At 60.5% G+C, this 57,366-nt stretch carries 50 protein-coding genes; 8 read left to right on the forward strand and 42 right to left on the reverse strand.

Annotated elements, in window-relative coordinates; translation table 11 throughout:
- Positions 1-295 precede the first annotated feature (295 nt).
- From A7K61_RS31310 to A7K61_RS12725, 8 genes are all read right to left on the reverse strand, one after another.
- A protein-coding gene (locus A7K61_RS31310; RefSeq protein WP_139129487.1) for an IS3 family transposase occupies positions 296-1,659 on the reverse strand; the annotation gives its coding sequence in 2 pieces (ribosomal slippage) (positions 296-1,194 and positions 1,194-1,659; 1,365 coding nt in all).
- Positions 1,660-1,980: 321 nt separating this feature from the next.
- Positions 1,981-2,319, reverse strand: a complete 339-nt coding sequence (locus A7K61_RS12695) for a Na+/H+ antiporter subunit G (RefSeq protein ID WP_014718935.1) — start codon at positions 2,317-2,319, stop codon at positions 1,981-1,983.
- The gene (locus A7K61_RS12700; RefSeq protein ID WP_003192168.1) at positions 2,316-2,594 is read right to left on the reverse strand and encodes a K+/H+ antiporter subunit F; all 279 of its coding nucleotides are present in this window, start codon (positions 2,592-2,594) and stop codon (positions 2,316-2,318) included. The genes A7K61_RS12695 and A7K61_RS12700 overlap by 4 nt, the downstream gene beginning before the upstream one ends.
- Positions 2,591-3,079: a Na+/H+ antiporter subunit E gene (locus tag A7K61_RS12705; protein ID WP_044267902.1), complete on the reverse strand. Its 489-nt coding sequence runs from the start codon at positions 3,077-3,079 to the stop codon at positions 2,591-2,593. The genes A7K61_RS12700 and A7K61_RS12705 overlap by 4 nt, the downstream gene beginning before the upstream one ends.
- Positions 3,076-4,758 (reverse strand): monovalent cation/H+ antiporter subunit D, encoded by a 1,683-nt coding sequence (locus A7K61_RS12710; RefSeq protein WP_032896621.1) that lies wholly within the window; start codon positions 4,756-4,758, stop codon positions 3,076-3,078. Before A7K61_RS12710 ends, A7K61_RS12705 begins: the two co-directional genes overlap by 4 nt.
- Complete coding sequence (locus tag A7K61_RS12715) at positions 4,755-5,099, reverse strand: Na+/H+ antiporter subunit C (RefSeq protein ID WP_003192163.1); 345 nt, start codon at positions 5,097-5,099, stop codon at positions 4,755-4,757. Before A7K61_RS12715 ends, A7K61_RS12710 begins: the two co-directional genes overlap by 4 nt.
- A complete protein-coding gene (locus A7K61_RS12720) occupies positions 5,099-8,020 on the reverse strand; it encodes a monovalent cation/H+ antiporter subunit A (protein WP_044267887.1) in 2,922 nt (973 codons plus the stop codon). The genes A7K61_RS12715 and A7K61_RS12720 overlap by 1 nt, the downstream gene beginning before the upstream one ends.
- Positions 8,021-8,735: 715 nt before the next feature.
- Positions 8,736-9,665, reverse strand: a complete 930-nt coding sequence (locus A7K61_RS12725) for a DMT family transporter (protein ID WP_069557691.1) — start codon at positions 9,663-9,665, stop codon at positions 8,736-8,738.
- A gap of 92 nt (positions 9,666-9,757) precedes the next feature.
- On the opposite strand from A7K61_RS12725, the gene A7K61_RS12730 reads away from it, so the two are divergent.
- Positions 9,758-10,321, forward strand: coding sequence for a helix-turn-helix domain-containing protein (locus A7K61_RS12730; protein WP_047711165.1), 564 nt, complete (start codon positions 9,758-9,760; stop codon positions 10,319-10,321).
- A gap of 23 nt (positions 10,322-10,344) precedes the next feature.
- A complete protein-coding gene (locus tag A7K61_RS12735; RefSeq protein ID WP_069557692.1) occupies positions 10,345-11,739 on the forward strand; it encodes an FAD/NAD(P)-binding protein in 1,395 nt (464 codons plus the stop codon).
- Between the two features lie 103 nt (positions 11,740-11,842).
- Here the strand turns inward: A7K61_RS12735 and A7K61_RS12740 are convergent, their stop codons facing one another.
- Genes A7K61_RS12740 through A7K61_RS12755 form a run of 4 tightly spaced genes read right to left on the reverse strand, consistent with a single transcriptional unit; the run spans position 11,843 to position 16,460 of the window.
- Positions 11,843-13,096 (reverse strand): efflux RND transporter periplasmic adaptor subunit, encoded by a 1,254-nt coding sequence (locus A7K61_RS12740; protein WP_069557693.1) that lies wholly within the window; start codon positions 13,094-13,096, stop codon positions 11,843-11,845.
- Entirely contained in the window at positions 13,086-14,564 is a 1,479-nt protein-coding gene (locus A7K61_RS12745; RefSeq protein ID WP_069557694.1) for a TolC family protein, read from the reverse strand. The genes A7K61_RS12740 and A7K61_RS12745 overlap by 11 nt, the downstream gene beginning before the upstream one ends.
- Positions 14,557-15,756, reverse strand: a complete 1,200-nt coding sequence (locus A7K61_RS12750) for an ABC transporter permease (RefSeq protein WP_069557695.1) — start codon at positions 15,754-15,756, stop codon at positions 14,557-14,559. Before A7K61_RS12750 ends, A7K61_RS12745 begins: the two co-directional genes overlap by 8 nt.
- Entirely contained in the window at positions 15,753-16,460 is a 708-nt protein-coding gene (locus tag A7K61_RS12755) for an ABC transporter ATP-binding protein (protein WP_069557696.1), read from the reverse strand. The genes A7K61_RS12750 and A7K61_RS12755 overlap by 4 nt, the downstream gene beginning before the upstream one ends.
- Positions 16,461-16,815: 355 nt before the next feature.
- On the opposite strand from A7K61_RS12755, the gene A7K61_RS12760 reads away from it, so the two are divergent.
- The gene (locus A7K61_RS12760; RefSeq protein ID WP_069557697.1) at positions 16,816-17,568 is read left to right on the forward strand and encodes a TetR/AcrR family transcriptional regulator; all 753 of its coding nucleotides are present in this window, start codon (positions 16,816-16,818) and stop codon (positions 17,566-17,568) included.
- A gap of 84 nt (positions 17,569-17,652) precedes the next feature.
- On the opposite strand, the gene A7K61_RS12765 is transcribed toward A7K61_RS12760, so the two are convergent.
- The 3 genes from A7K61_RS12765 to A7K61_RS12775 all read right to left on the reverse strand — a co-directional run bounded on the left by A7K61_RS12765 (position 17,653) and on the right by A7K61_RS12775 (position 24,649).
- A complete protein-coding gene (locus A7K61_RS12765; protein ID WP_069557698.1) occupies positions 17,653-21,525 on the reverse strand; it encodes a hypothetical protein in 3,873 nt (1,290 codons plus the stop codon).
- Between the two features lie 293 nt (positions 21,526-21,818).
- A complete protein-coding gene (locus A7K61_RS12770) occupies positions 21,819-22,880 on the reverse strand; it encodes an FUSC family protein (protein ID WP_069557699.1) in 1,062 nt (353 codons plus the stop codon).
- 152 nt (positions 22,881-23,032) lie between these two features.
- On the reverse strand, positions 23,033-24,649 hold the full coding sequence (locus tag A7K61_RS12775) for an NADP-dependent glyceraldehyde-3-phosphate dehydrogenase (RefSeq protein WP_069557700.1): 1,617 nt from the start codon (positions 24,647-24,649) through the stop codon (positions 23,033-23,035).
- A 138-nt stretch (positions 24,650-24,787) separates the two neighbouring features.
- Between A7K61_RS12775 and A7K61_RS12780 the strand changes: the two genes are divergently transcribed.
- Entirely contained in the window at positions 24,788-25,663 is an 876-nt protein-coding gene (locus A7K61_RS12780) for a Dyp-type peroxidase (protein WP_047711158.1), read from the forward strand.
- Between the two features lie 121 nt (positions 25,664-25,784).
- On the opposite strand, the gene A7K61_RS12785 is transcribed toward A7K61_RS12780, so the two are convergent.
- The gene (locus A7K61_RS12785) at positions 25,785-26,498 is read right to left on the reverse strand and encodes a carbonic anhydrase (protein ID WP_228391104.1); all 714 of its coding nucleotides are present in this window, start codon (positions 26,496-26,498) and stop codon (positions 25,785-25,787) included.
- A 129-nt stretch (positions 26,499-26,627) separates the two neighbouring features.
- Entirely contained in the window at positions 26,628-27,149 is a 522-nt protein-coding gene (locus A7K61_RS12790; RefSeq protein ID WP_044274609.1) for a DUF3087 family protein, read from the reverse strand.
- A 114-nt stretch (positions 27,150-27,263) separates the two neighbouring features.
- On the opposite strand from A7K61_RS12790, the gene A7K61_RS12795 reads away from it, so the two are divergent.
- The gene (locus tag A7K61_RS12795) at positions 27,264-27,443 is read left to right on the forward strand and encodes a hypothetical protein (protein ID WP_044274608.1); all 180 of its coding nucleotides are present in this window, start codon (positions 27,264-27,266) and stop codon (positions 27,441-27,443) included.
- 12 nt (positions 27,444-27,455) lie between these two features.
- Positions 27,456-27,656, forward strand: coding sequence for a DUF6021 family protein (locus A7K61_RS12800; RefSeq protein ID WP_044274607.1), 201 nt, complete (start codon positions 27,456-27,458; stop codon positions 27,654-27,656).
- Positions 27,657-27,686: 30 nt separating this feature from the next.
- Here A7K61_RS12800 and A7K61_RS12805 read toward each other — a convergent pair whose 3' ends face one another.
- Entirely contained in the window at positions 27,687-27,923 is a 237-nt protein-coding gene (locus A7K61_RS12805) for a DUF6555 family protein (RefSeq protein WP_003192128.1), read from the reverse strand.
- Between the two features lie 120 nt (positions 27,924-28,043).
- On the opposite strand from A7K61_RS12805, the gene A7K61_RS12810 reads away from it, so the two are divergent.
- The gene (locus tag A7K61_RS12810; RefSeq protein ID WP_069557701.1) at positions 28,044-28,877 is read left to right on the forward strand and encodes an arylamine N-acetyltransferase; all 834 of its coding nucleotides are present in this window, start codon (positions 28,044-28,046) and stop codon (positions 28,875-28,877) included.
- Positions 28,878-29,002: 125 nt separating this feature from the next.
- Positions 29,003-29,755 (forward strand): outer membrane beta-barrel protein, encoded by a 753-nt coding sequence (locus A7K61_RS12815; RefSeq protein WP_044274605.1) that lies wholly within the window; start codon positions 29,003-29,005, stop codon positions 29,753-29,755.
- A gap of 61 nt (positions 29,756-29,816) precedes the next feature.
- On the opposite strand, the gene A7K61_RS12820 is transcribed toward A7K61_RS12815, so the two are convergent.
- From A7K61_RS12820 to A7K61_RS12935, 24 genes are all read right to left on the reverse strand, one after another.
- Positions 29,817-30,131 (reverse strand): DNA-binding transcriptional regulator, encoded by a 315-nt coding sequence (locus tag A7K61_RS12820; RefSeq protein WP_044274604.1) that lies wholly within the window; start codon positions 30,129-30,131, stop codon positions 29,817-29,819.
- Positions 30,121-30,471 (reverse strand): toxin, encoded by a 351-nt coding sequence (locus tag A7K61_RS12825; protein WP_003192123.1) that lies wholly within the window; start codon positions 30,469-30,471, stop codon positions 30,121-30,123. The genes A7K61_RS12820 and A7K61_RS12825 overlap by 11 nt, the downstream gene beginning before the upstream one ends.
- Before the next feature lie 238 nt (positions 30,472-30,709).
- On the reverse strand, positions 30,710-32,173 hold the full coding sequence (gene nuoN / locus A7K61_RS12830; RefSeq protein WP_003192122.1) for an NADH-quinone oxidoreductase subunit NuoN: 1,464 nt from the start codon (positions 32,171-32,173) through the stop codon (positions 30,710-30,712).
- A gap of 7 nt (positions 32,174-32,180) precedes the next feature.
- Positions 32,181-33,713 (reverse strand): NADH-quinone oxidoreductase subunit M, encoded by a 1,533-nt coding sequence (gene nuoM, locus A7K61_RS12835; protein WP_014718913.1) that lies wholly within the window; start codon positions 33,711-33,713, stop codon positions 32,181-32,183.
- Between the two features lie 55 nt (positions 33,714-33,768).
- The gene (nuoL, locus tag A7K61_RS12840; RefSeq protein WP_044274602.1) at positions 33,769-35,622 is read right to left on the reverse strand and encodes an NADH-quinone oxidoreductase subunit L; all 1,854 of its coding nucleotides are present in this window, start codon (positions 35,620-35,622) and stop codon (positions 33,769-33,771) included.
- Positions 35,619-35,927, reverse strand: coding sequence for an NADH-quinone oxidoreductase subunit NuoK (nuoK, locus tag A7K61_RS12845; RefSeq protein ID WP_003174727.1), 309 nt, complete (start codon positions 35,925-35,927; stop codon positions 35,619-35,621). Before nuoK ends, nuoL begins: the two co-directional genes overlap by 4 nt.
- Positions 35,928-35,929: 2 nt before the next feature.
- The gene (gene nuoJ / locus A7K61_RS12850) at positions 35,930-36,433 is read right to left on the reverse strand and encodes an NADH-quinone oxidoreductase subunit J (protein ID WP_003174726.1); all 504 of its coding nucleotides are present in this window, start codon (positions 36,431-36,433) and stop codon (positions 35,930-35,932) included.
- A gap of 9 nt (positions 36,434-36,442) precedes the next feature.
- Positions 36,443-36,991 (reverse strand): NADH-quinone oxidoreductase subunit NuoI, encoded by a 549-nt coding sequence (nuoI, locus tag A7K61_RS12855; protein WP_003174725.1) that lies wholly within the window; start codon positions 36,989-36,991, stop codon positions 36,443-36,445.
- Positions 36,992-37,002: 11 nt separating this feature from the next.
- Positions 37,003-38,010, reverse strand: a complete 1,008-nt coding sequence (gene nuoH / locus A7K61_RS12860; RefSeq protein WP_003174724.1) for an NADH-quinone oxidoreductase subunit NuoH — start codon at positions 38,008-38,010, stop codon at positions 37,003-37,005.
- Positions 38,007-40,721: an NADH-quinone oxidoreductase subunit NuoG gene (gene nuoG, locus A7K61_RS12865; protein ID WP_069557702.1), complete on the reverse strand. Its 2,715-nt coding sequence runs from the start codon at positions 40,719-40,721 to the stop codon at positions 38,007-38,009. The genes nuoH and nuoG overlap by 4 nt, the downstream gene beginning before the upstream one ends.
- A gap of 135 nt (positions 40,722-40,856) precedes the next feature.
- The gene (gene nuoF / locus A7K61_RS12870) at positions 40,857-42,212 is read right to left on the reverse strand and encodes an NADH-quinone oxidoreductase subunit NuoF (protein ID WP_069557703.1); all 1,356 of its coding nucleotides are present in this window, start codon (positions 42,210-42,212) and stop codon (positions 40,857-40,859) included.
- Positions 42,209-42,706, reverse strand: a complete 498-nt coding sequence (gene nuoE, locus A7K61_RS12875; protein WP_003174721.1) for an NADH-quinone oxidoreductase subunit NuoE — start codon at positions 42,704-42,706, stop codon at positions 42,209-42,211. The genes nuoF and nuoE overlap by 4 nt, the downstream gene beginning before the upstream one ends.
- Before the next feature lie 2 nt (positions 42,707-42,708).
- The gene (gene nuoC, locus A7K61_RS12880; protein WP_003192111.1) at positions 42,709-44,493 is read right to left on the reverse strand and encodes an NADH-quinone oxidoreductase subunit C/D; all 1,785 of its coding nucleotides are present in this window, start codon (positions 44,491-44,493) and stop codon (positions 42,709-42,711) included.
- Positions 44,494-44,564: 71 nt separating this feature from the next.
- On the reverse strand, positions 44,565-45,239 hold the full coding sequence (locus A7K61_RS12885) for an NADH-quinone oxidoreductase subunit B family protein (RefSeq protein ID WP_003174719.1): 675 nt from the start codon (positions 45,237-45,239) through the stop codon (positions 44,565-44,567).
- Between the two features lie 10 nt (positions 45,240-45,249).
- Positions 45,250-45,663: an NADH-quinone oxidoreductase subunit A gene (locus A7K61_RS12890; RefSeq protein WP_003192109.1), complete on the reverse strand. Its 414-nt coding sequence runs from the start codon at positions 45,661-45,663 to the stop codon at positions 45,250-45,252.
- 642 nt (positions 45,664-46,305) lie between these two features.
- Positions 46,306-47,631, reverse strand: a complete 1,326-nt coding sequence (gene aceA / locus A7K61_RS12895; protein ID WP_003174717.1) for an isocitrate lyase — start codon at positions 47,629-47,631, stop codon at positions 46,306-46,308.
- A gap of 494 nt (positions 47,632-48,125) precedes the next feature.
- Positions 48,126-48,863, reverse strand: coding sequence for a secretin N-terminal domain-containing protein (locus A7K61_RS12900; protein ID WP_069557704.1), 738 nt, complete (start codon positions 48,861-48,863; stop codon positions 48,126-48,128).
- A 227-nt stretch (positions 48,864-49,090) separates the two neighbouring features.
- Positions 49,091-49,513 carry a GNAT family N-acetyltransferase gene (locus tag A7K61_RS12905; protein ID WP_044274599.1) on the reverse strand — a complete coding sequence of 141 codons (423 nt, stop codon included), beginning with the start codon at positions 49,511-49,513 and terminating at the stop codon, positions 49,091-49,093.
- Positions 49,506-50,672 (reverse strand): cupin domain-containing protein, encoded by a 1,167-nt coding sequence (locus A7K61_RS12910; RefSeq protein ID WP_014718907.1) that lies wholly within the window; start codon positions 50,670-50,672, stop codon positions 49,506-49,508. The genes A7K61_RS12905 and A7K61_RS12910 overlap by 8 nt, the downstream gene beginning before the upstream one ends.
- 84 nt (positions 50,673-50,756) lie before the next feature.
- Positions 50,757-52,127 (reverse strand): adenylosuccinate lyase, encoded by a 1,371-nt coding sequence (gene purB, locus A7K61_RS12915; protein ID WP_069557705.1) that lies wholly within the window; start codon positions 52,125-52,127, stop codon positions 50,757-50,759.
- Positions 52,128-52,252: 125 nt separating this feature from the next.
- Complete coding sequence (hflD, locus tag A7K61_RS12920) at positions 52,253-52,876, reverse strand: high frequency lysogenization protein HflD (RefSeq protein ID WP_003192101.1); 624 nt, start codon at positions 52,874-52,876, stop codon at positions 52,253-52,255.
- On the reverse strand, positions 52,873-53,997 hold the full coding sequence (mnmA, locus tag A7K61_RS12925) for a tRNA 2-thiouridine(34) synthase MnmA (protein WP_069557706.1): 1,125 nt from the start codon (positions 53,995-53,997) through the stop codon (positions 52,873-52,875). Before mnmA ends, hflD begins: the two co-directional genes overlap by 4 nt.
- A gap of 59 nt (positions 53,998-54,056) precedes the next feature.
- Positions 54,057-54,503 (reverse strand): NUDIX hydrolase, encoded by a 447-nt coding sequence (locus A7K61_RS12930; RefSeq protein WP_069557707.1) that lies wholly within the window; start codon positions 54,501-54,503, stop codon positions 54,057-54,059.
- A gap of 290 nt (positions 54,504-54,793) precedes the next feature.
- Positions 54,794-57,019, reverse strand: coding sequence for an NADP-dependent isocitrate dehydrogenase (locus tag A7K61_RS12935; protein ID WP_003192096.1), 2,226 nt, complete (start codon positions 57,017-57,019; stop codon positions 54,794-54,796).
- Positions 57,020-57,366 lie beyond the last annotated feature (347 nt).

A 57,366-nucleotide genomic window follows, 5' to 3' on the forward strand; every position in this document is an offset into this window, starting at 1 on the left:
ACGATGCGAAGCGAGCCGCTCTTGATCTTGATCTGCTTTTGATCTCAGGCGCCCCGTTAAACCACGCTGGCCGGAATTCGACAGGGATTTGGGGGGTAAACCGGCAGGGATGCCGGTTTAGCCGCCCCGCGCCATGGATGGCGCGTGGCGGCGGCCCCCCAAATCACTGGCGGATTACGGGCACACCGAGCCACAGCGAGGTGCCGAGTGGTGGGGCAAGAGCGTTTTGCTTACTTTTGCGCTTTTCAAAAGTGAGCCGCTGTTGAACTGCCCCCCGAAAGTTGGACAGGGGACGCTATTGATTTAGTGCCTGGGTCCGAAATTGTACTGGACTCAAGCCATTCAGTCTGAGGCTTATGCGGTCTTGGTTGTAGTAGGCGATGTAATCCTCTATGCCTGATGCCAGCTGCTCCACACTCTCAAATGACTCCAAATAGAAAAACTCGCTCTTGAGCGTGCCGAAAAAGCTTTCCATCGCGGCATTGTCCAAGCAATTACCCTTGCGCGACATGCTCTGCTCAATGCTCTTTTCGGCCAGCATGTGTCGGTAGGTAGGCTGCCTGTACTGCCAACCCTGGTCAGAGTGCAGTATCGGTTTGTCACCTTGATTCAGTCGCTCAAAGGCTTTTTCCAGCATCGTCGAAACCATCCTGAATTCGGGACGTCGGTTGACCTGGTAAGCCAGGATCTCGCCGTTGTACAAATCTATGAGAGGCGAGAGAAACAGCTTTTGCCCCTTCACCTTGAACTCCGTCACGTCGGTTGCCCATTTCTGGTTAGGGGCTTGTGCCTTAAATTCGCGCTTTAGTAGATCAGGCGCAACAAGCCCTTCAGCACCTCGGTAAGAGCGATATTTCTTCACTTTGACCAGCGACTTGAGGCCTATCATCTGCATCAGTCGATACACCTTTTTGTGATTGATCAACTCACCACTGTTTCCAAGGGTCGCGGCGATGCGGCGGTAGCCGTAACGCCCCTTATGCCCGTGATAGACGCTGCGGATGCGATCTTTAAGGCCGGCATGCTTGTCGGTTAGCAGTGTTTTGCTTTGGTAATAGAAGGTGCTGCGTGCCAGTGCCGCAGCACGTAGCAACAGAGCAAGTGGATGCTCATGCCTCAATCCTTGGACGGCCTGCGTTTTTTGGGTTGCGCAGTACGAGGATCCGCTTGGATTAAGGCATCGAGCTTTTTTAGATAGGCATTCTCCGCACGCAGATAAGCCAGTTCTGCGAGCATTTGTGCAGGGGTCAGTTCTGCGTCCGCAGGAAGAGCAGGACTTGCTTTGGGTTGCCTGGAAGGTTTGCGGGGCATGCTGGACTCTTTAAGACGATGCGGTTGTAGTGCTTCTACACCGCCTTCATCGTACAGCTTTCGCCACTGTCTGATACTACTTGGACCACGGATATCAAACCGTATACAGGCCTGTTGGTCCGACAGTCCGTCTTGTTTGATGCACTGCAAAACCTTCAATTTAAACTGGGCATCGTAATGGCTGTACTTGGCAATCAAGCCAGAGGCGCCGTGCTTTTCAAAACCCTTGACCCAGCGTCGCAGCAGCGATGGACTCAAGCCATGCTTGAGGGCCACCTCATGAACACTACTGGCAGACAGGCACTCTTCAATCAATGATTGCTTGAGCGCTAGGTTGTATTTCGTCATGGAACACTCTCCCGAGGGGGCAGGTGTCCAACATTCGGGGGGCAGTTCATGTCAGAGCGGAACCCTAGGTGGCCGTTACCTAAATAACGGATATGTACTCAGTCTGATCCTAAATCCCGGTAGGCTGTCAGGCCGTCTTCGCGAGCAAGCCCGCTCCCACAGGTTGATCGCGGGGTGCCAGGTAGATGGGCGCCGGCTGTCAGGCCGTCATGGGAGCAAGCTCCCTCACCACAGGTTCAGCGTCGCACCAAAATTGTGTAGATACCTATGGCTATCGCAGGCAAGCCAGCTCCCACATTTTTACTGCGTTCGCCTGATGAATCAGCGGCGGCTGCTGACTTCGGCGGGGACGTCATCACCGGCCATGCGTTTGCGGAACAGGGCGGTTCGCGCCAACAGCAGTGTGGTGACCGGCACGGTGATCGCGAGCAAAATCGGAATCAACCAGCCGTGCAACACCGGCCCGGATTTGAGCGTTGAAAAGTAGATGATCGACGCCAACGCCACGCTCCAGGCCCCCAACGTCGAGGCGAGTGCCGGCGGGTGCATGCGTTGAAAAAATTCTTTCATCCGCAGCAAGCCAATCGCGCCAATCAAGGCAAACAGGCTGCTGAGCAACAGCAACGCCGCCACGATAATTTCAACCCATAACGGCATCATTCAATCACCTCGCCACGCAGCAGGAATTTGGCCAGGGCGAACGAGCCGACGAAGCCGAACAGCGCGATCAAAAGCGCCGCTTCAAAGTAAGTGTCGCTGGCATAGCGAATACCCAGGGTGAGCATCATCAGCATCGCCAGGATGTACAGGTAGTCCAGCGCCAGTACCCGGTCCTGGGCCGAGGGGCCTTTGAACAGGCGCACCAGGGTCAGCACCATGGCCAGGGAAAACAGGAACAGGCTGAACAGGATCGCATTGGCGAGCAGGGCGCTCATTCGAAGATCTCCATCAGGGGCCGTTCGTAGGCGTGCTTGAATTGCTGGATAAACGAGGCCTCGTCATCCAGGTCGAAGACGTGCAGCAGCAGGATGCTGCGGTCCAGGGCCAGTTCCGACCAGACGGTGCCGGGGGTCACGCTGGTGATCATCGCCAGCACGGCCAGGCCGTTGGCGTCGCGCAGGTCCAGGGGGATCTTGATAAAGCGCGAGCGCGGTGGGCGGGAGCCGCAGGTGAGTACGCCCCAGGCCACGTGCAGGTTGGAGATGATCACGTCGAGGCCGACCCGGAAGAACAGGCGGATGATCACCCCTGGGCGGCGGATGCGGATCGGCAGCGGGCGCAGCGGCGCCATCAGCAGCGGCGCAAGAAAGCCCAGCAGTGCGCCCAGCAACAGGTTGCCGGGGCTGATCGACAGGTTCAGCACCAGCCACAACACCCACAACGCCAACGACAACCAGGGAGCCGGGAACAGACGCTTCATGGTTGCACCTCCAGGGCGGCGGCCTTGGCTTCAGGGCTGGGCACTGGCCGGGTCGCGAGCACTGCCATCACGTAGTGTTCCGGGTTGTTCAGGCTGTCGGCGGTGGCTTGGGTGTAGCGCATCAGCGCCTCGGCCTTGAAGGTCAGCGCGATGCTCAACCCCAGCAGCAGGAAGATCGGCACACATTCGTAGCGGCGCAGCAGCGGTGATGGGCGTTCTTCCGGGGTCCAGAAGCGCTGGATACCGAGGCGGGCGAACGCGATGAGCGAGGCCAGGCCAGAGAGAATCAGCAGCGCCACCAAGCCCCAGGCCGCTGGGCGGATTGACTCATCCACGGCGTTGCCCAGGCCCAGTGGGTTGATCAGCGCGCTCAACAGGCTGAGCTTGCCGATAAACCCGGACAGTGGCGGCATGCCGATAATCAGCAGCGCACAGGCGATAAAGCTCAAGCCGAGAAAGGCCATGGTCCAAGGGATGACCTGGCCGATCACCGCTTTTTGCTCATCGTCCAGGTTCACGCCCGGGCGCGGATGCAGCGATTCCATGGCTTTGGGCAGCGCATCGATCTCTTCATCCAATGGGAGATCGTTGGCCGAACGCGAACGCTCGATCAATTCCGCCAGCAAAAACAGCGCACTCAGTGCCAGGGTGGAGCTGACCAGATAGAACAGCGCCCCAGCGGTCAGGCTCGGCTGGGCAAACCCGACGGCCGACAGCAGGATCCCGGCCGACACCAGGATGCTCAGGCTGGCCATGCGCTCCAGGCGCTGCGCCGCCACCATCGCCAGTGCCGCGCAAATGATGGTCGCCATGCCGCCGTACACCAGCCAGTCGCCGCCAAACAGCGCCGAGGCGCCGGCCTGGCCGGAGAACAGTAGGGTCCACAGGCGCAGCACGGTGTACACGCCGACCTTGGTCATGATCGCGAACATCGCCGCCACCGGCGCGCTGGCCGAGGAGTAGGCGGGCGCCAGCCAGAAGTTCAGCGGCCACATGCCGGCCTTGGCCAGGAACGCCGTCGCCAGGATCGCCGCACCGGCATGCAACAGGCCGCGATCGGCCTCCGGCACCAGCGGGATCTTCAGCGCCAGGTCAGCGAAGTTCAGCGTACCGGTGACGCCGTAGATCATCGCCGCGCCAATCAGGAACAGCGACGACGCCAGCAGGTTGATCGCAATGTAATGCAGCCCCGACGACACCCGCGCGCGGCCGGAACCGTGCAGCATCAGACCGTAGGAGGCGGCCAGCAGCACCTCGAAGAACACGAACAGGTTGAACAGATCGGCGGTGAGGAAGGCGCCATACAGCCCCATCAGCTGGATCTGGAACAGGGCATGGAAGCTGGTGCCCGCACGGTCCCAGCGCGCCATGGCGAACAGCAGCGCACTCACGCCGATCACCCCGGTAAGCACCAGCATCATCGCCGACAGTTGATCCACCACCAACACGATGCCGAACGGTACCTGCCAGTTGCCCGGCAGGTACACGCCAATGGAGCCGGGGCCGCCTTGTTGCGTCCAGTACAACAGCAGCACAGCAACGCCCAGGCCGACGATGCTGGAGCACAGATTGATCTGGGCTTTGAGCGGGCGGCGTTTCTCGCCCAGCATCAGCATCAGCCCGGCGGTGAGCAGCGGCAGCAGGATCGGCGCGACGATCAGTTGATTCATCCACGTCATTCCTTGGGCTCCCGGCCGTCTACATGGTCAGTGCCGGTCAGGCCCCGGGATGCCAGCAGCACCACCAGGAACAACGCGGTCATGGCGAAGCTGATGACGATGGCCGTGAGCACCAGGGCCTGAGGCAGTGGGTCGGTGTAGTTGAGCAGGTCTTGGGGCACGCCGTCCTTGATGATCGGCTCCTTGCCGATAAACAGGCTGCCCATGCTGAAGATGAACAGGTTGACGCCGTAGGACAGCAGGCACAAACCCATGACCACTTGGAACGTCCGTGGCCGCAGGATCAACCAGACGCCGGAGGCCGCCAGGACCCCAATGGCTATTGCGATGACTTCTTCCATCAGGCGGCTCCTTCGGTTGCAGCAACCACTTTGGGCTGGTTGCTCGGTTTATGCGCGCGCACCGACTGGTGGCCGAGGGCGGTAAGCATCAACAACGTCGAGCCCACGACCATGGCGTACACGCCGACGTCAAAGAACAGCGCACTGGCGATATGGATATCGCCCAGTAGCGGCAGGCTCAAATGCCAGGTATGCGTGGTGAGGAACGGGTACCCGGCGAACAGCGCACCCAGCCCGGTCAAGGTGGCCGACAGCAGGCCGAAGCCCATCCAGCGCATCGGCCGCAGGCTCATCTGCGCCTCGACCCACTGTGTACCGGCGACCATGTATTGCAGGATAAACGCCACCGACATCACCAGCCCGGCGACGAAACCACCACCCGGTTGATTGTGGCCACGCATGAACAGGTAGAACGACACCACCAGCGCAATCGGCAGCAGCAAGCGCACCAGCACCGCCGGCACCATCATGAAGCCCAGGGCGGTGTCGCTGGCCTGGCGCGGGTTGACCAGATCGGTCGCCACGTCCGGCGCCAGTTGGCGTTGTTGGGGCGGTAACTCCATGCTTTCCTTGGAAGGGCGGAAGCGGCGCAGCAAGGCGTACACGGTCAAGGCCACGGCGCCGAGTACGGTGATTTCGCCCAACGTGTCGAAGCCACGGAAGTCCACCAGCATCACATTCACCACATTGCTGCCGCCGCCTTCGGGCAGGGCGCGGCTGAGGTAAAACGAGGAGATATCGTTGGGCGTCTGACGGGTCAGCATCGCGTAGGACAACAGCGCCATGCCGCCGCCGACCGCGGTGGACAGCAGCAAGTCACGCAGGCGGCGGATACGCGCCTTGCGCAGCGAACTGGGCAGTGGCGAGACTTCTTCGATCCGCCGTGGCAGCCAGCGCAGGCCCAGCAGGATCAGCACGGTGGTGACCACTTCCACCACCAGTTGGGTGAGGGCCAGGTCCGGTGCCGAGAACCATACGAAGGTGACGCAGGTCATCAGGCCGCACACGCTGACCATGGTCAGGGCCGCCAGCCGGTGGTACTTGGCTTGCCAGGCGGCGCCAAGAGCGCAGGCAATCGCCAGCAACCACAAGGTGACGAAGACGATGGAACCCGGGATTTTCGGGCGGTCGCCCCAGCTGAGGCCACTGTTGATCATCGGGATCATTGCGCCGATCACCGCCAGCAGCACCAACAGGAACAACTGGGTTTGCAGGCGCTTGGTGCTGATTCGCTTCTCGATGCGGCGCACGCCGCGCATCATCACCACCAGGCAGCGCTCGAAACCGCGCTTGCCGTTGAAGTAGCCGATCAGCGGTGGGTATTCGAAGCGGCCACGCTTGAGTTGTTTGCGCAGCAGCAGGTACAGCACCACGCCGCCGGTCATCGCCACCAGGCTCATGATCATCGGCGCGTTCCAGCCGTGCCAGATCGCCAGGCTATATTCGGGCAAGGTACCACCCACCACCGGCAGGGCGGCAGCGGCGAGGATCGAGCCGACCACCTGGGCCGGGAAAATCCCCACCAGCAGGCAGGTGAACACCAGCAGCTCGACCGGTGCGCGCATCCAGCGCGGCGGCTCGTGGGGCGTGTGCGGCAAGTCGGTGGCGGGCGGGCCGAAGAACACGTCCACGGTAAAGCGCAAGGCATAGGCCACGCTGAACGTACCGGCGATGGTCGCGATCAGCGGCAGGGCGATTTCCACCCATTGGGTCGACGAGATAAACACGGTTTCGGCAAAGAACATCTCTTTGGACAGGAAACCATTGAGTAACGGCACCCCGGCCATGGACGCACTGGCGACCATCGCCAGGGTCGCGGTAAACGGGATCAGGCGCACCAGGCCACTGAGCTTGCGGATATCCCGCGTGCCGCTTTCGTGGTCGATGATGCCCGCGGCCATGAACAGCGAAGCCTTGAAGGTGGCGTGGTTGAGAATGTGGAATACCGCGGCAACTGCGGCCAGTGGGCTGTTGAGGCCCAGCAGCAGGGTGATCAGCCCGAGGTGGCTGATGGTGGAATAGGCCAGCAGGCCCTTGAGATCGTTTTGAAACATGGCGCAGTAAGCGCCGAGGAGGAGAGTGAGGGCGCCGGCACCGCCGACGATCCAGAACCATTCTTCGCTGCCGGACAGCGACGGCCACAGGCGGGCCAGCAGGAACACGCCGGCCTTCACCATCGTCGCCGAGTGCAGGTAGGCCGAAACCGGCGTCGGCGCCGCCATGGCGTGGGGCAGCCAGAAATGGAAGGGGAACTGCGCGCTTTTGCTCAAGGCGCCGATCAGCACCAGGGCGAGCATGACCGGGTACAGCGAATGCGCGCGAATCTGATCGCCCGCCGCCAGCACCTGGTCCAGGTCATAGCTGCCGACGATATGCCCCAGCAGCATCACCCCCGCCAACAGGCACAAACCGCCTGCGCCAGTGACCATCAGCGCCATATACGCCCCGCGTCGCGCATCGGCACGGTGGTGCCAATAGCCGATCAGCAGGAACGAAAACAGGCTGGTCAGTTCCCAGAAGAATACGATCTGGATCAGGTTGCCGGAGATCACCAGGCCAAGCATGGCGCCCATGAACGCCAGGAAAAACGCAAAGAAACGCGGCACCGGGTCGTCCGGTGACATGTAATAACGCGCATACAGCGACACCAGCGTGCCGATGCCCAGCACCAGCATCGAGAACAGCCAGGCGAACCCATCCATGCGCAACACGAAGTTCAGCCCCAGGCTGGGCAACCACATGAATTCTTCGCGGATCACGCCACCGTGGGCGATCTGGGGGTAGAGCAGGGCGACTTGAATAGTACCGACCAATGCCACAAGGCCGGCCAACAGGGATTCGGTGTTACGTGCGTTATGCGGCAGCAAGGCCGCCAGACAGCTGCCGATAAAAGGCAGAAGCAGTAGAACTATCAGGGACATAGGCTTCTAATCTGCGGGAGTTTGGGATGCATCATACGTGCCGCTTTCACGATCACCAAACGCCAAGATGTGGCAGGATCCTACAAGGTAGGCTGAAACTTCCCATTTGGCACTGTTTGAACCTGCGCTTGAATTAAAAAGCCGACCTCTGTGGGAGCCGTTATCTGCAGCGACGCCGTACCTGTGGCGAGGGAGCTGGCTCCCGTGACGGGCTGACAGTCGACGCTTATCTCCCTGACACCCCACAATCCAACTGTGGGAGCTGGCTTGCCTGCTATGGCGGCCTATCAGCCGACACTTCTCTACCTGGCACCCCACGATCCAATTGTGGGAGCGGGCTTGCTCGCGAAGGCGGCCTGGCAGTCAACACAATTGGATTGTGTACATATCCATTGCTGCGGCAACGGCCACTTAGGGTTCCGCCCTGACGGCGGCTCACTTTTGAACAGCGCAAAAGTAAGCAAAACGCTCTTGCCCCACCACTCGGCACCTCGCCGGGGCTCGGTGTGCCCGTAATCCGCCAGTGATTTGGGGGGCCGCCGCCACGCGCCATCCATGGCGCGGGGCGGCTAAACCGGCATCCCTGCCGGTTTACCCCCCAAATCACTGTCGAATTCCGGCCAGCGTGGTTTGACGGGGCGCCTGAGATCCAGATCAAAAGCAGATCAAGAGCAAGAGCGGCTCGCTTCGCATCGTGGTTACTGTTGATCGCAAACTATCCCTGCCGCTCCTGCTCCAACGCCTCTGCCAACTCAACGGCCTTTTGCCCCTTGGTCTTCAACTCGCTCACAATCACCGCCACCACAATCAACACCGCGCCCAGCATCGCAATCGGTGGGAACCGCTCCCCGGCGATTCGCCCAACAACGCCTGCCCACACGGGCTCACCGGCATAAATCAACGTTGCCCGGGTTGGCGACACACTTTGCTGGGCCCAGTTCATCGCCACTTGGATCACCGCACTGGTCAAGCCCAGGCCCACGGCACTGAACAGCAGCAGCCAGGAAAAGCCCGGCAACGCCTCGCCCATGGGCACCACCATCATGAATGACAGCACCGAAGCGGTGGCCAGTTGCACCACGGTCACCCGGCGAATATCCACCTGGCCGGCAAATGCGCTGATCAAGATGATCTCGGCCGCTATTGCCACTGCACCGACCAGCGTGGCGATTTCACCTGGGCTGAAGTTAAACGAAGCCCCCGCCGGGCCGGTCAACAGCATCAACCCGGCAAACGCCAGCATGATGCCGATGCTGGGCATCAACCCGGGGCGACGGCCCAATACCAGCCACTGCAACAGCGGCACGAAGGGTACATACAAGGCGGTGATAAACGCCGACTGGCTGCTCAAGATGGTTTGCAGGCCGATGGTCTGCAAGCCATAGCCGAACATGATTGCCACACCGATAAACACCCCGGCCTTTAGTTCGAACAGGGTCAGGTCGCGCAGGGTGCGCAAGGAAAAGAGCCCCACCACAATCGTCGCCGCCGCGAAGCGCAGGCCGACAAAGAACATTGGCCCGCTGACGGTCATGGCGTGCTGCACCAGCAAAAAGGTGCCGCCCCAGATCATGGTGATCACCACCAGGATGCATTCGGCTTTACTGAAACGGTTGAAACGCGACGGGGAGTTCGGGGCGGTCATGGCGGCTCGGTCTTGCAAGGGGAAAGCACGGACCGCACAATGCGCCGCACGCTGGGCAGTATACTGCGCACACCTACTCATTGAGCAATATAGTGCACAAAGAAAATCCGCAACGGGCCTCGGTCCTGCAGCACGTCAGCCAGAACGTTCGTCGCCTGCGCCATGCCGCCGACCTGAGCCAGACCGCGCTCTCGGAAAAGTCCGGTGTCAGCCGGCGCATGCTGGTGGCGATTGAGGCAGGGGAGAAGAACGTCAGCTTGTCGACCCTGGACCGTGTCGCCGAAGCGTTGGATGTGGCATTTAGTGACCTGATCCAGGCGCCGGATGTGCGCGATCATAGCCGTATCAACGAGTTGGCCTGGGCGGGCGAAATTGCCGGTAGTAAGGCGGTGTTGCTGGCCAAGGCCACGGCACGGCGTGAGGTCGAATTATGGGAGTGGCGGCTTGAGCCCGGTGATCGCTATTGCCCGGACCCTGACTTGGAAGGGTGGAGCGAACAGCTGTTTGTGTTCGAGGGCAGACTGACGCTGGTGATAGGTGATCAGGAAAATGTGATCGAAGCTGGAGAGTTCTTTATGTTCGCCAGCCACCAGCCCCATGCTTATCGCAATGATGGGGACGCGGCGGTGCGATTTGTTCGAAATGTGGTGATTTGAACAACACTCAGGGGTGAGCCAGCATGAGTCAATCAACCCGCAATGCTGATGTACTGATCATCGGCGGCGGCCTGAGCGGTACGATGCTGGCCGTGCAACTGCTGCGCCTACCGGGCACGCGGCGCATCCTGGTAGTCGAACCCCGTGCTGAACTGGGGCGCGGCGAGGCCTACAGCGCGGTCGAATTGGGCCATACGCTGAACGGCAATGCCGCCCGCATGAGCGTTGACCCGGACAATACCGACGACCTCACTCAGTGGCTCACCGACTACATCAGCGCCGGGGGATGGCCCGAGTCGTATCAACAGCATGTGCCCATCAGCGAACTGTTCCCGCCGCGGGGGATTTTTGGACTGTATGCCCAGCAGCGCTTGGCTGAAGCCAAGGCGCGGTCCACCTCGACCGTCGAGCACATCCGTGCCGAAACGGTGGACCTGCAAGTCGATGCAACCTCGGCGCTGTTGACGCTCGATAATGGCGAGCAACTGCGGGGCGCCTTTGCGGTAGTGGCCACCGGCATGTTCCCGGCGGCGCGCACCCCGCAAACCGAATCCACAGGTTTGAACGCCGCTGCGCTGGATCCTTGGGATGTACGCGCAATGATCCAATTGGACCCCCAATCGACGGTACTGGTCATCGGCTCCGGCCTGACCATGGTCGATGCCGTGGTCTCCCTGGAACAGGCCGGGCATCGCGGGCCTATCGAGGTTTTTTCGCGCCACGGCTTGTTGCCCCATGTACGCCGGCAACCGCCGAGCTGGAACGACTTCCTCGCCGCCGACCACAGCCTGAGCAGCCCCCGACAATTGCTGCGTGAGGTGCGACGCCAGTGCCAGCTCGCGCTGGAGCAAGGCATCGACTGGCAGGCGCCGTTGGACACGGTGCGCGGGCATATCGCGCGGCTGTGGAGCCAGGCCAGTGAGGCTCAGAAGCGCCAGTTCGTGCGGCATGTGCGGCCTTGGTGGGAAAGCCATCATCACCGTTCGCCGCCAATGAGTGCGCAACTGGTGGAGCGCTTGCAGGGGGAAGGGCGGTTGCGGATCCGTGCGGCGTCGTTCAAGAGCTTGATGCCGTCGCAAGAGGGGGTCGCCATTACGGTGCGCTACCGTGGCGAGGATGTGATCACCCAGGTGTGGGGCGCTGCGCTGATCAATTCCAGCGGCATCGAATACGACTGGCGCCGGGTGGCCCGGCCTTTGCCGCAGCAATTGCTCAAGCGCGGGTTGGTCCAGCCTGGGCCGTTGGCGCTGGGGATTGCGGCGGATGCGTGCGGCGCAGTGCTGGATGCTAGCGGCCAGGTCAGCCCGCGACTGTTCGCCATGGGGCCGCCGTTGCGGGGCATGTGGTGGGAGAGCACGGCGGTGACCGATGTGGCCCTGCAGGCCAAGGCACTGGCCGCCAGGCTGGCACAGGCTTGAATGTGGGAGCTGGCTTGCCTGCGAAAGCGGTAGTGCAGTAACGGATGCACTGGCTGACACACCGCCTTCGCGAGCAAGCCCGCTCCCACATCTTGATCTCCTTTTATCGTGAGATTTTCACAAACCCGGATTTCAGCCCAAACACCTCAACCCCCTGGGGCGTCGATTGCCCAGTGGTCACTTTTATCCGCTGCACCGGCTGATCCATCGCCGCCCGATACGCCACGGTCATGTCCGCCTGGATCGCCTGGCTGGGAATCACGATCGCCTGGTCATTGTTATAAGTGACGATGGTCAACCGCGCACTCATGCCCAGGCGCACCCGCTGCAACTGTTGGGGCGTCAGCTTGGGGATCGACAAGGTCACCGGAAACTGCGCGCTGCCCTGGCTGTCGCTGGCGATGGCCAAGCCGCTGACCACGCTGACCGAACCCGTCAGCCGTTCGCCGTCAAAGCCATCGCCCATCACTTCCACGGCCTGGCCCTGACGCAGCTGGTTAATATCCAGCTCTGAGACCTTGGCGACGATTTTCAACTGTTCGATATTGGCCAGGCCGAACAGCACCTGGCCCTGGCTGACCTTGCTGCCGGCCTGCACCGGCGCGCTGTTATTGCCGCCAGCTTGAGCCGTGTTGTTGCTGCCGGGGGCCGGTACCACGATGCCGGAGAAGGGCGCCTTGACCTCCTTGCCTTCGAGCAGCGTTTGCAAGGCTTCGTACTTCACTGTGGCATTGGTCAGCTCCATCTCGGCGATCTGCCGGTATTCGCCCTGGCCTTGGTCCAGGGCTTGTTGCAGCTCACTGCGCGCCGCCACCAGGTCCAGTTGCTGTTGCTGGGTTTGTTGCTTGAGGTCGTCCAGTTCGTTGCGGGGGATGATGCCGCGCTTGAACAGGTTTTCGCTCTCGGTGAGTTTGCGTTGGGTGTTGCCCGCGGTCATTTCAGCGGCGCGTAAACTGCGACGGGCACGGCTGACGGTGGGGCTGCTGCCCCAGTCCTGCATTTCCTGCACGGTGCGCCGGGCCTTGAGTTGCGCGGAGAGGGCGTCGCGCAGTTGCACTTCCAGCGTCGCCGGGTCCATGCGCAACAGGACCTGGCCGGCCTCGACGCGCTGGCCTTGTTCGACCAGGTTAGCCAGCACATTGCCGTCGAACGGTGCCGTCAGGGTGACGGTGGTCTGCGGCTCGATCTTGCCCACCAGGCCGATCTGGTGCACCAGCGGGTCGGGCTTCACGGCCAGCCACTGCTCGGCCGTGCTCGCTGGCTCGGCGCCGCTGCGTTGGCTGAGCAGGCTGACTGCCGCGCCGCCCAGCAACAGGATCAAGGCAACGGCCATCAGCAATTTTTTATTAGTAGTCATTGAGGGCGATTTCCCAACTTTCCAGCGTCATGCCCAGGGTCAGATCGAGCTGGGTCTGGGCGTTCAAATAAGCGATCAGCGCATTGAGCTGGGCATTTTCGGCGTTGCGCAGGTCGGTTTCAAAGCTCAGCACCTGGAAGTTGGTGGAGCGCCCGGCACTGAGTTTTTCCCGCTCGATCTCGATCTTGCGCCGCGACAACTCCACGGCGCGCTTGGAGATTTCATATTGGCGCCAGCGGGTGCCGAGGTCACGCACCACATTGTTGACGTTGCGCTCCAGTTCCTGGCGAGCGTCGGTAATGCGGATTTCCTGGTCTTCTACATTCACCCGCGCACGCACTTCGGCCTGGCGCGTGCTGATATCGCCGATGGGGATCTGCACTTGCACCCCGGCGTAACTGTCCCAGGTGCGGTTATTGTTATGGCCGTCGTCGTTATCGCTGGCGGCGCGTATCTGGTTGGCGCCGGCCACCAGGTCCACCTGCCAGCGCCCGGAATCCTTGGCGATGACCAGGTTAAGATCGGCCTGCTGGCTGCCGAGCAGGGCGGCGAGGTATTCCGGTTGCTGGTTTTGCGCGAGGTTGAAGGCCTGGCGTTTGTCGATCTCCATGGGGCTGGCTTCCAGGGCCTCGGTGGCGCGCACCGGTGTCGACAGGTCCAGGGCCAGCAGGCGCAGCAAGGCCAGGCGGCTGGTGTCGAGTTGGTTGCGGGCTTCTTCCACGCCTAGTTGTTGGGTGGCGATATCGGCCTCGGTCTGCACGATCTCGAATTCGGCCATGCGCCCGGCGCTGATCAGCGCCTTGTTCACCTCCAGCAAGGTCGTGGAGCGCTTGAGGGCTTCCTGCACGATCACCAGTTGTTCCTGGGCGCGCAGCAACTCGCGGTAGGTGGCGATGATCTGGCTGATGGTCTGCGCCACGGTGGCCTTGAGGTTCAGGCGGTTGGCCTGCTCGGCCAGGCGCGACAGGCGCAGCGGTGCGGTGGTGGCATCCCAGCCGGCGCCACGCATCAGCGGTTGGATGAGCGCCAGGTCCAGGCCGTCGCTGCGGTAGCGACCGGCGCGGTTGGCGTTGTTCAACTGCTGGGTCCAGGCCATGCTCAAGCGCGTACCGTATTCACCCAACAGGCTGCTGGTGGGCGCGACGTTGGCGTTGCGCGCGTTGTCCTGGGAGCCGCGGGTGCTGCGGTAATAGCTGTTGAGGGTGAGCTTGGGGTTGAACACGTCTTCGGCCACGCGCAGGTCGAACTTCTGCGCCACCCGTTGCAGGTAAGCGCTGCGGATCGCCGGGTTATTGCGCAGGCCCAGGTACACCGCGTCGCCCAGGGTCATGGTGGTTGCCTGGGCATTGAGCGAGACGCTGCGCTCGTAGCCGCTGCGGGTGGTGCTCGGTGCCTGGGGGTTGATGACCACGTCGGCGGCTATGCCCGGCAGGCTGATCAGCATCAGCACTAGCAGGTACTTATTCATCGCGCAGGGCCTCGACCGGCTGCAAGCGTGAGGCCGACACCGCCGGGTAAATGCCAAAGAACAAACCCACCAGCAACGTGCTGCCCACGCCCAGGGGCAGGGCGGCCACTGCCAAGGCAAAGGCCCAGCCCGACAGCCACGCATACAGCCAGGCAGCGGTCATGCCCAGCACCGCGCCGCACAGCGCACCCACGGCGGTGAGGGTGACCGCTTCGAGCAAAAACAGATTACGGATGTCTCGCTGGCGCGCGCCCAGGGCCATACGGATGCCGATCTCGCGGCGGCGTTCCGAGACGTTCATCAGCATCACGTTCATCACCCCCACACCGCCGCCCACCAGGGAGATCGCGCCGAGGGCCAGCAGCAGGTAGGCGAAGGTGCGGCTTTGGCGGGTCATGCCATCGATCATTTGCTGGGGCACCGTGATGTCGACGTCATGATCAGTGAGCTGGGGTTGCAGCGCGGCGGCGGTGTCCCTGGCGATACGTTCCATGTCTTGCCCCGGCGCCGCGCGGATGATCAGGTTGTTGATCTGTGGGGTAGCGTAGATGCGGCGCATGCCCTCGGCGGGGATAAACAATGATTCGTTGGCTTGCACCGGCATCAGCATGGCCCGGGGCTGGTTGTGCAGGATGCCCACCACCAGAAACAGGTAGTCGTTGATACGCACACGGTCGCCCAGTTGCAGCGGGTCGCCCGGCGCGCCGAGGGCCTGGGCGAGTTGGTCGCCGATCACCCCGTAGGTTTCGTTGGCATCGAAGGGTGACAGGAAGCGCCCCTCACGCAGCGCCAGGCGCATGGCGTCCTGGATACCGGCAGTACTGCCGACAAAGCTGGCATTGGTGGTGCGCCCATGAAACACGATGGGCCCGCTGAACAGGCTGAGCGCGCCAATATGGGCAATGCCTGGCACTGCCTGGCGCACCGCGTCGAGGTCCAGCTGTGTGCGCATCGGCACGTTGCTGCTGCCCTTGGGCGGGAACTGGGCGATGAGGGTGTCGGTGCCCATGTCCTTGAAAATCATCGCCGCATCTACCGCCGCGTTGTGGCCGATATTGATCAACGCCACCACGGAGGAGCTGCCGATGACGATCCCCAGGAGCGCCAGGATCGAACGCTTGCCCAGGGTACGCAGGCTGATAAAGGCTTCGTGCAGCAACTGGCTGAGGCTCTGCTCGACCCGCAGGCTCATGGGCGCCCGGCCTCCTGCACCACACCATTGCGCACCAGGATCTTGCGCTCCAGGCGCTCGGCAATGTGGGGGTCGTGGGTGACGATGATCAGCGTCACCTGTTGTTCACGGTTGAGGTTCAACAGCAGGTCCATGATCTCTTGGGCGGTGGTGCTGTCGAGGTTGCCGGTGGGTTCGTCGGCCAGAATCACCGAGGGGTTGCCAACCAGGGCGCGGGCAATGGCCACGCGCTGGCGCTGGCCGCCGGAGAGGTCAGCAGGGCGGTGGTGGGCGCGCTCGGCGAGGCCGACCTGTGCGAGCATGCGCTGGGCATGTTCCACCGATTCATGCCGCGACACGCCGCGATAACTCAAGGGCAGCGCGACGTTGTCCAGGGCACTCAGGCGGGGCAGCAGGTTGAAGCTCTGGAACACGAAACCGATCTGCTGGTTGCGGATCGCCGCCAGCTCATCGGGGGTGGCGTTGAAAATATCGTGGCCGGCAAAGTGGTATTGGCCGCAGTTGGGCAGGTCCAGCAGGCCGAGGATGTTGAGCAGGGTGCTTTTGCCGGATCCAGAGGCACCGAGAATGCCGCAGCTGTCACCGCTGGCGATGGACAGGCACACGTCATTGAGAATGCTCAATTCTTGCCCGGCGAGCTGATAGCGCTTGCCGATGCCTTGCAGGGAAATCAAGCCGGGTTGCGCGGGGGTCTGTGTCATCATGACTACGCCTGCAGTCTCGACGGTGCCGCCTTGCTCCCGGAAAACCCTTGTAACAAGTTCGGAAGCTGCCTGTACGCGTCACGGACTGATTTTATTTCTTGTTTTTAAAATATTGTTTGAATAGTAACTGCCTTCCTGAGGCTTCGCCAGCCATGGAGGTAGAGCGGTTTTACCGGTTGAAACGATTTTTTCGCCGTGTCTCAGGGGCGGGTAAAAATCCATCGGCTAGCCTCAAAAGCCCGGTTATACAGGCTTTGCAAGATATGGCGGAGTGTCACTACTTGCTTTCGACGGGCCGCCCCGGTATAAAAAATCAAATTATTTTTTAAAACAATATTTCCGCCGTGGAATCCATATGGTCGCGAAGAAACTCAGCGCTCCAAACGTTACCAAGACTCGACTGCTGGATGCGACAGAGGCTCTCTTCATCAAGTACGGCTATGACGCCGTGTTGTTACGGCAGATCACCGAACGTGCCCAGGTCAACCTGGCGGCGGTGAACTACCACTTCGGGGATAAGGACTCCCTGATGAAAACCCTGCTGATGCAACGCCTGGAGCCGCTCAACGAGCAGCGCCTGGAACTGCTGGCGCGCTGTGAAGCCGAATCCGACGGCCCGCTGGATTGCGACACGCTCCTGGGCGTGCTGTTTGCCCCGGCCATGGGCCTGGAGCGCAGCGACCCGGCCAGCGGGGAAGGGCGCTCGTTCATCCGCTTCCTGGGCCGGGTCTACAGCGACACCTCGCCGTTCATTCAGGAATACCTCAAGGTGCATTACCAGCCGGTGTTCCAGCGTTTCTTCGAAGCCTTCGCCCTGGCCTTGCCGGATTTGCCGCGCAATGAACTGGGGGTGCGCCTGCAATTTGCCCTCAAGGCCATTTCCGGGGTCATGGCCGGCACCGAACTGCGCCTGCTGATGAACTCCATGAGTCTGGGCCGCCCGGCCACGGATGCCGAGGTGATGGCCAAGTTGATTACCTTGGTGTCGGCAGCGATTCGGGTGCCGCAGCAGAGTGCCGAGGCTGAGACGGCGTTGGCCAAGGTGTTGGAGACTCAGCGGGCGATTCGCGAACAGGCTGCGGCGCCGGCCAGTAATGTGATGCGCTAGTTCAAAATCAGAGCAAAAAAACAGGGCGGTTTTTAAGTTTCTTAAAACCGCCCTGTCTAGGCTCTACTGTTGTTGGATTATGCGTTAGTTGACAGCTATCACTGAAATTCTTGAATTTTCTGCTTCGCAGAGATAAAGCAAGTCACCTGCCCAACTGAATTGCCCGCCACCATAACCGGAGACGTTGAAGGTATTTATAGTCGCGCCTGTATTGGCGTTTATAAGGACTCTCTTGGTGGTTCCAGATCCTGATGTGATAAGCACGCGGTTAATATTGGAGTTGCCAGTCAGGACTCGACAGTATGGATATGGGATGGTGTAAGACTGGCTTTGAGATGTTTGTAAGTTTAGTACGAGTAGCCTGGAGGATGCAGTGCCTACCCAGTTGTTGCTATAAAGTCTCGTACGGTCCGGGCTTATAATTAGGTCGTTACTGTTGTTGCCTCCAAGGCCGCCAATTACAGTTGAATCGCCCGTTTCGATGTTGGTACTGTATATGAGGCCGCTACTGTAGGCATTACTATAAAAGTGTTGGCCGTCAGCGCTACAAAGCGCGTTAGTAACAAAAGCTCCAAAAATATATTCCCTCACTTTCATTTCTGCTGAAACATCGACTTTATATGCGTAAAGGCGATTACTGTCGCCATACCAGCCTTGTATTGAAGTATAAAGGTATTTTCCGTCAGGGCTGAAGGTTCCTATGTGGAGTCCAAAAATAGAACTGGATATAGCGATGCTGGCAGTGACTTCATCTTTCTCTGTTTCAACTATTATGAGGCTGCTTTTCGTCGTTACACATACTTGTTTTCCGTCTAACGAACAGGAAACAGCGCTCTGATCACCGCCGATGATAATTTCTTTCATGGATCCTGTGGTTAAGTCGACTTTTACGAGACGATTGATATCTATCACGCAAACATATGCATACAATCCATTCGGCGTGATAGCAATGTGGCTCGGACTCCCTCTGAAATTAAACACCGACCCCGCTGGTAACAACGACTTGACATTAACTTCGCTCCTGGCGGAATAACCACCACTGTTTGCCCTCAACTCATAAGTCCCCACTTCCCCAGCGCTGCGAATGCCCTCAACCGTCAACGCTCCATGCTCATCCGAAAGAAACGCCTTGGTCCCGGTCGTCCCATCGTCAAAGGTAAAACCGGCCGGCAACGTCAGGCTGATGGCTACGGGGGCCTTGGTGTTAGTGCCCAGCAACAGTTGCACGTCTCCCACGCGGCCTGCGGGCCCGACAGCGTACGGCCCGTTTACAAAGCTCAAACCCAGCGCACGGACCCGGTAGTTCACTTCTACGAATGGTTGGGCCGAGATGATTTCCCCGCGCTTGTCCAGCGAGACATAGGCTTTGATAGTCAATTCACTGTTGTTGGGCAGGCGGTTCAAATATTCCGATGGGATCGGTTCCAGAATGCGGCCTGCCGCAAGTTCTGGAGCACTGACCACACGCCCTTGGCGCAATGGCCAGTCTGGCGGTCCTTTGAGGTCGATAAATACCGCCTGTTCCTTATCCATAAAGTGCCAGGCCCTGATTTCCACATGGTTTTTTTCACCTGCACTGATTTCTCCACCTGAGGCCTCTGGAATGCTAACCAGGTCCCATTCCACCTCTGGTAGCGGCTGGATGCTCAGCTCCAGCTCATCAGACTTGGTGGTTTTACCGATCTCGATAAGATTGTAATAAACCGTGCATTTGCCGCCCAAATACGCGCCTACAAAAGCATTTGGCACGGTAAAACTGACGTAGTTCTCTCCAGGTTCTGGCGTGGCGGGTTTGGCCGGAATGTCCGGTGTGCCGACACCCGGTTTACCGATGATAAACACCTTGATATCCGACCCGGGAGGGAACTTGTCCGACACCACGCGAATAGTCACTACTGGTCGATGTGGCGGCAGCACATGCAAGGGGTTCAAGCTGGCCTGGTTCGCTCCGGTCACCGTCGCTTCGAGCACGCTGGGCGCTTTCAGTTCAAGTCTGGAGCCCACCTTCATGTTGACCTCGTGAGAAATCCGCGTCTGGTCCCCGCGCTTACGCGTGTAGTAGATGCGCATGGTCTTGTTGAGATTGGCGGTTATGTATTGACGCTCCAAGGTGAAGGGCAGGTCGATACCGAGCCATTGAGGCTCGATCAGAAACGGTTTATCAGGTGCCGAGCCTCCGGGTGCAGTGCCTTTGCAGTGGAGTGTCACTGTGTCGTTGAGCAGGAAATCGGTATTGCTCTTGACTAAAATACGGGCATTACCGGTGTGTTTCTCAGGGTCGAACTGATACAGCGGTGCCGGCGCTTCGACGACCAGTGGTTCCGGCATCGAAGCCACAATATCGCCAACGTTCAGGGTCACATCGTCTGACGGACGGGTGCCATCCTTATTGACCACGTTATAACGCAGCCTCAGGGTACCGCCTTCAAGGCTGGCGATTTTGCCGTTGGGGCCGTTATTGATCGTGAACAGCACGTCTCCCGTTCCTGCGGAATCGTTTAATTCGTAGTAAACGTGGTCGCCGTTAGCCTTCGTCCCTTCAAGGATCAGGTTTACCCGATCAGAAGGGGCTTGGCCCAGTTCGGGGTACGCCCTGACAACCACGTTAACAAACAGTGATTGTGGATCGAGGATGCCACCGGATGCTTCCAGGACCACAGGAGGCGGCAGGCGCCTAACGATGGGCGTACCGGTGACATCGACAATGATGGTCTCGGATTGACGATAGGGCGGCGTGCCGCGGATGAGCTCATAAAGCAGTTGGAACTGCCCGCTGATGAAGGGCCGCAGGTCGGCGTTGGGGAGGGCGAGGGTTATAAAGTTGAGTGGGATGAGGGGAGGGGAGTCGTAAGTAGTGGTGATAATGCCACTGTCCGTCCGTCCTTTGACGGTTACCCGAATAATGTCGCCCTGGGCATAGTCATTGCTGGGTGTCTCGATCAAGAGGGTTGCATCGCGTCCGTCGAGCTGGTCATGATCAAGGATGTTGCCCGCAGCTTCGAGTATAAGAGCTTTCTTCAAGTCCGGCGCCGCCCCGTCCTTAAGCCGAACAGTCAACCACAGTGGCGGTGACCAGCCGAGGGATGCATTGCCGACCTCGTCGATGACTTCATATTCGCAAACATGGAGGCCGCTGCGTACCTTCTCCCAGAAACCATATGAAAGCGTGAAGGTGATTTCTTCACGCCCGGCGGCCTGTTCTTCTGTGAGCGGAGGGAGTTCGGGATCGATCCCATTGATGCGCAGGCTAATACGGTCACGTGTGGCGCGGAAGGTACTGGGTTCTTGAGTGTCATCGTCTGGATAGAACTTGAAGGTAATGGGTACTCCTTTTTGCGCGTCTGCCTCGCTCACCCCGTAATCGATGATCTTTTGAGGGAACACCGGAAGCGGCAGGTTCTCGTTGTGCAGCGTGCTGCCTGTCGGGTTACGACCGGCGGGAGGCACGGTATCGACCTTCAGGTTGAGGCGCTGGGTTTCTGCGGCGTTACCACGGACAGGAGTCACCCTCATGAACACCGGATTGGCGGGGCCATCAGGAAGACGAGTTCGTGGAATGTACAACGGAATCATCCGAGCCTGGTCGACATCATCCTGAGTAATGTTGTAGGAGTCGACGGGTACCAGCAAGTCGCGGCAGAACAATTCAATGAAGTCGTTGTTGGCCATATCCAGGTAGGGCAGCAGATTGCACAGCAACCCTTTTTCACGATGAACGTCCAGCGCCGCTTTGTTGATACCCCCATTGAAGCCGACGACGTTTTGCGTCAAGCCGGGAATGTAGAGGGGGAGGTCTGCGAAAGGCACGCGGGTAAATGAGTCAGAGGTGAGAGGCCCCTGGACCACCTGCGGGGGCGCGAAATAATCGGGTCTCAAGCGCTGGGGGGCGGACAGGTCGATGGCGTCTTCCACCGGCCCTTTGGGTTCAGTGGCGGGCAAAGCAATGTCGTGGCTCATGATGGCAATCCTGCTTTATGACTAACTGAGTTGCGACTGTGGCGTCGTCGAAAGAGTTAGGCATTACGCAAGAGGGCGTGGATAGCTGTGAGAATTGACAGTGGCGACGAATGGTAGCGATAAACTGCCCGTCATTCAGGCAAAAAAAAGCCCGCTGGGGCGGCGGGCTTGATATGCAACGTTTGTAACGGATGAGGCTTCACACTACGTCTCGGCTTGTGAATAAAACGTGAAAAATATGTAAGAGAAAGTGTGAATGTGTCGATGTGCGTAAAGCTGCCATCCAGCTGTCGCTAAATTTTCCAGCGAGCGGCACTTTTGCCAAGCCGTTGACGCATCTGATCTACGTTTGCCGCCAGTTGCAAGGTCAACAGCCGATACCCATCCAGCGCGCTGTACACCGGTGCATCCAGCGTGGACTCACTGGCAGAGGTACGACCGGTGCGCTCCAACCGCTCCGTCACCCCCGACTTCAACGCCCGCGCCATCCCCACCAGTTGCACCCGAATCTGCCGATGCTCGGCCTTCAACATCAACCGCATCCTTGCCGTGGCCTGCTCATCGCGCGGGTCTGGCCGGGTATTGCCCAGAATCTCCAAAGTGCTGATGCACAGGCGCAGGTGCCGCTGGATCGCATCCAGTTCAGTCATGGAAATCCGCACTTCCTTGGACACCGACGGCATCAACGAACGCAGCTGCACCATTGCCCCGTTCAAGCGGTTGAGCAGCTTGAGGTGTTCGTCGTCGGTTACCGATTGGCCATTGATGATCCGGCTATAAATCTGCGCGCAGTCACGCAGGGCGCTGGCCAGGTTGTAGCGCCACGAATACACGGCGTACAACGGCAAGGCAAAGGAAAACGCCAGGGCCAGCACGATGCCAATGAGGATATCGACGGTGCGCCACAGGCCATCGGAGATCGGGTTGTCGCCGTGGCCGGCGACGATAAATACCGTGATCGCCGACAGCAGCGCGATGTAACCGCCTTTGCCGATGGCGTGATAGGAAAAGAACCCGCACACCACTGACATCAGCAGGTAGGTGAGCAATGGCAGGCCGAAGTATGCCTGTTGCACCACCAGCAGCAAGCCGACGCTGGCACCGATCAAGGTGCCGTAGGCGCGCTCGACGGCTTTCTTGCCGATATTGCCGTGGTGCTGCAGCCCGCCGATGACGATCAGCATGGTCACCGACGCCCATTCACCGTGGGGCAGGTTGAGGCCGGTGGTCAGCAGGATGGTTGCCAGCAAACCCACTGATACGCGCGCGGCGTGGATCAGCTTGGCATGGCGAAAGCGGCGGTAGGGGTCGAGCAAGGGGCGCAGCAGGCGCCGGGCAAAGAAGGGCAGGTTCATCAGCAGTAAAGTGGCCTCAGTAAGTAGGGCAGGCTCGGTCTGAATGGTGGGAGCGGGCTTGCTCGCGAAAGCGATGTATCAGTTAAAAGTTTGTTGACTGACACTCCGCTTTCGCGAGCAAGCCCGCTCCCACATTTTGTTCCGCGGCGCTCTTAAAAAATGTAGTCGGTAGTCAGGAAACTCGAATCGCGGTTGCGCAAAATGTCGCTGACCAACGCCTTGTTACTGTCCTGGAACTTGGTCGCCACCAAGGTGCGGATCGAGAACACGCGCAAGGCGTCATGTACCGACAGCGTGCCCTCGGCCGAGTTCTTGCGCCCGTTGAAGGGGAAGGTGTCCGGCCCGCGCTGGCATTGGGCGTTGATGTTGATGCGGCCCACCTGGTTGGCGAAGGTGTCCACCAGGCGTCCGACTTCCACAGGATCGGTGCCGAAGAGGCTCAACTGCTGGCCGAAATCCGAGTCCAGCACGTAGTCGATCACGGTGTCCAGGTCACGGTAGGGCACGATCGGCACCACCGGGCCGAATTGCTCTTCGTGGTAGACGCGCATCTGCGGGTTCACCGGGTACAGCACCGCCGGGTAGAAGAACGAACCACGGCTGCTGCCGCCCTCGGCATTCATCATCTGGGCGCCATGCCGGGCGGCGTCGGCCACCAGTTCGTTGAGGTAGTCGACCTTGCCCACTTCTGGCAATGGGGTCAGCGCCACGCCATCCTCCCAGGGCATGCCGGGCTTGAGCGTCGCCAGCTTGGCGTTGAATTTCTCGATAAAGCGCTCGACCACGTCTTCATGCACGAACAGGATTTTCAACGCGGTGCAACGCTGGCCGTTGAACGACAGCGAGCCGGTGACGGCTTCGTTCACCGCATTGTCCAGGTCCACTTCGGGCAGCACGATACCCGGGTTTTTGGCATCCAGCCCCAGCGCAGCGCGCAAACGGTGCGGCTTGGGGTGCAGCTTTTTCAAATCACTGGCGGCCTTGTTGGTGCCGATGAACGCAAAGATGTCGATCTTGCCGCTGGCCATCAGCGCGCTCACGGTCTCGCGACCGCTGCCGTAGATCACATTGATCACCCCGGCCGGGAAGCTGTCGCGGAAGGCTTCCAGCAAGGGGCGGATCAACAGCACACCCAGCTTGGCCGGCTTGAACACCACGGTATTGCCCATGATCAACGCCGGGATCAGCGTGGTGAAGGTCTCGTTCAATGGGTAGTTGTAAGGCCCCATGCACAACGCCACGCCCAGGGGCACGCGGCGGATCTGGCCGAGGGTGTCCTGCTCCAGCTCAAAGCGACTGCTGCGGCGGTCGAGTTCCTTGAGGGCATTGATGGTGTCGGTGATGTAGTCGCAGGTGCGGTCGAATTCTTTCTGCGAGTCTTTGAGGTTCTTGCCGATCTCCCACATCAGCAGCTTGACCACCGCATCGCGCTGTTCGCGCATGCGCCGCAGGAACGCCTCGACGTGCTGGATACGCTCAACCACCCGCATCGTCGGCCATGCACCTTGGCCACGGTCGTAGGCGCGCACGGCAGCATCCAGGGCGGTGAGGGCGGTGTCGGCATCCAGCAACGGCGTGCTGCCGATGTGCACGCGCTCATCACCCAGTTGCACCGGGCTTTGCACGCGGGCAAGCGGGCCGTTCCACACCTGCAACTGGCCATCGACCAGGTATTCACGTTGTTCAATGGGCGCCGCCAGGCGAAATTGCTCGGGAATCTGCGCGGTGGAGGTGGGAAACAGCTGGGCGAGCAGGTTGCTGGTGGTCATGTCGCTACCCCTGGAATAGTTGCAAAACATGACTAGAGAGTCACCCAACAAGCGGCTCTAACGCAAGGCTTGCGCGCATTCTTGTTCGCAGCGCGGTGTCCGCCGGGTAAACTGCGCGGCTTTTCAGAAGGAGTTCACATGAGTCAGTACCAGCCGGGCATTCTTGCCGCACCGGTGCCTTTGCAGGCCCGCCATCTGTTTTTCGCCCTCGACTCGCTGCAAGCCGTGCCCGCTGCGCTGGACGCACTGGTGCAGTTGACGGATGCGGCGGCTGTGGTGGGGTTCGGTGAGCCGCTGGTAAAGGCGCTGGGTGCCCAGATCCCAGGGCTGCGCTCATTCCCGGCCGTCAGCGGCCCTGGCGCTCACAACCCCTCGACTCAACAGGCGCTGTGGGTATGGCTGCATGGGGTGGATCGCGGTGAGTTGCTGCTGCGCAGCCGTGCCGTGGAAAAAGCGCTGGCTCCGGCGTTTCGCCGGGTGCAATCGACTGAAGGCTTCCGCTACAAGACCGGCTTTGACCTGACCGACTACGAAGACGGCACCGAAAACCCCCACGACGATGCCGCCGTGGAAGCCGCGCTGACCGACAGCGGCGCCAGCTTCGCTGCTATCCAGCAATGGCAGCACGACCTTGACGGTTTCGCCGCGTTGCCTGCCCAGGAGCGTGACCACATCATTGGCCGCCGCCATGGCGATAACGAAGAGCTCGACGATGCCCCCGAGTCGGCCCATACCAAGCGTACCGCCCAGGAAAGCTTCACACCGGAAGCCTTCGTGGTGCGCCGCTCCATGCCCTGGGCCGAAAATGGCCACGCGGGGCTGATGTTCCTCGCGTTTGGTCATTCTTTCGATGCGTTCGAAGCGCAGTTGCGACGCATGAGTGGGTTGGAAGATGGGATTGTCGATGGCCTGTATCGCATCAGCAAGCCGTTGACGGGGGGCTATTACTGGTGCCCGCCGCTGAAGGACGGGCGCCTGGACCTGGGCGTGGTTTTTGAGACGCCGCTTCCTTGAGCGATTATTGCCCCCTGTAGGAGCGAGCTTGCTCGCGAAAAACGCGAAGGCGCCGCGTTGATTCTGGCGGCGCGCGTTATCGTTGACGCTTTTCGCGAGCAAGCTCGCTCCTACAGAAAGCTTAACCGAGCATTTTCACCTTGCCGCTGTGCAGCTTGTACACGCCGCCCACTATCAGCAGTTTTCCCGCCGCGACCGCATCGGCCAACAAGCTTGATTCAGCCATGAGCCGCGCCATGGTGTCGGCGACATTTTGTGCAATGGCGTTTTCCAGCAGGTCGCCGGGCGCTTTCAATACCTTGTTCACCGAGGGTTTGAAAGTATCGGCCAAGCCCTGGATCTTGCCGGGGAAGCGGGCGTTATCCTTGACCACCTTGACCCCTGCTGCGACGGCGCCGCACTGGTCGTGCCCCAATACCATGATCAACGGCGTACCCAATACGGCCACGGCATATTCGAGGCTGGCAAGCCCGTTATCGGTGACGAAATTGCCCGCGACCCGTACCGCGAAGAGGTCGCCCCGGGCGGTGTCGAAGGCGTACTCCGGAGCGATCCGCGAATCGGCGCAGCTCAACACCGCGACAAACGGATTTTGCCCGCCCACCAACGCTTCGCGTTCGCTCATAAAATCATGACGCTTGGTCACGCCATCGGCGTAACGCCGGTTGCCTTCCATCAGCCGCTGCAGGGCAAGCTGTGGGCTGAGGTCGTTGGTGGGCTTGGGCAAACTCGCGGGTGTCGGGGCTGCGTGCACCAGGGAGGGCATTGCGGCGGCAAGCAGGCTTGCACCTGCGCTGACGGCAGCCAGTTGCAGAAAGTGTCGTCGGTCTTTCATAGAGGGGTGGCGATCGCACATAGGCAAGGTTCTCAAACGGGTTTAGAGAGGGAGGTGCCTAGAGTGGGAATGACCGCCTTGAAAGGATGTAAGAATTGTCTTGTTTTTTAGTCCAGGCGCTGACCGGCCTTATGCATTTTTCAGACTGTCCAGCCAGGCTGGGTCCAACCGGGTTTGCGCAATATCGATGCCCAGCGCCTGCATCTTTGCCTTGTGGGCCTCGATCTCGCCCACCAGTTGCGCCTGGGCGCTGGAGTTGGCGTCCAGCTCGTGCATCTGCGTCAGCCCCAGGTGATAGAAGCGCAACAGCTTGATGGCTGCCGGGTCGTTGGCCTGCACCCGCTCGCTGACCTTGTGCATCACATTGGTCACGCTCATCAGGCTGCGCTTGAGCTGCCAGCCATACACCGCCGACGCCATCCAGGGTTGGGTCCAGAACGGGCCACGCACCAGCGCGACCGTGATCAGCACGCCGGCGAATACGCCGCCGACGTTGAAGCGAAAATTATCACCGCCAGGCTCACCGAACAGCATCACTGCCAGGCTCGATAACAGCATGGCCAAGGCCAGGAACAGCACGGCAATGACCAGTGTGCTGCGGCGGGTCTGTTGGCGATAGGTGGCGGGGTCGCAGGGTTTGAGCTCAAACATCCGGGGCAGGTCTCCAGAAAGGGCGCTCATCTTCTCATGCTTGCAGCAATGAAGTTGAACGATAGCCGAGGGCGATTTCTCTAAAACGGTGAACCCTTCATGAGGTCAGCCGTCATGCCCGACTATAAACAGCCACCGCCTGGTACACCCGACCCGCACCGCACTCCCGGTGAAGAGGAGCGCGACAACGATGCGTTGCGCCCCAATGACCCGAAAGAACGAGGCCCGGAAGACGATGTGCAGCGCGTCGAAGAAGACCTGGAAAACCTCCACGACAAAGCCCGCCCGCTTTAACAGGAGAACCTGATGAACAAGCGTACCGATGGCCCCCATTCCAACGAACATGCCAGTGGCAAGGATGAACTGGGCTTCGACCCGGACTCGCCGGACCTGGCCGACCCGCAGGTCGATCCAATCGGCCCGGCAATTGCGCCGCTGGACAAAAAGGACGAGGAGACAGCGAAAAAAAAGCCGCCCTACGATCCGTTGGGCGACTTGAAGCAGTGAACCAAGCCCCGCCTGTGTGCGGGGCTTTGTTTATCTGGGCGGGGACCAACTGACGTCGCTGATACCGTATTTTTCCGCCCAGGGCCGGGTGGTCTTTTTCACCTGCTCGTGACCCACGCGGCCGATGCGGCTGACATGGGCAATGTCGGCATCGACGGCCGCCCAATGCCAGGCCTCGGCGTTGTTCATCACCTCGGCGCGCACCACGAAAGACTTGGGTTTACCGTGTAGCTGATAGTGGACGGTGTAGATTTTTGCGGTACTCATGTTGCCTCCCAATCTTGTTATAGATGGATAGGCTGGCGCTCCAAAAGGTTCATTCAAAATGACAACGCACACAGAGGCGCGGCATAGTGACGCTCTCGCCCTGCGCCCAAGGATCGCGCCATGTACACACTCGCTAATAGCCGCCTGTACCTGCAACGCCTGGGCTATGCCTCGCCACCGCCGCCCACCCTGCAAACTCTGCGGGACCTGCAACTGCGCCATGTGTGCACCTTCGCCTTTGAAAGCCTGTCGACCCTGATGCATGCACCGGTGCCGATCGACCTGCCCAGCGTCGAGCGTAAGGTGCTGCATGAGGGGCGTGGCGGCTATTGCTACGAGTTGAACCAGCTGTTCCTGGCGCTGTTGCTGGAACTGGGCTTTGAGGCCCGTGGCATCACCGGGCGCGTTGTGATCGGCGGCCCACCGGACGCCCACACCGGGCGTACCCATCGCTTGAGCCTGGTGACCCTCGACGGCGTGCGCTATATCACCGATGTCGGTTTTGGCGGCATGGTGCCCAGCAGTCCGTTGCACCTGGACACCGAAGCGCCCCAGGCCACCGCTCATGAACCTTATCGACTGACGCTCAATCAAGGCAGCTATACGCTATGGGCCCAGGTGGGCGAGGAGTGGCGTGGCCTGTACGTGTTCGACCTGCAAACCCAGGCCGACATCGACTATGAAATCGGCAACTGGTACGTCTCCACGCACCCTGGCTCACCGTTCGTAGGGCAGTTGAAAGCCGCGCTGCTTGCGCCCGGTAAACGTCATACCTTGGCCAACGCCCGCTATGCCCTTCATTATCTGGGTCAACCCAGCGAAAAGCGCACGCTCAAGAGTGCCGATGAGTTACTGGGACTGTTGCGCGACACCTTCGGCATTCGGCTGCCGGAGCAGCCTCAACTTCGCGAAGCCGTTGAACACCTGATTCGCATGAATCCTGAAGAGTCTTGAGATAGAGCCTTCGCTGAACCGTTTTTTCTCCATTTTGGTGCAAATCAGTTCGAACTTTTCGCAAACGCCAGGGTTCGAACCGATTCCTGAATACTTTGCCCACCTTAAAATGGAGATGTAAAACGATGTCCAAACTATTCGGAAAACTCCTCAAGAACACCTCGTTGCTGGCCCTGGTGGCTGCGCCTGGCGTGGTGTTCGCAGCACCTTCCACCGACCCGATTTCCACGTTCGGGATCATGGGCAGCTACAACGACTTCAAACTTGAAGGCGGTAGCGAAAGCGACAAAGACCACATGCCTGAAGCCGGCCTGTTCTACAACTTCGGCAACAAGCTCACTGCCGAGTCGGGCTTTATCTACCAGGCCGGTATCGAAGCCAAGTACGGCGAAAAAAGCGATAACAAACTCAAGGAAGGCCAGGCCGACCTAGACCTCGGCTGGCGTGCCGCGCTGGATGCGCGCAATTTTGTCGACGTGATCGTGGGTGGTGGCTACAGCTGGACCCGCTACGAGCCGGACACCAATGGCTACGACATGAAGCTCACCAACAAGTCGCCGTTTGCCAAGGCCGCTTTGGGCTACAACCACCAGTTCGATGACATGACCCTGCGCGTTGAAGCCGGCGCCCGTCACACCATCGACGGCCGCGCCAAGCTCAAGGTCGACGGCGTCGGCAGCGACACTGTGGACCTCAAGGACCGCACCAACCCTTACGCCGAAGTCAGCCTGCTGATGAACCAGAAGGGCGACCTGCCAGTGATGGCGGGCCTGTACTACACCCGCACCGAGTACAAGCTCGATAACGATTCCTATGTGGCCGACAACACCAAGCTCAAGCGTGATGAGTATGGTTTCAAGGTGGGTATCGCGTTCTAACGCTGTTTACGCTGTAAAAACGCCCCGAATGCTCGGGGCGTTTTTTTTCGGCTATTGCAGGTCAGCCCAATGCGGCAAGTTGCGCCACGGTTTCCGGAAAGCGCGCCACCAGTCGTATCAACGTGACAGCCTGCGCATTCGGCTTGGCCCGGCCTTGCTCCCAGTTCTCCAAGGTGCGGGTGTTGGTGCGCAGGTACATGGCGAATACCGAGCGGGACAGGTTGAGTTGCTGGCGTACGGCGATTACCTCGTCAGCGCGCAGTGGCGCCAGCTTGTTGAGGTGCGCTTTGTGGGTGCGCAGGGTGATTTTGCCCTGGCGTTCATCGGCCAGGGCGTCGAAGCCTTCGACCAGTTCGGAAAAGATTTCACGTTTCATGGTGTGTTCTCGCTTTGATTTCCCTGTCTAGCATGTGTTTAAGGGCTTTCTTGTGTTGGGGTGTCAGGTCGTTCTGTTCGTGTTTGCCGTACAAAGTGAATAACCAGAATTGCGTACCGCCTGACCACCAGTAGTAAATGACCCGCAGGCCACCGCGCTTGCCTTTGTTTCGTCGCTCATCGACGAACCGAACCTTTCTCAACCCGCCCGTTCCTTCGATCACGTCTCCCGCTTCTGGGTTTTTCATCAACTCCTGCTGAAAACCGTGAAAAAGCTCATCACTCAGATAGTCCCTGCGATGCCGTTCGAATGCCGGCAGTTCGATAAATAGAGCATCCATGTTCTGTACGTAGCCTGCGTATAGTTTGGTGGCCCACTCGCGACGGGTCAAGTGCCCGAGCTGTGGGAACTTTCTTAAAACGCAAACACCTTAAGGCCGCATCCAGCGGGGAAGATGCCGGATGAGGAGGCAGATTGAAGAGGGAATTTCAGCGAGTAGAGAAGGGAAAAAGCCAGGCTACAGAAACGCAAAACGGCGCCCAAAGGCGCCGTTCTGTTTACTGCATCAACCTAAGCGATCAAACGCCCAGCACCGCGTGCTGCACCAGGGTGAGCAACGGTTGTGGGTACACGCCCAGGAAGAATGCGAGCAGGGCGATAGCCAGCAGCATCACGCCACCGGCTTTCTGTTCCCAGTGCAGCTCGGCATCCACCCGGCGCAGGTTTGGCTCGATCAGGTACAGGGTGACCATCACGCGCAGGTAGTAGAACACGCCGATGGCGCTGCCCAATACCAACGAGGCTACCAGCCACCATTCGTGGGCTTCGACACCGGTCGCGACGATGTAGAACTTGCCGATAAAGCCCGCGGTCAGCGGAATACCGGCCAGGGACAGCATCATCACGGTGAGCACGGCGGTCAGGTACGGACGGCGCCAGAACAGGCCGCGGTATTCGTACAGGGCGTCGGCGTCACGGCCTTTGTACGGTGACGACATCAGCGTGATGACGCCGAAAGCACCCAGGCTTGTGATCACGTAGGTGACCAGGTACACGCCGATGGCTTCCACGGCCAGGCCTTTGCTCGCCACCAGGGCGATCAGCAGGTAGCCGAAGTGGGCGATGGACGAATAACCCAGCAGACGCTTGAGGTTGTTCTGGGTCAGGGCCAGCAGGTTACCGAACAGGATCGACGCGATGGCGATCACGGTCAGCACGTTGCTCAGCACGCCGGTGTTGGCGGCGGGGGAGATCTGGAACAGACGCACCATCACCGCAAACACCGCGACCTTGGACGCAGTGGCCAGGAACGCCGCCACCGGCGCCGGGGCGCCTTCGTACACGTCTGGGGTCCACAGGTGGAACGGCACCAGAGACAGCTTGAACGCCAGGCCGATCAGCATCATCGCCAGGCCCAGTTGGGCAATCGGCGCTGGGCTGTTGGTGGCGGCCAGGGCGTGGCCGATACCGGTGAAGCTCAGGCTGCCGGCTTCGGCGTAGAGCAGGGCCATACCAAACAACAGGAACGCGGAACCGGCAGCCGACAGCACCATGTACTTGATGCCGGCTTCCAGGGAGCGCTTGTTGAAGAAGGCGTAGGCCACCAGGCCGTAGGTCGGGATCGACAGCAGTTCCAGGCCGATGAACAGGCCCGCCAGGTGCTGCGCGCTGACCAGCACGATACCGCCGGCCGCAGCCAGCAGGATCAGCAGGTACAGCTCTTCCTTGTTGCCCGGGTAGCCGGTGCCGCCTTCGCCGAGGTAGGCGTGGGCGAGGGTGACGCAGGCCAGGGTCGCCACCAGGATCAGGGCGATGTACAGCAACGCGAAGTCATCGACCATCATCAATGGCGTGACCGCCAGTGGCGCGACCTTGAGGGCCGGGATGATCGACAGCAGGGCCAGGTTCAACCCGGCGCAGGACAGCAGGAACGTTTGCGAATGATTGCGGCGCCAGGCGATTGCCAGCATCACCACCACGATGGTGAGGCTGGTAATCAGCAGCGGCGCAAGCGCGATAAAGTGTTGGATCGTGAATTCCATAGCGCTCTTACCGGGCCGAAGCGAGTTGGGAGAAGGCGGTGCCGAACCACTGCTGCACGCCATGCATCGTTGCGGCAGAAGTGTCCAGGAACGGTTGCGGGTACACGCCGATGAAGATCAGCAATACCGCAAGGCCGAGCACCATGATCAGTTCGCGCGCATCCATCCCTTGCAGGACGGTGTCGGACTTGGCCGGGCCGAAATAGGCGCGGTGGATCATGATCAGCGAGTAGACCGAACCGAACACCAGGCCGGAGGTGGCGATGGCGCTGATCCACGGCGTCTGCACAAAGGCACCCATCAGGATCAGGAACTCGCCGATGAAGTTACCGGTACCCGGCAAGCCCAGCGACGCGGCGGCAAAGAACAGGCTGATAGCCGGCAGGTACGCGATGCGCGACCACACGCCACCCATTTCCCGCATGTCACGGGTATGCAGACGCTCGTACAACTGGCCACTCAGGATAAAGAGGGCAGCGGCCGAAACACCGTGGGCCAACATCTGGATCACTGCGCCCTGCAGCGCCAGTTGGCTGCCGGAGTAGATGCCGATCAGTACGAAACCCATGTGGGAAACGGACGAGAAGGCAATCAGACGCTTGATGTCGGTTTGGGCGAAGGCCAGGAACGCACCGTAGAAGATCCCGATCAGACCCAGGGTCATGGCGATCGGCGCGAATTCCGCCGAAGCATTCGGGAACAGCGGCAGGGCGAAACGCAGCAGGCCGTAGGCAGCGGTCTTCAACAGGATACCGGCCAGGTCCACGGAACCGGCAGTCGGCGCTTGGGCGTGGGCATCAGGCAACCAGGAGTGGAACGGCACCACCGGCAGCTTCACCGCGAAGGCGATGAAGAAGCCCAGCATCAGCACGTACTCGGTGGTCAGCGACATCTTGGTCTTCAACAGGTCGGCGTAGTTGAAGGTAATCACGCCGGTGTTGTTGAAGTTGACCAGTACCAGGCCCAGGATCGCCACCAACATGATCAGGCCGGAAGCCTGGGTGAAGATGAAGAACTTGGTCGCCGCGTAGATTCGGGTTTTCTTGCCGTCCGAAGAACTGTGACCCCAGAGCGCGATGAGGAAGTACATCGGCACCAGCATCATTTCCCAGAAGAAGAAGAACATGAACAGGTCCAGCGCCAGGAACACGCCGACAACACCGCCCAGGATCCACATCAGGTTCAGGTGGAAGAAGCCCACGTGACGCTGGATCTCTTTCCAGGAGCAGAGTACCGAGAGGATACCCAGCAGGCCGGTCAGCAGGATCATCAACAGCGACAGGCCGTCGAGGGCCAAGTGCACGTTGATGCCGAAGCGCTGGATCCACACGTGCTTGAATTCAAGCGCGAAGGTGGGGTCGACACCCGGTGCCGGAGCGAATGAATAGTCACCATGGGCCCACAGCCAGAGGCCGAGCGCGAGTTCCAGGGACATGGTCAGCAACGCAATCCAGCGGGGGAGGGTGGCGCCGAAGCGTTCACCCATCCAGCAGAGCAGGCCGCCGATAAAGGGGATCAGGATTAGCCAGGGCAGAATCATGACGGGCTCGTTTCCTTTCGCAAGTTTGCAAAGTACGCAATGCACTTAAACATAGTCAGACCGCTACCACGACGATGGCGCCGATCACCAGCACGGCACCGGCCGCCATGGACGCTGCATACCAACGCAATTGGCCGGTCTCGCTGCGGCTCAGGGCGGTGTGACCGGCCTTGGCGGCACGCGGGATCAAACCGATGGTCTGGTCGAGCGGGTCTTTGCGCAGCACGTGGCTGATCGCAAGGTAAGGTTTGACGAACAGTTTGTCGTAGATCCAATCGAAGCCCCAGGCGGCGAACCACCAGGCCGACAGGAAGCGACCAATGCCACTGTTGGCCACGGCGGTCACGAAGCGACGCTTGCCGAGGAACAGCAGGGCCGCCAGCAGGATACCGGCGATGGCGATGGCGCCCGAGGCGATTTCCAGGCTGTGCTGGGCTTCGCCGCCGGCATGGCCGACGCTTTGTGGCAACACACCGTGCAGCGGCGGGGTGATCATCGCGCCGACGAAGGTCGACAGGACGATCAGCACCGACAGTGGCAACCAGTGGGAGATGCCGTGGCCTGCGTGCGCTTCGGTCTTGGCTTCACCGTGGAAGGTGATGAAGATCAGGCGGAAGGTGTACAGCGAGGTCATGAACGCACCCACCAGGCCTGCGTACAGCAGGTTCTGGTTACCGCTGGCAAAGGCTTCCCAGAGGATCTCGTCCTTGGAGTAGAAACCGGCAGTCACCAACGGCAGGGCGGCCAGGGCGGCACCACCGACGATGAAGCTGGCGTAGGCCAGTGGCAGTTTCTTCCACAGGCCGCCCATCTTGAAGATGTTCTGCTCGTGGTGGCAGGCCACGATCACCGCACCGGAGGCGAGGAACAGCAGGGCCTTGAAGAACGCGTGGGTCATCAGGTGGAAGATCGCCGCGTCCCAGGCCCCAACGCCCAGGGCCAGGAACATGTAGCCGATCTGGCTCATGGTCGAGTAGGCGAGGATACGCTTGATGTCGGTCTGCACCAGCGCGGCGAAGCCGGCCAGTACCAGGGTCACGCCGCCGACGATGCCCACCAGGTGCAGGATGTCCGGCGCCAGGGTGAACAGGCCGTGGGTACGGGCGATCAGGTAGACACCGGCGGTTACCATGGTGGCGGCGTGGATCAATGCCGATACCGGGGTAGGGCCGGCCATCGCATCCGCCAGCCAGGTTTGCAGCGGCAGTTGCGCAGATTTACCCACGGCGCCGCCCAGCAGCATCAGGGTCGCCAGGGTGATCCAGAAGTCACCGACCTGGAATTTCTGCGGAGCCAGCACCAGCAGTTCCTGGATGTTCAGCGTGCCCACCTGTTGGAACAGGATGAACAGGCCGATGGCCATGAACACGTCGCCGATGCGGGTGACGATAAATGCCTTGAGTGCCGCGTTACCGTTGTTGCGGTTGCTGTAGTAGAAACCGATCAACAGGTACGAGCACAAGCCCACGCCTTCCCAGCCGAAGTACAGGAACAACAGGTTATCGCCCAGCACCAGGAACAGCATGCTGGCGATAAACAGGTTGGTGTACGAGAAGAAGCGCGAGTAACCCGCTTCACCGCGCATGTACCAGGACGCGAACAGGTGGATCAGGAAGCCCACACCCACCACCACGCCGAGCATGGTGATCGACAGGCCGTCGATGTAGAGGGCGAAGTTGGGCTTGAAGCCCTCAACCGCCATCCACTGCCACAGCACCAGGGTGTAGTGGCCGCCTTCAGGCGGGGCCACGTTGAATTGCCAGATGACGTAGGCGGCCACGATGGCCGACAGGCCGATGGAGCCCACGCCGATCAGGGCCGAGAGGTTTTCCGACCAGCGCCCGCGAGAGAACGACAGCAGCAGGAAACCGATCAGGGGGAATACGAAAGTCAGAAAGATCATGTTCATCCGCGCATCTCACTGGCAGCGTCGATATCAAGCGTGTGGAAGCGACGATACAGCTGCAGCAGGATCGCCAGGCCAATACTGGCTTCGGCGGCTGCCAGGCTGATCACCAGGATGAACATCACTTGCCCATCCGGCTGGCCCCAACGCGCGCCTGCCACGATGAATGCCAGTGCCGCGGCGTTCATCATGATTTCCAGGCTCATCAACACGAACAGAATGTTACGGCGAACCATCAGGCCGACCAGGCCAAGGCAGAACAGGATGCCGGCGACCGCCAGACCATGCTCCAAAGGGATAGCAGGCATCGTCATTGCTCCTTGGCTTCGTTGCGGCCCAAGTGGAAGGCAGTGATGGCTGCGGCGAGCAGCAGCATCGAAGCCAGTTCGACCACCAGCAGGTACGGGCCGAACAGGCTGATGCCCACGGCTTTCGCGTCTACGGTGGTGTGGCCGATGGCCTGGCCGCTCTGGTGAGCGAACAGCACATACAGCAGTTCACCCAGCAGCAGGGCTGCGAGGACAACCGGGCCGAGCCAGATGCCGGGCTTGAGCCAGACGCGCTCCTGGGCGACCGAAGCCGGCCCCAGGTTGAGCATCATCACCACAAACACGAACAGCACCATGATGGCGCCGGCGTAGGCGATCACTTCCAGCACACCGGCGAACGGTGCGCCGAGGCTGAAGAAGGTCATGGCCACGGCGATCAGCGAAATGATCAGGTAGAGCAGGGCGTGCACGGGGTTAGTGTTGGTGATCACGCGAAGCGTGGACACCACTGCAATACCCGATGCGAAATAGAAAGCGAATTCCATCTTTCTTCCTTAAGGCAGCAAGCTCTTCACGTTGATCGGCTCGGCTTCGTTTTGTGCGGCGCCTTTTGGCTTACCGGCAACGGCCATACCTGCAACACGATAGAAGTTGTAATCAGGGTTTTTACCGGGACCAGAGATCAAAAGATCTTCTTTCTCGTACACCAGGTCCTGACGTTTGAACTCGGCCATCTCGAAATCCGGGGTGAGCTGGATCGCGGTGGTCGGGCAAGCTTCCTCGCAGAGGCCACAGAAAATGCAGCGCGAGAAGTTGATGCGGAAGAAGTCCGGGTACCAGCGACCGTCTTCGGTTTCAGCTTTCTGCAGGGAAATGCAACCCACCGGGCACGCCACGGCGCACAGGTTGCAGGCTACGCAACGCTCTTCGCCGTCGGGGTCGCGGGTCAGTACGATGCGGCCGCGATAGCGCGGTGGCAGGTACACCGCTTCTTCGGGGTATTGCAGGGTGTCGCGTTTGCGAAAGCCGTGACCGAACACCATCACCAGGCTTCGCAACTGGGTACCGGTACCCTTAACGATGTCGCCAATATATTTGAACATGGGTCAAATCCTCACTGAACCGCGGCAGCGGGCGTGTTCAACAACACGACGGCAGCCGTCACCAGCAAATTGATCAGGGTCAGCGGCAGGCAGAATCTCCAGCTGAAATCCATCACCTGGTCATAACGCGGGCGCGGAATCGAGGCGCGCAGCAGGATGAACAGCATGATGAAGAACGCGGTCTTCAGGAAGAACCAGAAGAAGGCCAACTGCGGCAGGATGCCAAACGGACCGTGCCAGCCGCCGAAGAACAGCGTGACCAGCAGGGCCGAGATCAAGATGATGCCGATGTACTCACCGACGAAGAACATGCCCCACTTCATGCCGGCATATTCAATGTGGTAACCGTCGGCCAGTTCCTGTTCCGCTTCCGGCTGGTCGAAGGGGTGACGGTGAGTCACGGCCACGCCAGCGATGAAGAAGGTGCAGAAGCCGAAGAACTGCGGAATGATGAACCACAGGTTCTGTGCCTGGTACTCGACGATGTCGCGCATGTTGAACGAGCCAACCTGCACCACGATGCCCATCAGTGCCAACCCCATGAACACTTCATAGGATACGGTTTGCGCCGAGGCACGCAAGCTGCCCAGCAGGGCGAACTTGTTGTTGCTCGACCAACCGGCGAACAGCACTGCGTATACCGACAAACCGGCCATGGCGAAGAAGAACAGCAAGCCGATGTTCAGGTCCGCCACGCCCCAGGTCGGGGTGATCGGGATGATCGCGAACGCAATCAGCAAGGCGCTCATGGCCACCACCGGTGCCAAGGTGAAGATCACCTTGTCGGCAAACGGCGGAGTCCAGTCTTCCTTGAAGAACATTTTCAGCATGTCGGCAGCGATCTGGAACATACCGAACGGGCCAACGCGGTTCGGACCGTAACGGTCCTGCCACCAGCCCAGCAGGCGACGTTCGACGAAGCTGAGCAGGGCGCCCGCGACGACCACGGCCAACAGGATCACGATGGCCTTGACCACCGAGATGATCACGTCAATTACTTCCGGCGTGAACCAAGTCATTGCGCTGCCTCCTGCAGACCGTCAACGGTTTTGCCGAAAATGGCAGGCGGAATACCGGCGATGCCTTTAGGCAGTGCAACCAGGCCGGCACCCAGCTCGTCATTGATACGCAGCGGCAGACGCAGGGTCTGGCCGGCCACGTTCAGGCTGAGCAGGGCACCGTCGTTGACGCCCAGGCGGTCGGCTTCGGACTTGGCCACGGACACGTAGGCGGCAGGAATGCGCTCTTGCACCTGCGCGGCTTTGGAAGAAGTTTCTTCGCTGCCGAACAGGTGGAAGAACGGCACGACCTGCCAGGTGCCCGGCGCTGGGTTGAACGGACGCGGTACCGCAGCGAACCAGTTCAGCGAGTCACCACTGGTTTCGATCAGGCGGGTGCCCGGGTCGCCAGCGCGGATATGACCACCGACTTCGTCCTGGAACTTGTTCCAGGCCTGCGGCGAGTTCCAGCCCGGCGACCAGGCAAACGGCACCTGCTGACGCGGTTCGGCCGAACCCGAGTAACCTTCCATGGAGAAGGCGAACGCGGTGTCGTTGTCCTGCGGGGTACGCGGTTCGTGCACGCTGATGTCGGCGCGCATGGCGGTACGACCGGAGTAGCGCAGCGGCTCACGCGCCAGTTTCAGGCCCTTGATGCGGAACGCGGCGGACGGCGCGGCATCGACAATGCGGGCAAGCTGCGGCGCGCTGGCGGCGGTGGCAGCGGTGACGTGGTCGAGCTGGGTCCAGTCGATCGGCTGATTCAGCAGGGTGGCGCGCAGGGCATGCAGCCAGCGCCAGCCTTCGTGCACCAGGATGCTGGCGTCCATGTACTTCGGATCGAACACCTGGAAGAAGCGCTGGGCGCGGCCTTCCTGGCTGACCAGAGTACCGTCGCCTTCGGCGAAGGTGGCGGCTGGCAGTACCAGGTCGGCGCGGTCGCTGGTGGCGGTCTTCTGGTGGTCGGCGACGATCAGCACCTTGGCGGCGTTGAGCGCAGCGTCAACCTTGGCCGCAGCGGTGCGGGTGTACAGGTCGTTTTCCAGTACCACGATGGCGTCGGCGTTGCCGTCGATCACCGCTTGCAGCGCAGCGTCCACGGACTCGCCACCGAGCATGGCCAGGCCCAGACTGTTGGCTTCCGGCACTACCAGGCTGATGGAACCGTTTTTGTCGCGCAGCTTCAGGGCCTTGGCGATGTTGGCAGCGGCTTCGATCAGCGCCTTGGAACCCAACGAGGTACCGGCAATGATCAACGGACGCTTGGCCGCCAGCAGGGCGTCGGCAATGCGCTGGGCCAGTTCGACGGCTTCAGCGTCCAGGCCTTCAACCGCAGGCGCGCTGGCGTCGAGGGCATGGGCCACGGCGAAACCGAGGCGGGCCAGGTCGTCCGGCGCAGCGTGCACGCATTCTTCGGCGATGTCGTCGAGCTTGGTTTCAGCCAGAGAAGCGATAAACAGCGGGTTCAGCGCGTGCTGGCCGATGTTTTTCACGGCCGCGTCGAGCCACGGCTGTACGCGCATGGCGTCGGCCATTTCTTCGGCCTTGCCTTTGACCGATTGACGCAGGGACAGCGCGATACGCGCGGCGGTCTGGGTCAGGTCTTCACCGAGCACGAAGATCGCATCGTGGTCTTCGATGTCGCGCATGTTCGGCACGGGCAGCGGGCTGTCGTTCAGTACTTGCAGGACCAGGCGGATGCGCTCCAGCTCGCCGGCTTCGATACCGCAGTAGAAGTGCTCGGCACCCACCAGCTCGCGCAAGGCGAAGTTGCTTTCGAGGCTGGCACGCGGCGAACCGATACCCACGATAGTGCGGCCGCGCAGCAGGTCGGCGGCTTTATCCAGCGCGGCGTCCAGGCTCAGCTTGGCGCCATCGGCCAGCAGGGGCTGGCGTGGGCGGTCTTCGCGGTTGACGTAGCCATAGCCGAAACGGCCACGGTCGCACAGGAAGTACTGGTTGACCGAACCGTTGAAGCGGTTTTCGATACGACGCAGTTCACCGTAGCGCTCGCCAGGGGAGATGTTGCAACCGCTGGAGCAGCCATGGCAGATGCTCGGCGCGAATTGCATGTCCCACTTACGGTTGTAGCGCTCGGAGTGGGTCTTGTCGGTGAACACACCGGTGGGGCAGACCTCGGTGAGGTTGCCGGAGAACTCGCTCTCGAGCACGCCGTCTTCAACGCGACCGAAGTACACGTTGTCGTGGGCGCCGAACACGCCCAGGTCGGTGCCGCCGGCGTAGTCTTTATAAAAGCGCACGCAGCGGTAGCAGGCGATGCAGCGGTTCATTTCGTGGGAAATGAACGGGCCGAGGTCCTGGTTCTGGTGGGTACGCTTGGTGAAGCGATAACGGCGCTCGTTGTGGCCGGTCATCACCGTCATGTCTTGCAGGTGGCAGTGACCGCCTTCCTCACAGACCGGGCAGTCGTGGGGGTGGTTGGTCATCAGCCACTCGACAACGCTGGCGCGGAACGCCTTGGATTCTTCATCGTCGATGGAGATCCAGGTGTTGTCGGTGGCTGGGGTCATGCAGGACATGACGATACGACCACGGGTGTCGTTCTCGTCGGTGTATTGCTTGACCGCACACTGGCGACAGGCACCGACGCTACCAAGTGCGGGGTGCCAGCAGAAATACGGGATGTCGAGGCCGAGTGACAGACACGCCTGTAACAGGTTGTCCGCCCCATCGACTTCGAGCGCTTTGCCGTCTACGTGGATAGTGGCCATGGTTCAAAGTTCTTCGTTGGCCCGTTGTCAGCGGGCGTGGCTAATGGAATCTTGTTATTCATGTGCATCTACACAGCCTTGAAGGCGTCAGCACATGAGCAGGCGAAGGGCACGGACCCTTCGCCTGTTTAAGCGTTACGCGCCGACTACGATCGGCTTCGCCAGAGGCGGGACGGCGGCGCTGGTGGGCGCGATGCCGGCTTCGAACTCCGAGCGGAAGTATTTGATTGCGCTGCCCAATGGCTCCACGGCGCCCGGTGCGTGAGCACAGAAAGTCTTGCCTGGGCCGAGGAAGCCGACCAGGCCGAGCAGGGTTTCGATGTCACCCTCGCGGCCTTCGCCATTTTCCAGGGCCATCAGCAGCTTGACGCTCCACGGCAGACCGTCGCGGCATGGGGTGCAGAAACCGCACGATTCACGGGCAAAGAACTGCTCCATGTTGCGCAGCAACGAGACCATGTTCACCGTGTTGTCGACTGCCATCGCCAGGCCAGTACCCATCCGGGTACCCACCTTGCCAATGCCGCCGGCATACATCTGTGCATCGAGGTGCTCAGGGAGCAGGAAGCCGGTACCGGCGCCGCCTGGCTGCCAGGCTTTCAAGGTGTAGCCGTCGCGCATGCCGCCGGCGTAGTCCTCGAACAGCTCGCGCGCGGTCACGCCGAACGGCAGCTCCCACAGGCCAGGGTTCTTGACCTTGCCGGAGAAGCCCATGAGCTTGGTGCCCATGTCTTCGCTGCCTTCGCGCGCCAAGGATTTGTACCAGTCCACGCCGTCGGCGATGATCGCCGGCACGTTGCACAGGGTCTCGACGTTGTTCACGCAGGTCGGCTTGCCCCACACGCCCACGGCGGCAGGGAAGGGCGGCTTGGAGCGCGGGTTGGCGCGGCGGCCTTCGAGGGAGTTGATCAGTGCGGTTTCTTCACCGCAGATATAACGCCCCGCGCCGGTGTGCACGAACAGTTCGAAGTCGAAACCGGAACCGAGGATGTTCTTGCCCAGCAAGCCTGCGGCCTTGGCTTCTTCCACGGCACGGTTCAGGTGCTTGGCGGCGGTGGTGTACTCGCCACGCAGGAAGATGTAGCCACGGTAGGTCTTGAGCGCACGGGCACTGATCAGCATGCCTTCGATCAGCAGATGGGGCAGTTGCTCCATCAGCATGCGGTCTTTCCAGGTGTTGGGCTCCATTTCATCCGCGTTGCACAGCAGGTAACGGATGTTGATGGATTCGTCTTTGGGCATCAGGCCCCACTTCACGCCGGTGGGGAAGCCCGCACCGCCGCGGCCCTTGAGGCCGGCGTCCTTCACGGTCTGGGCGATATCGTCCTGGGCCATGTCGGCGAAGGCTTTGCGCGCCGCCGCGTAACCGTTCTTGGCCTGGTACTCGTCGAGCCATACCGGCTCGCCGTCGTCGCGCAGGCGCCAGGTGAGGGGGTGGGTCTCGGCCGAACGCTTGATCAGGTTGGCCGGGCCGAAGGAAGTCAGGGTCATGGGTAGCCCTCGAGCAATTGGGTGACGCCAGCGGGCTGTACGTCACCGAATGTGTCGTCGTCGATCATCAACGCCGGCGCCTTGTCGCAGTTGCCCAGGCAGCATACCGGCAGCAGCGTGAAGCGGCCGTCCGGGGTGGTCTGGCCGAGGCCGATGCCCAGCTTGTTCTGGATCTCGCTGACCACGGACTCATGGCCGCCGATGTAGCAGACCATGCTGTCGCACACACGAATGATGTGGCGGCCCACCGGCTGACGGAAGATCTGGCTGTAGAACGTGGCCACTCCTTCAACGTCGCTGGCGGGGATGCCGAGGATTTCGCCGATGGCGTAGAGGGCGCCGTCGGGCACCCAGCCACGTTCCTTCTGGACGATCTTCAGGGCTTCGATAGACGCCGCGCGCGGGTCTTCGTAGTGATGCAGCTCGTGCTCGATGGCCGAGCGCTCGGTTTCACTCAAGGTGAAACGGTCTGTCTGGATAAGCGTGCTGTTCATGCTTAGCGGTCCACGTCGGCCATAACGAAATCGATACTACCCAGGTACGCAATCAAGTCCGCGACCATCTCGCCTTTGATCACCGAAGGGATCTGCTGCAAGTGGGCAAAGCTTGGGGTACGAATCCGGGTGCGGTAGCTCATGGTGCCGCCATCGCTCGTCAGGTAATAACTGTTGATACCCTTGGTCGCTTCGATCATCTGGAAGGATTCGTTGGCCGGCATGACCGGGCCCCACGAAACCTGCAGGAAGTGCGTGATCAGGGTTTCGATGTGCTGCAGCGTGCGTTCTTTTGGCGGCGGCGTGGTCAGCGGGTGATCCGCCTTGTACGGGCCGGCCGGCATGTTGCGCATGCACTGCTCGATGATCTTCAGGCTCTGGCGCATTTCTTCGACGCGCACGATGCAACGGTCGTAGGCATCGCCATTGGCCGCCAGCGGTACTTCGAACTCGAAGTTCTCGTAGCCGGAGTACGGGCGCGCTTTACGCAGGTCGAAGTCGCAACCGGTGGAGCGCAGGCCGGCACCGGTGACGCCCCATTCCAGGGCCTCTTTGGTGTTGTACTGCGCGACGCCGATGGTGCGGCCTTTGAGGATGCTGTTGTCCAGGGCGGCTTTCTGGTATTCGTCCAGACGCTTGGGCATCCAGTCGATGAATTCCTTGACCAGGCGCTCCCAGCCGTTCGGCAGGTCGTGGGCTACGCCACCGATGCGGTACCAGGCCGGGTGCAGGCGGAAACCGGTGATGGCTTCGATAACCTTGTAGGCACGCTGACGGTCGGTGAAGGTGAAGAACACCGGGGTCATGGCGCCGACGTCCTGGATATAGGTGCCCAGGAACAGCAGGTGGCTGGTGATCCGGAAGAACTCGGCCATCATGATGCGGATGGTGTCGACGCGGTCCGGTACCTTGATGCCGGCGAGCTTCTCGACCGAGAGCACGTACGGCAGGTTGTTCATCACGCCGCCGAGGTAGTCGATACGGTCGGTGTACGGGATGAAGCTGTGCCAGGACTGACGCTCGGCCATCTTCTCGGCGCCACGGTGGTGGTAGCCGATGTCCGGGACGCAGTCGACGATTTCTTCGCCGTCCAGTTGCAGGATGATCCGGAAGGCACCGTGGGCCGAAGGGTGGTTCGGGCCCAGGTTGAGGAACATGTAGTCCTCGTTGGTGCCGGAGCGCTTCATGCCCCAGTCTTCGGGGCGGAAGCGCGCGGCTTCTTCTTCCAGTTGCTGCTTGGCCAGGTTGAGGCTGAACGGGTCGAATTCGGTGGCGCGGGCAGGGAAGTCCTTGCGCAGCGGGTGACCTTCCCAGGTCGGCGGCATCATGATGCGCGTCAGGTGCGGGTGGCCGGGGAAGTCGATACCGAACATGTCCCAGACTTCACGCTCGTACCAGCTGGCGTTCGGCCAGATACCGGTCACGGTCGGGATGCTCAGGTCGCTCTCGCTCAGGGCAACCTTGATCATCACGTCGCTGTTACGTTCCAGCGACATCAGGTGGTAGAACACGGTGAAATCGGCGCCGCTCGGCAGCCCCTGGCGCTTGGTGCGCAGACGCTCGTCCACGCCATGCAGGTCATAGAGCATGACGTACGGCTTGGGCAGGTTGCGCAGGAAGGTCAGGACTTCGACGAGCCTGGCACGCGCCACCCACAGCACCGGCATACCGGTGCGTGTGGCCTGGGCGGTGAAGGCGTCAGGGCCAAAACGGTTATTGAGTTCGACAACCACATCCTGGTCGTCTGCCTTATAAGGCGGGATGTACAGAGCACTGCCTGTAGTCATGGTTTTTTATCGCTTTCGGTCAACGTAAAGAATGAAGCCAGGTTTTCGTTCTATAAAAGAAGCGGGCTGGATCAGACTTCGTCGGGGCTGCGCAGGTTGGTGACTGCGATTCGCTGTTCGCGGCGCTGTTCCTTTTGAGACGGCATCTCGGCGCGATAAACGCCTTGATCACCGACCACCCAGGACAGTGGGCGACGCTCCTTGCCAATCGATTCCTGCAACAGCATCAAGCCTTGCAGGAACGCTTCGGGACGGGGCGGGCAGCCAGGCACGTAGACGTCCACGGGCAGGAACTTGTCCACCCCTTGAACGACCGAGTAGATGTCGTACATGCCACCGGAGTTGGCGCACGAACCCATGGAGATAACCCATTTTGGTTCGAGCATTTGCTCATAGAGACGCTGGATGATCGGCGCCATCTTGATGAAGCAGGTACCGGCGATAACCATGAAATCCGCCTGGCGCGGCGAGGCCCGGATCACTTCGGCGCCAAAGCGCGCGATGTCGTGGGGCGCCGTGAAGGCGGTGGTCATTTCCACGTAGCAGCACGAAAGGCCGAAGTTGTACGGCCACAGGGAGTTTTTACGCCCCCAGTTGACCGCGCCACTCAGCACGTCTTCCAGCTTGCCCATGTAGATGTTTTTGTGGACTTGGTCTTCTAACGGGTCGGAAACGGTTTCCCGTTCGCCGATGGGGTACTGCTCGTTAGGAGCATCCGGGTCGATCCTGGTGAGATTGTATTGCATTGCCAAAGCCTCATTGTTTCAGCTTCGCCTGCCGCTTGCGACGAGCTTCCGGAGCCCAGTCAAGGGCGCCCACTCGGAACAGGTAGACAAGACCTGCCAACAGAATTGCTATGAAAACGAGAGCTTCGACGAATCCGGTCCAGCCGCTTTCGCGGACGGACACAGACCATGCAAAGAGAAAGAGGGCTTCGATATCGAAGATCACGAACAACATCGCGACCAGATAGAATTTGGCTGAGAGCCGCAAGCGGGCGCCACCTGTAGGCAGCATGCCGGATTCGAACGGTTCGTTTTTGCTGCGGCCCCAGGCTTTTGACCCGAGGAGGCTGGACACGCCGAGCATGAAGGCGCAAAGGCCTACAACACCGAGAAGGAAAATGGCAAAGCCCCAGTTGTGGGCCATGAGTCCTGTCGCGTCGGTCATGCTGGAAATCCTTAACAGAGAGCAAAGGTCTCTGAGCTCGAAAAAGTAACGATGCAGTGACGATATGTCGCACTGCAATCAATCGCGGTGATTTTATGGCTAAACACCGGGCAAGTAAAATTCCCAGGGCGAAATTATTCGGTGGAATAAGCACATAGTGCACCTTCTTGGGGCTGTAGCCCTTGTGGTGTGGGCATTAGCGGGCTTTTCATCAATTATGTTTTGTTTAAGCTGTAACGAAGTTTTCAGGTGCCAAATGATAATGAATATTGTTTGCGCGGGGTTTAAGCGAGTGTTTCTCATGTGGCGCGGGAAGTTAGCGTTACTTGCTTGAGTGTCGCTTAGTTGTCGCAACGGCTCTTTTACCCGATTGGGCTTGTGCGGATACCGCTCTGGATCAATGTTTTTAGCAAAAAACTATGGATAGGGTGCGGTCAATGTGGGAGCTGGCTTGCCTGCGATGGCGGCGGATCAGCTGAAACACCTGCCTCTGACCCACCGCCATCGCAGGCAAGCCAGCTCCCACCATTGATTTTCGGTGATTCCCAGGCAAAAAAACGCCCCGAACCAGTCGGGGCGTGATTGTTGCGCGGCACTGCGGTTAGGTCTTCCGTGGGGCCGCAGTGGCCGTGTACGCGGTACTTAGTGGAACTGTTCTTCTTCGGTCGAACCGGTCAGCGCAGTCACGGACGAGGTGCCGCCCTGGATCACGGTGGTCATGTCGTCGAAGTAGCCGGTGCCCACTTCCTGCTGGTGCGCCACAAAGGTGTAGCCTTTGGCGGCGTCAGCGAATTCCTGCTCCTGCAGCTTCACGTAGGCCGTCATGTCGTTGCGGGCGTAGTCGTGCGCCAGGTTGAACATGCTGTGCCACATGTTGTGGATACCCGCCAGGGTAATGAACTGGTGCTTGTAGCCCATGGCCGACAGTTCGCGCTGGAACTTGGCGATGGTCGCGTCATCCAGGTTCTTCTTCCAGTTGAAGGAAGGCGAGCAGTTGTAGGACAGCAGTTGGTCCGGGTATTCCTTCTTGATCGCTTCGGCAAAGCGGCGTGCTTCGTCCAGGTCCGGCTTGGCGGTTTCGCACCAGATCAGGTCGGCGTACGGGGCGTAGGCCAGGCCGCGGGCGATGGCCTGGTCGAGACCGGCGCGCACTTTATAGAAGCCTTCCTGGGTGCGTTCGCCGGTGACGAACGGCTGGTCGTACGGGTCGCAGTCCGAGGTCAGCAGGTCTGCTGCGTTAGCGTCGGTACGCGCCAGGATGATGGTCGGCGTACCGGCCACGTCAGCAGCCAGGCGAGCAGCGGTCAGCTTCTGTACGGCTTCCTGGGTCGGTACCAGTACCTTGCCGCCCATGTGGCCGCATTTTTTCACCGAAGCCAACTGGTCTTCGAAGTGCACGCCGGCAGCGCCTGCCTCGATCATGCTCTTCATCAGTTCGTAGGCGTTGAGTACGCCGCCGAAACCGGCTTCGGCGTCGGCCACGATTGGCGCGAAGTAGTCGATGTAGCCTTCATCGCCCGGGTTCTTGCCGGCTTTCCATTGGATCTGGTCGGCACGACGGAACGAATTGTTGATGCGCTTGACCACGGTTGGCACCGAGTCCACCGGGTACAGCGATTGGTCGGGGTACATGGATTCAGCGGAGTTGTTGTCCGCTGCCACTTGCCAGCCGGACAGGTAGATCGCCTGGATACCGGCTTTTACCTGCTGGACTGCCTGGCCGCCAGTGAGGGCGCCCATGCAGTTGACGAAATCTTTGTCGGGACGGAAGGACGGCTTGGCACCTTGGGTGACCAGGTTCCACAGCTTCTCGGCGCCGAGTTTTGCAAAGGTGTGCTCAGGTTGAACCGAGCCACGCAGGCGGACGACGTCAGCAGCGGAATAAGCGCGGGTTACGCCTTTCCAGCGTGGGTTTTCAGCCCAGTCTTTTTCAAGGGCTGCAATTTGCTGTTCGCGTGTCAGTGCCATGGGGAAAAACCTCGTCGCGTCTTGTTTGAAGTATCCGTTTGCCAGCCCGGCATTCGTTGCCTGGGTAGGGTTGCTCGCTGACCAGAAGCTTTGGTGTTCAAGTCAAATCTGACGGAGGGAGGCGACGGGATGAACGATGGGGCTCAAAGGGGGAGTTGAGCAGGTAAGGGCAAACTGCGAACGGTCTTCGGGCGTCGTGGGCCTTTGTACGATCCATCAGTGTGTAGCCGGGTTACCTGGTTAGCTTCCGTCCCTCGGGACAACTTCGTTCCAGTCGCAACCAACGTCAAACACACCTTGTGGGCGGTACAGACACGAATCGGCTCAGGTGGGTAGCTTAGAGCGACGATCCGAAGGCCCTTGCCAGGGCCTCTGATTAGCGGGAGCGAGGCCATCATGCCCATGCTTTTTTGGCTCGTCAAATGTTTTGTAGTGCTTTTTTTCAAGCACTACATCTTTAGTCTAATGCGACTTGCCAGTCAGTTTTCGGTGCTTCAGTTCAGGGTGTCGACCTTGACCCGTAAAGTCAGGTCGTCGCGGCCCTGAGTAGAGTAGCTGCGGGTTGTAGAGGATTTGTCCGCCTGTGTTTCACGATTGATGCCGGCCAGGGGGATCCACTCGCCCAGGCGGCCGCTGACCGTTGTGTCGGTGCTTTGCGCGTTCACTACATCGGGACGTTCCTGGCTCATCCGGTCACGGTTGGTACTGATGGCCAGGTGCACGGTTTCGCCAGTGACGCTGGCGGTCACGTAAAAGCCTTGGGTGACGTTGCGATACTGGGTCTGGTTTTGCAGGCGGCCATAGCTGTCCTGCTGCGTGGTGGTCAGCGGCACGCTCTGGCCGACCTGTATGAGCGCGGGCACGCCTTCGCTGGCCTGAATCTGCTGCACGCCACCGTCGCGGCTGGCAGTGCCGTAGCTGATGATGCGGGTCTGGCCGTCGCCGCTGTTCTGCTGGTTGTTCTCGTTGGTGTCGACGGTGATCAGCAAGCGTTTGGCCGGGGTGTCCAATTGGCCGAGCAGTGCGCGCAAGCCCTCGATCTTGGCGGGCTCGGCGTTAACGATAAGCTGGTTGCCGTAGGCGCTGACGGTGCCGTCCTTGCCGATGAAGTTTTGCGCGACCGGCAACAGGTCGGCACTGGTACGGTTGTTCAGGTTGACGACTTCGGTGGCGGCCATGGCGCAAGCGCTGACGGTCATCAGGAGGGCGGTGAGCAGGGTGCGTAGGGACATGTCCGTTATCTCTGCGAGTCATTTGCTTGATAGTGCCAGTTTGTCGGCCTGGCAGGGTGCAAGTTGAATCGTAGACGGCAAAATGCCCTGGCAGGCAGGGCATTTAGGGTGTTGCTGAGATAGTCTTCGCGAGCAAGCCCGCTCCCACATTTGACCGAGTACATCCTTTGGAATGCGGTTGAATGTGGGAGCGGGCTTGCTCGCGAAGGGCGCGACTGGGTCTCGAATCAGCCCCCGCGCACCATATCCACATGCGGAATCCCGACTTCAAGAAACTCATCGCTGACAATCTTGAAACCCAGCCGCTCATAGAACGGCGCCGCATACACCTGCGCACTCAGGAACTGCCGGGTCTGGCCACGTTGCTCGGCCACACCAATCACCGTTTCCATCAGCTTGTCGCCGACTTTCAGCCCGCGCCAGTCCTTGAGCACCGATACACGGCCAATCTCGCCGCTGGGCAGCAGTCGAGCAGTGCCAATCGGGAAATCGCCTTCGAATGCCAGAAAATGCACCGCATCGGCATCGTCCGCGTCCCACTCCAGTTCAGGCGGGACCGATTGTTCGGCGATAAATACCGCTTCACGAATGCGCCGAATCTCGTCGATATCCTTTCGCCAGTCCGCGACACTTACGTGAATTTTATTCATCCGCGAACCCCAGGCTGCCTTGCTTGACCAGTTCGCACAGCAGGTCGCGACCGTCTTCGTCGGCCAGCCACTCGCCCAGGTTTTCGCTGTGCAGTGCATCGGCCGAGCACACCAGCTTCAACAATTCACGCAGTTTGCCCGGCAGGTAACGGCTCTGGCCGCTGGCGAACAGCAGTACGTCGTCGTCCACTTCGGACCAGGCCAGGCGCGCGCTCGGGTTGCGCACCAGGATCGCGCCGTCTTGCAGGCTGTTGATGAAGTCTTCTTCGCCCAACTCTTCGCCGGCTACCAGTTCCGGGTAGCGTGGTTCGGTCATGAACTGGCCGAACCAGGTCAGCAGCATGCGCTCATCGCTCATGTGCTCGGCGAGCAGGCCCTTGAGGCGGTCCAGTGCGTCGCCCTGGATCTGGTGCGGGTCGCTGACTGGCTGGGCGTCGGCGTCGGTGTAGCGCTCTTCGTCGGTCAGGTACTGGCTGAGGAAGTCGGTGAAGTGGGTCAGCACTTCAGCGGCGCTCGGTGCACGGAAACCTACGGAATAGGTCATGCAGTCGTCTTCAGCAATACCGAAATGCGCCAGGCGCGGCGGCAGGTAGAGCATGTCGCCCGGTTCCAGCACCCATTCGGCGCTTTCTTCGAATTCGGCGAGGATGCGCAGGTCTGCGTGTTGCAGCAATGGGCTTTCGGAATTGCACATCTGGCCGATCTTCCAGTTGCGCTTGCCTTGGGCTTGCAGCAGGAACACATCGTAGTTATCGAAATGCGGACCGACGCTGCCACCCGGTGCGGCGAAGCTGATCATCACATCATCGATGCGCCAGCTCGGTAGGAAGCGGAAGTGCTCCAGCAGCTCAGCCACTTCCGGCACGAACTGGTCGACCGCCTGCACCAGCAGGGTCCACTCGCGCTCGGGCAGGGTGCTGAAAGCGTCTTCGGCGAACGGGCCGCGGCGCAGTTCCCACGGGCGCTCGCCGTGTTCGATCACCAGGCGCGACTCGACTTCTTCTTCCAGGGCCAGGCCTGCCAGTTCGTCGGCGTCGATCGGGCTTTCGAAGTCAGGGATGGCCTGGCGGATCAGCAGCGGTTTTTTCTGCCAGTAGTCGCGCAGGAATTCCCGTGCCGTGATGCCGCCCAGAAGTTGAAGAGGGATATCAGGATTCATGTGTAACCTATTGAAAAAAAGCACTTTTAAGACAGGAATAAAAACGCCCGGCGCGGCCGGGCGTCTCAAAGGAGCTTGCTTGGATCAGATGCGCTTGGCTTGCTCTACAGCGTTGCCGATGTAGGTGGCCGGGGTGAGCAGTTTCAGCTCGGCCTTGGCCGCGGCTGGCATGTCCAGGCCGTCGATGAAAGTTTGCAGCGCCTCAGGGCTGATACCCTTGCCGCGCGTCAATTCTTTCAGCTTCTCGTAGGGGTTTTCGATGTTGTAGCGGCGCATCACGGTCTGGATCGGCTCGGCCAGTACTTCCCAGCACGCGTCCAGGTCAGCGGCAATCTTCTGCTCGTTGAGCTCCAGCTTGCTGATGCCTTTGAGGCTGGCTTCGTACGCGATCACACTGTGGGCAAAGCCCACGCCGAGGTTGCGCAGTACGGTGGAGTCGGTCAGGTCGCGCTGCCAGCGGGAGATTGGCAACTTGCTGGCCAGGTGCTGGAACAGGGCGTTGGCGATACCCAGGTTGCCTTCGGAGTTCTCGAAGTCGATCGGGTTGACCTTGTGCGGCATGGTCGAAGAACCGATTTCGCCGGCAATGGTGCGCTGCTTGAAGTAGCCCAGGGAGATGTAGCCCCAGATATCGCGATCGAAGTCGATCAGGATGGTGTTGAAGCGTGCAATCGCGTCGAACAGTTCGGCGATGTAGTCGTGCGGTTCGATCTGCGTGGTGTAGGGGTTGAAGCCCAGGCCCAGCTCGTCTTCGATGAAAGCGCGGGCGTTGGCTTCCCAGTCGATCTCAGGGTAGGCCGACAGGTGGGCGTTGTAGTTGCCTACGGCGCCGTTGATCTTGCCCAGCAATGGCACGGCGGCGACTTGGGCGATCTGGCGCTCCAGGCGGTACACCACGTTGGCCAGTTCTTTGCCCAGGGTCGTCGGCGAGGCCGGCTGGCCGTGGGTGCGCGACAGCATCGGCACGGCAGCGAAACGGATCGCCAGCTCGCGGATGGCTTCGGCGGTCTGGCGCATCAGCGGCAGCATCACGTCATCACGGCCTTCACGCAGCATCAGGGCGTGGGACAGGTTGTTGATGTCCTCGCTGGTGCAGGCAAAGTGGATGAACTCGCTGACCTGAGCCAGTTCCGGCAGTTGGGCTGCTTGCTCTTTGAGCAGGTACTCGATGGCTTTTACATCGTGGTTGGTGGTGCGCTCGATCTCTTTCACACGCTCGGCGTGCTCCAGGGAGAAGTTTTCCGCCAGGGTGTTCAATACAGCGTTGGCCTCGGCGGAAAACGCCGGCACTTCGCTGATGGCGCGGTGACTGGCCAGGCGCTGGAGCCAGCGCACTTCAACCAAGACACGGGCACGGATCAGGCCGTACTCGCTGAAAATAGGGCGCAGGGCCTGGGTTTTGCCGGCGTAGCGGCCGTCAACAGGGGAAACCGCAGTGAGCGAAGAGAGCTGCATGGGGTGTTCTCGGACAGTCGGGCAACGAAATGGGGCGCGTATCATACATGAAAAAATCCGCCGGTCCGTCGCCAACTGACCGGCGTATTACGCGTAATGGCTTGAAAACAGCCTGTTGGTGCGACTTATTCGTTGCGCATCAACGGGTAAAGCTCTTTGAGCAATTTGCGCCGGCTGATCACCAACTGCCAGCGATGACCGCCCAGCTGGCGCCATAGGCGTGCCGAACGAATACCGGCCAGGAGCAGGGCACGGATTTTTGACGCGTTGTTGGGTTGCTGCAGGTTGCGCATGTCGCCGTGCACCTGGATGCGCTGGCGCAGGGTGCTCAAGGTGTCCTGGTACAGCGCACCACAGGCTGCGATCACGTTTTCGTGGGCTGGGCCGAAGTGTTCTACCTGGGACTGGATCTGCGGCAGGCGCTTGCCGATGGTGTCCAGCAGGTCGTCGCGCTTGGCCAACTGGCGCTCAAGGCCAAGCATCGACAGGGCGTAGCGCAACGGTTCACGCTGCAAGGTGCTAGGGTCGCGCTCCAGGGCGCCGATCAGGGCGCGATAGCCTTCGCGCAGGGCCAGGTCGTCGCCGCCATAAACCTCAAGGGTGTCCTTGGGGTCGCGGATCAGCAGGCTGCCGAGCATGCAGGTCAGGCCGGCTTCCGTGACCTGGCCGGTCTTGGCGATCTTGTCCACCAGCACGGCGGCCAGAAATACCCCGCCAAGGGCCGTCAATTGCTCCTGGGTCGGGCTCATGCCGGGTGGCTCCAGGCTTGCGCGACTTCAATCACGCCGCCGCCCAGGCAAATTTCGCCGTCATAGAACACCACGGACTGGCCAGGGGTGACCGCGCGTTGCGGGTCATCGAAGGTGGCGCGGTAGCCGGTGGCGGTCTTTTCCAGGGTGCAGGGCTGGTCGCTCTGGCGATAACGCACTTTGGCGGTCAGGCGGCGCGGGCTGCTCAAGTCGATAGGGTTGACCCAATAAATTTCGGAAGCGAGCAGGGCGCCGGAGAACAGTAGCGGATGCTCGTTGCCCTGGCCGACCACCAGCACATTGTTTTCCAGGTCCTTGATCAGCACGTACCAAGGCTCTTCACCGGCGTCTTTCAAGCCGCCGATGCCCAGGCCCTGGCGCTGGCCGATGGTGTGGTACATCAGGCCGTGGTGGCGGCCGATCACTTCACCTTCGGTGGTCTTGATTTCACCCGGCTGCGCCGGCAGGTACTGCTTGAGGAAGTCGCTGAAGCGGCGCTCGCCGATAAAGCAGATCCCGGTGGAGTCTTTCTTCTTGGCGGTGGCCAGGCCGTGTTTCTCGGCGATCCTGCGTACTTCGGGCTTTTCCAGTTCGCCGACCGGGAATAGAGTCTTGGCGATCTGTTCGCCGCCCACGGCGTGCAGGAAGTAGCTCTGGTCTTTGTTCGGGTCCAGGCCCTTGAGTAGTTCGGTGCGGCCATCGATATCGCGACGGCGCACGTAGTGGCCGGTAGCTATCAGGTCGGCGCCGAGCATCATGGCGTAGTCGAGGAAGGCCTTGAACTTGATTTCGCGGTTACACAGGATGTCCGGGTTCGGCGTGCGGCCGGCCTTGTATTCGGCCAGGAAGTGCTCGAACACGTTGTCCCAGTACTCGGCGGCGAAGTTGGCGGTGTGCAGCTTGATACCGATCTTGTCGCACACGGCCTGAGCGTCCGCGAGGTCGTCCATGGCGGTGCAGTATTCGGTTCCATCGTCTTCTTCCCAGTTCTTCATGAACAGGCCTTCCACCTCATAACCCTGCTCCATGAGCAGAACGGCGGAAACGGAAGAGTCCACGCCGCCGGACATGCCGACGATGACGCGCTTCTTTTGTGTGTCAGAAGGGGCTGTATCACGCATAGGGTTTCAACGGGTGTCTTGAAAAAGGACGCGATTCTAGCAGGCCTGGGCCCGCAAGGCTAAAGAGAAGGGCGGATCAATTCGAGACTGTGGCGCTGGCCGGCCAGGTAATCATCGATGCAGCGGATAATCAGCTCGCTGCGCCAGTCGTCGCGCACCGCCATCAGCTCGTCACGGGTCAACCAGCGGGCGCGCAGGATGCCTTCGTCGAGCTGATACTCCGGGTGGTGTCTCAGGGATTTGGCGATAAAGCAGACGCGTTGATAGGTCACGCCATTGCTGGGTGCGGTGTACAGGTAGATGCCGACGATGCCGGTGGCTTCCACGTCCCAGCCGGTTTCTTCCAGCGTTTCGCGCACGGCGGCTTCGGTCAGGGTTTCGTTCGGGTCCAGATGGCCGGCGGGCTGGTTGAGCACGGCGCGGCCGCCCTTGAGTTCCTCAACCATCAGGAACTTGCCGTTGTCTTCGACGATGGTGGCGACGGTGATGTGGGGGAGCCAGGTCATTGCAAGCCTCGGTATCGGGAAGGTGACTCGGTCAATGTGGGAGCTGGCTTGCCTTAATGCCAGTCAATTAAGGCTTTTTTGTAGGAGCGAGCTTGCTCGCGAAAAACGTCAACGATAACGCGTGCTTGCTGAATGAACGCGGCGCCTTTGAGTTTTTCGCGAGCAAGCTCGCTCCTACAGGCTGTAATCGCAGGCAAGCCAGCTCCCACATTTGATTGGGTTTCTTCAATGAAGTCCCTACAAACAGAAACCCCGGCACTTGGCCGGGGCTTCTTTGCATCCTTACAACCTTACTTCAACTTGGCAATTGCCGCGTTGAGGGTGTTGCTTGGGCGCATGGCTTTGCTGGTCAGCTCGGGGTTCGGCGCGTAGTAGCCGCCGATGTCCACTGGCTTGCCCTGTACGGCGTTGAGCTCGGCAACGATGGTTGCTTCGTTCTCGGCCAGGGTTTTGGCCAGTTCGCCAAATTGCGCTTGCAGTGCAGTGTCTTCGGTCTGGGCGGCCAGGGCTTGTGCCCAGTACAGCGCCAGGTAGAAGTGGCTGCCGCGGTTGTCGATGTTGCCGACTTTGCGCGATGGCGACTTGTTGTTGTCCAGGAACTGGCCGGTGGCCTGGTCCAGGGTCTTGGACAGCACCAGGGCTTTCGGGTTGTTGTATGTCACACCCAAATGCTCAAGGGACGCGGCCAGGGCCAGGAACTCGCCCAGGGAATCCCAGCGCAGGAAGTTTTCTTCCAGCAGTTGCTGCACGTGCTTTGGAGCCGAGCCGCCAGCGCCGGTTTCGAACAGGCCGCCACCGTTCATCAGCGGCACGATCGACAGCATCTTGGCGCTGGTGCCCAGTTCCATGATCGGGAACAGGTCGGTCAGGTAGTCGCGCAGTACGTTGCCGGTCACCGAGATGGTGTCCAGGCCCTTGCGGGTGCGCTCCAGGGTGAACTTCATCGCATCGACCGGGGCCATGATGCGGATGTCCAGACCTTCGGTGTTGTGGTCTTTGAGGTAAGCCTGAACTTTCTCGACGACTACACCATCGTGGGCGCGCTTAGGGTCCAGCCAGAAGATGGCCGGGGTGTTGCTGGCGCGGGCACGGTTGACGGCGAGCTTGACCCAGTCCTGGATCGGCGCGTCTTTGGTCTGGCACATGCGGAAGATGTCGCCAGCTTCGACGTTCTGTTCCATCAGCAGGTTGCCCTGGCTGTCGGTGACGCGGACAACGCCGTCAGCCTTGATCTGGAAGGTCTTGTCGTGGGAGCCGTACTCTTCGGCTTTCTTGGCCATCAGGCCAACGTTTGGCACGCTGCCCATGGTGGTTGGGTCGAAGGCGCCATTGGCCTTGCAGTCTTCGATGACCGCCTGGTAGATGGTGGCGTAGCAGCGATCCGGGATCACAGCCTTGGTGTCGTGCAGTTGGCCGTCGGTGCCCCACATTTTGCCGGAGTCACGGATCATCGCTGGCATCGAGGCGTCGACGATCACGTCGCTCGGCACGTGCAGGTTGGTGATGCCTTTGTCGGAGTTGACCATCGCCAGGGCAGGGCGAGCGGCGTAGACCGCCTGGATGTCGGCTTCGATCTGCGCTTGCTGGTCGGCCGGCAGGGCCTTGATGCGGGCGTACAGGTCGCCGATGCCGTTGTTCAGGTTGAAGCCGATCTGTTCCAGCACGGTGGCGTGCTTGGCCAGGGCGTCTTTATAGAACTCGGCAACGATCTGGCCGAACATGATCGGGTCGGAGACCTTCATCATGGTGGCTTTCAAGTGAACCGACAGCAGCACGCCTTGCTTCTTGGCGTCTTCGATTTCAGCGGCGATGAAGCTGCGCAGGGCTTTCTTGCTCAGCACGGCGGTGTCGATGATTTCGCCGGCTTGTACGTTGGTCTTTTCCTTCAGGACGGTGGTGGTGCCGTCCTTTGCAACCAGCGCAATTTTGACAGCGTCAGCGGCTTCGATCTGCACGGCTTTTTCGCTGCCGTAGAAGTCGCCGTTGTTCATGTGGGCAATGTGCGACTTGGAGTCGGCAGCCCAGGCGCCCATCTTGTGCGGGTGCTTGCGTGCGTAGTTCTTGACCGACAGCGGTGCGCGACGGTCGGAGTTGCCTTCGCGCAGGACCGGGTTCACGGCGCTGCCCTTGACCTTGTCGTAACGTGCACGGGTTTCTTTTTCCGCGTCGGTGGTTACGGTTTCAGGGTAGTCCGGCAGGGCGTAGCCCTGGGCCTGCAGTTCCTTGATCGCGGCTTGCAGCTGCGGGGTCGAGGCGCTGATGTTGGGAAGCTTGATGATGTTGGCTTCAGGCGTAACGGCCAGGTCGCCCAGTTCGGCGAGGTGGTCCGGGATGGCCTTGGTGCCCAGTTGCTCGGGGAAGCTTGCGAGGATGCGCCCGGCGAGGGAAATGTCGCGGGTTTCCACGGCAATATCAGCGGAAGCGGTGAAGGCCTCTACGATAGGCAGCAGTGAATAGGTGGCGAGGGCTGGGGCTTCGTCGGTGAAGGTGTAGATGATCTTCGAGCGGGTGGGCATATTCGGATTAACTCTCTTCTTTGCTGAAAGCGTGCGCAGAAACTCGAGATGCGCCGGGTAGAGCGCGTTCGTTCAAAGTCATCCATGAGCGAAATGTCGAGGTTTCTTCGCGGTGATGTTGGTTTGCATCAGTCGAGCGTCAAGCGGGTGGGCTATGGTAATAGTCCGGCTTTCTGGCGAAAGGCTACGTTCTAGAGCGGTCCGCCGTCGTGACTCTTTGGTCAGCGGCGGCATTATACATAGGTCGCTATGCTTACGCTGAGCCTTCATGAAAAAGGAGGCTCGTCCATTGGTCTAAAGGTCGCAGGCGCACAGGGTGGTGGGATGTGCTCAAGATTGGCGCTTTT

Source organism: Pseudomonas sp. AP42, from assembly GCF_001728935.1.
Taxonomy (GTDB): Bacteria; Pseudomonadota; Gammaproteobacteria; order Pseudomonadales; family Pseudomonadaceae; genus Aquipseudomonas; species Aquipseudomonas lactis.

Bases quoted from the DNA above. Each gene is read 5' to 3' on its own strand.
- A7K61_RS12695 (WP_014718935.1), bottom strand. From the start codon at position 2,319: ATGATGCCGTTATGGGTTGAAATTATCGTGGCGGCGTTGCTGTTGCTC.
- A7K61_RS12700 (WP_003192168.1), bottom strand. From the start codon at position 2,594: ATGAGCGCCCTGCTCGCCAATGCGATCCTGTTCAGCCTGTTCCTGTTT.
- A7K61_RS12705 (WP_044267902.1), bottom strand. From the start codon at position 3,079: ATGAAGCGTCTGTTCCCGGCTCCCTGGTTGTCGTTGGCGTTGTGGGTG.
- A7K61_RS12710 (WP_032896621.1), bottom strand. From the start codon at position 4,758: ATGACGTGGATGAATCAACTGATCGTCGCGCCGATCCTGCTGCCGCTG.
- A7K61_RS12715 (WP_003192163.1), bottom strand. From the start codon at position 5,099: ATGGAAGAAGTCATCGCAATAGCCATTGGGGTCCTGGCGGCCTCCGGC.
- A7K61_RS12720 (WP_044267887.1), bottom strand. From the start codon at position 8,020: ATGTCCCTGATAGTTCTACTGCTTCTGCCTTTTATCGGCAGCTGTCTG.
- A7K61_RS12725 (WP_069557691.1), bottom strand. From the start codon at position 9,665: ATGACCGCCCCGAACTCCCCGTCGCGTTTCAACCGTTTCAGTAAAGCC.
- A7K61_RS12735 (WP_069557692.1), top strand. From the start codon at position 10,345: ATGAGTCAATCAACCCGCAATGCTGATGTACTGATCATCGGCGGCGGC.
- A7K61_RS12740 (WP_069557693.1), bottom strand. From the start codon at position 13,096: ATGACTACTAATAAAAAATTGCTGATGGCCGTTGCCTTGATCCTGTTG.
- A7K61_RS12745 (WP_069557694.1), bottom strand. From the start codon at position 14,564: ATGAATAAGTACCTGCTAGTGCTGATGCTGATCAGCCTGCCGGGCATA.
- A7K61_RS12750 (WP_069557695.1), bottom strand. From the start codon at position 15,756: ATGAGCCTGCGGGTCGAGCAGAGCCTCAGCCAGTTGCTGCACGAAGCC.
- A7K61_RS12755 (WP_069557696.1), bottom strand. From the start codon at position 16,460: ATGATGACACAGACCCCCGCGCAACCCGGCTTGATTTCCCTGCAAGGC.
- A7K61_RS12760 (WP_069557697.1), top strand. From the start codon at position 16,816: ATGGTCGCGAAGAAACTCAGCGCTCCAAACGTTACCAAGACTCGACTG.
- A7K61_RS12765 (WP_069557698.1), bottom strand. From the start codon at position 21,525: ATGAGCCACGACATTGCTTTGCCCGCCACTGAACCCAAAGGGCCGGTG.
- A7K61_RS12770 (WP_069557699.1), bottom strand. From the start codon at position 22,880: ATGAACCTGCCCTTCTTTGCCCGGCGCCTGCTGCGCCCCTTGCTCGAC.
- A7K61_RS12775 (WP_069557700.1), bottom strand. From the start codon at position 24,649: ATGACCACCAGCAACCTGCTCGCCCAGCTGTTTCCCACCTCCACCGCG.
- A7K61_RS12780 (WP_047711158.1), top strand. From the start codon at position 24,788: ATGAGTCAGTACCAGCCGGGCATTCTTGCCGCACCGGTGCCTTTGCAG.
- A7K61_RS12785 (WP_228391104.1), bottom strand. From the start codon at position 26,498: ATGAAAGACCGACGACACTTTCTGCAACTGGCTGCCGTCAGCGCAGGT.
- A7K61_RS12790 (WP_044274609.1), bottom strand. From the start codon at position 27,149: ATGTTTGAGCTCAAACCCTGCGACCCCGCCACCTATCGCCAACAGACC.
- A7K61_RS12795 (WP_044274608.1), top strand. From the start codon at position 27,264: ATGCCCGACTATAAACAGCCACCGCCTGGTACACCCGACCCGCACCGC.
- A7K61_RS12800 (WP_044274607.1), top strand. From the start codon at position 27,456: ATGAACAAGCGTACCGATGGCCCCCATTCCAACGAACATGCCAGTGGC.
- A7K61_RS12805 (WP_003192128.1), bottom strand. From the start codon at position 27,923: ATGAGTACCGCAAAAATCTACACCGTCCACTATCAGCTACACGGTAAA.
- A7K61_RS12810 (WP_069557701.1), top strand. From the start codon at position 28,044: ATGTACACACTCGCTAATAGCCGCCTGTACCTGCAACGCCTGGGCTAT.
- A7K61_RS12815 (WP_044274605.1), top strand. From the start codon at position 29,003: ATGTCCAAACTATTCGGAAAACTCCTCAAGAACACCTCGTTGCTGGCC.
- A7K61_RS12820 (WP_044274604.1), bottom strand. From the start codon at position 30,131: ATGAAACGTGAAATCTTTTCCGAACTGGTCGAAGGCTTCGACGCCCTG.
- A7K61_RS12825 (WP_003192123.1), bottom strand. From the start codon at position 30,471: ATGGATGCTCTATTTATCGAACTGCCGGCATTCGAACGGCATCGCAGG.
- nuoN (WP_003192122.1), bottom strand. From the start codon at position 32,173: ATGGAATTCACGATCCAACACTTTATCGCGCTTGCGCCGCTGCTGATT.
- nuoM (WP_014718913.1), bottom strand. From the start codon at position 33,713: ATGATTCTGCCCTGGCTAATCCTGATCCCCTTTATCGGCGGCCTGCTC.
- nuoL (WP_044274602.1), bottom strand. From the start codon at position 35,622: ATGAACATGATCTTTCTGACTTTCGTATTCCCCCTGATCGGTTTCCTG.
- nuoK (WP_003174727.1), bottom strand. From the start codon at position 35,927: ATGCCTGCTATCCCTTTGGAGCATGGTCTGGCGGTCGCCGGCATCCTG.
- nuoJ (WP_003174726.1), bottom strand. From the start codon at position 36,433: ATGGAATTCGCTTTCTATTTCGCATCGGGTATTGCAGTGGTGTCCACG.
- nuoI (WP_003174725.1), bottom strand. From the start codon at position 36,991: ATGTTCAAATATATTGGCGACATCGTTAAGGGTACCGGTACCCAGTTG.
- nuoH (WP_003174724.1), bottom strand. From the start codon at position 38,010: ATGACTTGGTTCACGCCGGAAGTAATTGACGTGATCATCTCGGTGGTC.
- nuoG (WP_069557702.1), bottom strand. From the start codon at position 40,721: ATGGCCACTATCCACGTAGACGGCAAAGCGCTCGAAGTCGATGGGGCG.
- nuoF (WP_069557703.1), bottom strand. From the start codon at position 42,212: ATGACCCTGACTTCCTTCGGCCCGGCCAACCTGATCAAGCGTTCGGCC.
- nuoE (WP_003174721.1), bottom strand. From the start codon at position 42,706: ATGAACAGCACGCTTATCCAGACAGACCGTTTCACCTTGAGTGAAACC.
- nuoC (WP_003192111.1), bottom strand. From the start codon at position 44,493: ATGACTACAGGCAGTGCTCTGTACATCCCGCCTTATAAGGCAGACGAC.
- A7K61_RS12885 (WP_003174719.1), bottom strand. From the start codon at position 45,239: ATGCAATACAATCTCACCAGGATCGACCCGGATGCTCCTAACGAGCAG.
- A7K61_RS12890 (WP_003192109.1), bottom strand. From the start codon at position 45,663: ATGACCGACGCGACAGGACTCATGGCCCACAACTGGGGCTTTGCCATT.
- aceA (WP_003174717.1), bottom strand. From the start codon at position 47,631: ATGGCACTGACACGCGAACAGCAAATTGCAGCCCTTGAAAAAGACTGG.
- A7K61_RS12900 (WP_069557704.1), bottom strand. From the start codon at position 48,863: ATGTCCCTACGCACCCTGCTCACCGCCCTCCTGATGACCGTCAGCGCT.
- A7K61_RS12905 (WP_044274599.1), bottom strand. From the start codon at position 49,513: ATGAATAAAATTCACGTAAGTGTCGCGGACTGGCGAAAGGATATCGAC.
- A7K61_RS12910 (WP_014718907.1), bottom strand. From the start codon at position 50,672: ATGAATCCTGATATCCCTCTTCAACTTCTGGGCGGCATCACGGCACGG.
- purB (WP_069557705.1), bottom strand. From the start codon at position 52,127: ATGCAGCTCTCTTCGCTCACTGCGGTTTCCCCTGTTGACGGCCGCTAC.
- hflD (WP_003192101.1), bottom strand. From the start codon at position 52,876: ATGAGCCCGACCCAGGAGCAATTGACGGCCCTTGGCGGGGTATTTCTG.
- mnmA (WP_069557706.1), bottom strand. From the start codon at position 53,997: ATGCGTGATACAGCCCCTTCTGACACACAAAAGAAGCGCGTCATCGTC.
- A7K61_RS12930 (WP_069557707.1), bottom strand. From the start codon at position 54,503: ATGACCTGGCTCCCCCACATCACCGTCGCCACCATCGTCGAAGACAAC.
- A7K61_RS12935 (WP_003192096.1), bottom strand. From the start codon at position 57,019: ATGCCCACCCGCTCGAAGATCATCTACACCTTCACCGACGAAGCCCCA.